The organism is Actinomadura mexicana, assembly GCF_900188105.1.
Taxonomy (GTDB): domain Bacteria; phylum Actinomycetota; class Actinomycetes; order Streptosporangiales; family Streptosporangiaceae; genus Spirillospora; species Spirillospora mexicana.
The window spans coordinates 1-56,494 of sequence record NZ_FZNP01000013.1 but is presented as its reverse complement, the minus strand read 5'-3'; the positions used below and the strand labels follow the sequence as shown (position 1 = coordinate 56,494).

At 71.9% G+C, this 56,494-nt stretch carries 51 protein-coding genes and 1 pseudogene (1 of these 52 cut by a window edge); 33 read left to right on the top strand and 19 right to left on the bottom strand.

The features are described 5' to 3' along the window. A protein-coding gene (locus tag CHC11_RS29120; RefSeq protein WP_089315050.1) for an RNA polymerase sigma factor crosses the window boundary here: on the top strand, nt 1-430 show its 3' portion. The gene continues 170 nt to the left of window position 1, outside the view; the window shows 430 of its 600 coding nt (coding positions 171-600); its start codon lies off the left edge, out of view; its stop codon occupies nt 428-430. Beyond that, a complete protein-coding gene (locus tag CHC11_RS29115) occupies nt 423-1,460 on the top strand; it encodes a CU044_5270 family protein (protein WP_245919906.1) in 1,038 nt (345 codons plus the stop codon). Before CHC11_RS29120 ends, CHC11_RS29115 begins: the two co-directional genes overlap by 8 nt. 129 nt (nt 1,461-1,589) lie before the next feature. On the opposite strand, the gene CHC11_RS29110 is transcribed toward CHC11_RS29115, so the two are convergent. Next, nucleotides 1,590-2,186, bottom strand: a complete 597-nt coding sequence (locus tag CHC11_RS29110; protein ID WP_143227360.1) for a hypothetical protein — start codon at nt 2,184-2,186, stop codon at nt 1,590-1,592. Nucleotides 2,187-2,420: 234 nt separating this feature from the next. Between CHC11_RS29110 and CHC11_RS29105 the strand changes: the two genes are divergently transcribed. Both CHC11_RS29105 and CHC11_RS29100 read left to right on the top strand, forming a co-directional pair. Further along, nucleotides 2,421-3,359: a cyclase family protein gene (locus CHC11_RS29105; protein WP_089315047.1), complete on the top strand. Its 939-nt coding sequence runs from the start codon at nt 2,421-2,423 to the stop codon at nt 3,357-3,359. A 304-nt stretch (nt 3,360-3,663) separates the two neighbouring features. Beyond that, nucleotides 3,664-4,608 (top strand): hypothetical protein, encoded by a 945-nt coding sequence (locus tag CHC11_RS29100; RefSeq protein WP_089315046.1) that lies wholly within the window; start codon nt 3,664-3,666, stop codon nt 4,606-4,608. Between the two features lie 141 nt (nt 4,609-4,749). Here CHC11_RS29100 and CHC11_RS29095 read toward each other — a convergent pair whose 3' ends face one another. Genes CHC11_RS29095 through CHC11_RS29085 form a run of 3 tightly spaced genes read right to left on the bottom strand, consistent with a single transcriptional unit; the run spans nt 4,750 to nt 5,981 of the window. Continuing rightward, nucleotides 4,750-4,950 carry a DUF397 domain-containing protein gene (locus CHC11_RS29095; protein ID WP_089315045.1) on the bottom strand — a complete coding sequence of 67 codons (201 nt, stop codon included), beginning with the start codon at nt 4,948-4,950 and terminating at the stop codon, nt 4,750-4,752. Between the two features lie 39 nt (nt 4,951-4,989). Continuing rightward, complete coding sequence (locus tag CHC11_RS29090; RefSeq protein ID WP_089315044.1) at nt 4,990-5,175, bottom strand: DUF397 domain-containing protein; 186 nt, start codon at nt 5,173-5,175, stop codon at nt 4,990-4,992. Continuing rightward, nucleotides 5,172-5,981: a helix-turn-helix domain-containing protein gene (locus tag CHC11_RS29085; RefSeq protein ID WP_089315043.1), complete on the bottom strand. Its 810-nt coding sequence runs from the start codon at nt 5,979-5,981 to the stop codon at nt 5,172-5,174. The genes CHC11_RS29090 and CHC11_RS29085 overlap by 4 nt, the downstream gene beginning before the upstream one ends. A gap of 167 nt (nt 5,982-6,148) precedes the next feature. Here CHC11_RS29085 and CHC11_RS29080 point away from each other — a divergent pair, with 167 nt between their 5' ends. After that, on the top strand, nt 6,149-6,520 hold the full coding sequence (locus tag CHC11_RS29080) for an ATP-binding protein (protein ID WP_179279062.1): 372 nt from the start codon (nt 6,149-6,151) through the stop codon (nt 6,518-6,520). Nucleotides 6,521-6,586: 66 nt separating this feature from the next. After that, nucleotides 6,587-6,742: a hypothetical protein gene (locus CHC11_RS41665; RefSeq protein WP_179279061.1), complete on the top strand. Its 156-nt coding sequence runs from the start codon at nt 6,587-6,589 to the stop codon at nt 6,740-6,742. Here CHC11_RS41665 and CHC11_RS29075 read toward each other — a convergent pair. Both CHC11_RS29075 and CHC11_RS29070 read right to left on the bottom strand, forming a co-directional pair. Beyond that, complete coding sequence (locus CHC11_RS29075; RefSeq protein WP_089315041.1) at nt 6,732-7,844, bottom strand: hypothetical protein; 1,113 nt, start codon at nt 7,842-7,844, stop codon at nt 6,732-6,734. The two genes, CHC11_RS41665 and CHC11_RS29075, sit on opposite strands and share 11 nt — an antisense overlap. Nucleotides 7,845-7,897: 53 nt before the next feature. Continuing rightward, complete coding sequence (locus tag CHC11_RS29070) at nt 7,898-9,136, bottom strand: L,D-transpeptidase (protein WP_245919904.1); 1,239 nt, start codon at nt 9,134-9,136, stop codon at nt 7,898-7,900. A 442-nt stretch (nt 9,137-9,578) separates the two neighbouring features. Here CHC11_RS29070 and CHC11_RS29065 point away from each other — a divergent pair, with 442 nt between their 5' ends. The 8 genes from CHC11_RS29065 to CHC11_RS29030 are packed head-to-tail and all read left to right on the top strand — an operon-like array spanning nt 9,579 to nt 19,081. After that, nucleotides 9,579-10,886: an exopolysaccharide biosynthesis polyprenyl glycosylphosphotransferase gene (locus CHC11_RS29065; RefSeq protein ID WP_179279060.1), complete on the top strand. Its 1,308-nt coding sequence runs from the start codon at nt 9,579-9,581 to the stop codon at nt 10,884-10,886. Next, on the top strand, nt 10,883-12,214 hold the full coding sequence (locus tag CHC11_RS29060; protein WP_089315038.1) for an O-antigen ligase family protein: 1,332 nt from the start codon (nt 10,883-10,885) through the stop codon (nt 12,212-12,214). The genes CHC11_RS29065 and CHC11_RS29060 overlap by 4 nt, the downstream gene beginning before the upstream one ends. Beyond that, complete coding sequence (locus tag CHC11_RS29055; protein ID WP_245919902.1) at nt 12,211-13,926, top strand: lipid II flippase MurJ; 1,716 nt, start codon at nt 12,211-12,213, stop codon at nt 13,924-13,926. Before CHC11_RS29060 ends, CHC11_RS29055 begins: the two co-directional genes overlap by 4 nt. Next, nucleotides 13,898-14,575: a polysaccharide deacetylase family protein gene (locus CHC11_RS29050; protein WP_089315226.1), complete on the top strand. Its 678-nt coding sequence runs from the start codon at nt 13,898-13,900 to the stop codon at nt 14,573-14,575. Before CHC11_RS29055 ends, CHC11_RS29050 begins: the two co-directional genes overlap by 29 nt. Further along, nucleotides 14,572-15,705: a glycosyltransferase gene (locus tag CHC11_RS29045; RefSeq protein ID WP_089315037.1), complete on the top strand. Its 1,134-nt coding sequence runs from the start codon at nt 14,572-14,574 to the stop codon at nt 15,703-15,705. Before CHC11_RS29050 ends, CHC11_RS29045 begins: the two co-directional genes overlap by 4 nt. Continuing rightward, nucleotides 15,689-16,483 carry a hypothetical protein gene (locus CHC11_RS29040; protein ID WP_143227359.1) on the top strand — a complete coding sequence of 265 codons (795 nt, stop codon included), beginning with the start codon at nt 15,689-15,691 and terminating at the stop codon, nt 16,481-16,483. Before CHC11_RS29045 ends, CHC11_RS29040 begins: the two co-directional genes overlap by 17 nt. Next, a complete protein-coding gene (locus CHC11_RS29035; protein ID WP_089315035.1) occupies nt 16,480-17,670 on the top strand; it encodes a GNAT family N-acetyltransferase in 1,191 nt (396 codons plus the stop codon). The genes CHC11_RS29040 and CHC11_RS29035 overlap by 4 nt, the downstream gene beginning before the upstream one ends. Beyond that, nucleotides 17,663-19,081: a glycosyltransferase gene (locus CHC11_RS29030; RefSeq protein WP_218826296.1), complete on the top strand. Its 1,419-nt coding sequence runs from the start codon at nt 17,663-17,665 to the stop codon at nt 19,079-19,081. The genes CHC11_RS29035 and CHC11_RS29030 overlap by 8 nt, the downstream gene beginning before the upstream one ends. A gap of 284 nt (nt 19,082-19,365) precedes the next feature. Here CHC11_RS29030 and CHC11_RS43975 read toward each other — a convergent pair. Further along, a pseudogene (locus CHC11_RS43975) lies at nt 19,366-19,548 on the bottom strand (glycosyl hydrolase family 26); the annotation flags it as partial. 659 nt (nt 19,549-20,207) lie between these two features. On the opposite strand from CHC11_RS43975, the gene CHC11_RS29025 reads away from it, so the two are divergent. Further along, complete coding sequence (locus CHC11_RS29025) at nt 20,208-21,524, top strand: carboxylate--amine ligase (protein ID WP_089315034.1); 1,317 nt, start codon at nt 20,208-20,210, stop codon at nt 21,522-21,524. Nucleotides 21,525-21,552: 28 nt separating this feature from the next. Further along, nucleotides 21,553-22,806 (top strand): NAD(P)-binding domain-containing protein, encoded by a 1,254-nt coding sequence (locus CHC11_RS29020; RefSeq protein ID WP_089315033.1) that lies wholly within the window; start codon nt 21,553-21,555, stop codon nt 22,804-22,806. Between the two features lie 73 nt (nt 22,807-22,879). On the opposite strand, the gene CHC11_RS29015 is transcribed toward CHC11_RS29020, so the two are convergent. Beyond that, the gene (locus tag CHC11_RS29015) at nt 22,880-23,131 is read right to left on the bottom strand and encodes a hypothetical protein (RefSeq protein WP_089315032.1); all 252 of its coding nucleotides are present in this window, start codon (nt 23,129-23,131) and stop codon (nt 22,880-22,882) included. Between the two features lie 373 nt (nt 23,132-23,504). Between CHC11_RS29015 and CHC11_RS41660 the strand changes: the two genes are divergently transcribed. The 3 genes from CHC11_RS41660 (at nt 23,505) to CHC11_RS29000 (ending at nt 26,595) form a co-directional block, all read left to right on the top strand. Beyond that, a complete protein-coding gene (locus CHC11_RS41660; RefSeq protein ID WP_089315031.1) occupies nt 23,505-24,704 on the top strand; it encodes a hypothetical protein in 1,200 nt (399 codons plus the stop codon). Between the two features lie 198 nt (nt 24,705-24,902). Beyond that, nucleotides 24,903-25,925, top strand: coding sequence for a chaplin family protein (locus tag CHC11_RS29005; protein ID WP_089315030.1), 1,023 nt, complete (start codon nt 24,903-24,905; stop codon nt 25,923-25,925). A gap of 127 nt (nt 25,926-26,052) precedes the next feature. After that, the gene (locus CHC11_RS29000) at nt 26,053-26,595 is read left to right on the top strand and encodes a class E sortase (protein ID WP_089315029.1); all 543 of its coding nucleotides are present in this window, start codon (nt 26,053-26,055) and stop codon (nt 26,593-26,595) included. 88 nt (nt 26,596-26,683) lie between these two features. Here the strand turns inward: CHC11_RS29000 and CHC11_RS28995 are convergent, their stop codons facing one another. After that, the gene (locus CHC11_RS28995) at nt 26,684-27,715 is read right to left on the bottom strand and encodes a matrixin family metalloprotease (protein ID WP_089315028.1); all 1,032 of its coding nucleotides are present in this window, start codon (nt 27,713-27,715) and stop codon (nt 26,684-26,686) included. Between the two features lie 348 nt (nt 27,716-28,063). On the opposite strand from CHC11_RS28995, the gene CHC11_RS28990 reads away from it, so the two are divergent. From CHC11_RS28990 to CHC11_RS28970, 5 genes are all read left to right on the top strand, one after another. Further along, a complete protein-coding gene (locus CHC11_RS28990) occupies nt 28,064-29,101 on the top strand; it encodes a PRC and DUF2382 domain-containing protein (protein WP_179279059.1) in 1,038 nt (345 codons plus the stop codon). Nucleotides 29,102-29,576: 475 nt separating this feature from the next. After that, complete coding sequence (locus tag CHC11_RS28985) at nt 29,577-31,505, top strand: glycoside hydrolase family 3 protein (protein ID WP_218826295.1); 1,929 nt, start codon at nt 29,577-29,579, stop codon at nt 31,503-31,505. 154 nt (nt 31,506-31,659) lie between these two features. After that, a complete protein-coding gene (locus CHC11_RS28980) occupies nt 31,660-32,496 on the top strand; it encodes a patatin-like phospholipase family protein (protein WP_089315025.1) in 837 nt (278 codons plus the stop codon). Between the two features lies 1 nt (nt 32,497). Continuing rightward, the gene (locus tag CHC11_RS28975; protein WP_089315024.1) at nt 32,498-33,463 is read left to right on the top strand and encodes a 1-acyl-sn-glycerol-3-phosphate acyltransferase; all 966 of its coding nucleotides are present in this window, start codon (nt 32,498-32,500) and stop codon (nt 33,461-33,463) included. Between the two features lie 12 nt (nt 33,464-33,475). Then, nucleotides 33,476-33,895: an RNA-binding S4 domain-containing protein gene (locus CHC11_RS28970; protein ID WP_089315023.1), complete on the top strand. Its 420-nt coding sequence runs from the start codon at nt 33,476-33,478 to the stop codon at nt 33,893-33,895. Here the strand turns inward: CHC11_RS28970 and CHC11_RS28965 are convergent. The 3 genes from CHC11_RS28965 to CHC11_RS28955 form a co-directional block, all read right to left on the bottom strand. Beyond that, a complete protein-coding gene (locus tag CHC11_RS28965) occupies nt 33,844-35,295 on the bottom strand; it encodes an MFS transporter (protein ID WP_089315022.1) in 1,452 nt (483 codons plus the stop codon). The genes CHC11_RS28970 and CHC11_RS28965 overlap by 52 nt on opposite strands. 88 nt (nt 35,296-35,383) lie before the next feature. After that, complete coding sequence (locus CHC11_RS28960) at nt 35,384-35,812, bottom strand: DUF7144 family membrane protein (RefSeq protein WP_089315021.1); 429 nt, start codon at nt 35,810-35,812, stop codon at nt 35,384-35,386. Between the two features lie 161 nt (nt 35,813-35,973). Then, nucleotides 35,974-37,068, bottom strand: a complete 1,095-nt coding sequence (locus CHC11_RS28955) for a phospholipase D-like domain-containing protein (RefSeq protein WP_179279058.1) — start codon at nt 37,066-37,068, stop codon at nt 35,974-35,976. 142 nt (nt 37,069-37,210) lie between these two features. Between CHC11_RS28955 and CHC11_RS28950 the strand changes: the two genes are divergently transcribed. Continuing rightward, on the top strand, nt 37,211-37,786 hold the full coding sequence (locus CHC11_RS28950; protein ID WP_089315019.1) for an ArsR/SmtB family transcription factor: 576 nt from the start codon (nt 37,211-37,213) through the stop codon (nt 37,784-37,786). A 43-nt stretch (nt 37,787-37,829) separates the two neighbouring features. Next, a complete protein-coding gene (locus CHC11_RS28945) occupies nt 37,830-39,080 on the top strand; it encodes an MFS transporter (protein WP_089315018.1) in 1,251 nt (416 codons plus the stop codon). A gap of 9 nt (nt 39,081-39,089) precedes the next feature. Here CHC11_RS28945 and CHC11_RS28940 read toward each other — a convergent pair whose 3' ends face one another. The 3 genes from CHC11_RS28940 to CHC11_RS28930 all read right to left on the bottom strand — a co-directional run bounded on the left by CHC11_RS28940 (nt 39,090) and on the right by CHC11_RS28930 (nt 42,575). After that, on the bottom strand, nt 39,090-39,779 hold the full coding sequence (locus tag CHC11_RS28940) for a class I SAM-dependent DNA methyltransferase (RefSeq protein WP_218826294.1): 690 nt from the start codon (nt 39,777-39,779) through the stop codon (nt 39,090-39,092). Between the two features lie 473 nt (nt 39,780-40,252). Next, nucleotides 40,253-40,960, bottom strand: coding sequence for a sugar transferase (locus CHC11_RS28935; RefSeq protein WP_089315016.1), 708 nt, complete (start codon nt 40,958-40,960; stop codon nt 40,253-40,255). Nucleotides 40,961-41,072: 112 nt separating this feature from the next. After that, nucleotides 41,073-42,575: an alpha/beta fold hydrolase gene (locus CHC11_RS28930; RefSeq protein WP_179279057.1), complete on the bottom strand. Its 1,503-nt coding sequence runs from the start codon at nt 42,573-42,575 to the stop codon at nt 41,073-41,075. Nucleotides 42,576-42,780: 205 nt separating this feature from the next. On the opposite strand from CHC11_RS28930, the gene CHC11_RS28925 reads away from it, so the two are divergent. After that, entirely contained in the window at nt 42,781-44,064 is a 1,284-nt protein-coding gene (locus CHC11_RS28925; RefSeq protein WP_089315224.1) for an alpha/beta hydrolase family protein, read from the top strand. A gap of 64 nt (nt 44,065-44,128) precedes the next feature. Here the strand turns inward: CHC11_RS28925 and CHC11_RS28920 are convergent, their stop codons facing one another. Continuing rightward, a complete protein-coding gene (locus CHC11_RS28920) occupies nt 44,129-44,872 on the bottom strand; it encodes a class I SAM-dependent methyltransferase (protein WP_089315014.1) in 744 nt (247 codons plus the stop codon). Nucleotides 44,873-44,992: 120 nt separating this feature from the next. Here CHC11_RS28920 and CHC11_RS28915 point away from each other — a divergent pair, with 120 nt between their 5' ends. Next, a complete protein-coding gene (locus CHC11_RS28915; RefSeq protein ID WP_218826293.1) occupies nt 44,993-45,967 on the top strand; it encodes an AraC family transcriptional regulator in 975 nt (324 codons plus the stop codon). Nucleotides 45,968-46,076: 109 nt separating this feature from the next. On the opposite strand, the gene CHC11_RS28910 is transcribed toward CHC11_RS28915, so the two are convergent. The 3 genes from CHC11_RS28910 to CHC11_RS28900 form a co-directional block, all read right to left on the bottom strand. Next, nucleotides 46,077-46,847 carry an alpha/beta fold hydrolase gene (locus CHC11_RS28910; RefSeq protein WP_089315013.1) on the bottom strand — a complete coding sequence of 257 codons (771 nt, stop codon included), beginning with the start codon at nt 46,845-46,847 and terminating at the stop codon, nt 46,077-46,079. 3 nt (nt 46,848-46,850) lie between these two features. Then, nucleotides 46,851-47,789, bottom strand: coding sequence for a sigma-70 family RNA polymerase sigma factor (locus CHC11_RS28905; protein WP_089315012.1), 939 nt, complete (start codon nt 47,787-47,789; stop codon nt 46,851-46,853). A 234-nt stretch (nt 47,790-48,023) separates the two neighbouring features. Further along, complete coding sequence (locus tag CHC11_RS28900) at nt 48,024-48,479, bottom strand: MarR family winged helix-turn-helix transcriptional regulator (protein WP_089315011.1); 456 nt, start codon at nt 48,477-48,479, stop codon at nt 48,024-48,026. A gap of 587 nt (nt 48,480-49,066) precedes the next feature. On the opposite strand from CHC11_RS28900, the gene CHC11_RS28895 reads away from it, so the two are divergent. From CHC11_RS28895 to CHC11_RS40635, 5 genes are all read left to right on the top strand, one after another. Then, nucleotides 49,067-49,807 carry a class I SAM-dependent methyltransferase gene (locus CHC11_RS28895; protein ID WP_089315010.1) on the top strand — a complete coding sequence of 247 codons (741 nt, stop codon included), beginning with the start codon at nt 49,067-49,069 and terminating at the stop codon, nt 49,805-49,807. Nucleotides 49,808-50,825: 1,018 nt separating this feature from the next. Continuing rightward, nucleotides 50,826-51,029, top strand: a complete 204-nt coding sequence (locus CHC11_RS28885; RefSeq protein WP_089315009.1) for a cold-shock protein — start codon at nt 50,826-50,828, stop codon at nt 51,027-51,029. A gap of 337 nt (nt 51,030-51,366) precedes the next feature. Then, nucleotides 51,367-52,782 (top strand): DEAD/DEAH box helicase, encoded by a 1,416-nt coding sequence (locus CHC11_RS28880; protein WP_089315008.1) that lies wholly within the window; start codon nt 51,367-51,369, stop codon nt 52,780-52,782. Between the two features lie 1,131 nt (nt 52,783-53,913). Beyond that, nucleotides 53,914-54,447 carry a hypothetical protein gene (locus CHC11_RS28875; RefSeq protein WP_089315007.1) on the top strand — a complete coding sequence of 178 codons (534 nt, stop codon included), beginning with the start codon at nt 53,914-53,916 and terminating at the stop codon, nt 54,445-54,447. A gap of 203 nt (nt 54,448-54,650) precedes the next feature. Beyond that, nucleotides 54,651-56,117 carry a hypothetical protein gene (locus CHC11_RS40635; RefSeq protein WP_143227357.1) on the top strand — a complete coding sequence of 489 codons (1,467 nt, stop codon included), beginning with the start codon at nt 54,651-54,653 and terminating at the stop codon, nt 56,115-56,117. Nucleotides 56,118-56,494: the final 377 nt, after the last annotated feature.

Below are 56,494 nucleotides of genomic sequence, written 5' to 3'. Positions count from 1 at the left end.
CCTGGCGGCGTTCCGGCAGCGCGACCGGTACGACCTGGCCCGTCCGAACGCGCGGCCCTGGTTGTACGGGATCGCCACCAATCTGATGGGCCGGCATGTGCGGGCGGAGGTGCGGCAGCTGCGCGTCCTGGAGCGGATGGGCAACGACCCGGTGATGGAGCCGTTCACGGAGCGCAGTGACGAGCGGCTCAGTGCGGGGGCGTCCGGCAGGGCCCTGGCGAGCGCGCTGGCCGCGCTGCCGAAGGGGCACCGCGACGCGCTGCTGCTGGTGGCCTGGGGCGACCTCAGCTATGCGGAGACCGCGCAGGCGCTGAACGTGCGCGTCGGGACGGTGCGGTCGCGCATCAACCGGGCCAGGCACAGGCTCCGCCGGCACCTCGGTGCGACCGAATCCGTGATCTACGTCAGTGAGGAGCCCGTCCATGAATGAGATGACCGAGCTTGAGCGGTTCCGCTCGGATGTCCCCGAACTCGACCTGACCGACGTGCGGGCCGAGGAGCGCCGGCTGCTGAGCGTCATGCGGGACGCGGCCCCGGACTCCGGGCGGCGCGTCCCCGGCCGCCCCCGCGGGGCCGTGCGGCTGCGGATCGGCCTGGCGGCGGGGCTGGGCGTCGCGGCCGCCGCCGCCGGAGTCGTCGCGGTCACCGCGGGCGGGGAGCCCGGCGCGCCCCCGGTCGTGCACACGATGCCGGTGGCGTCGGTGCAGGTGCTCAAGCGGGCCGCCGACCACGCGGCCAGGGCCCCGGAGCTGCGTCCCCGTCCCGGCCAGTTCCTGGTCATCGTCTCAAGGACCACGGACACCGTCGAGAGCAACTCCGGTGGTCGCCACGGACGCTACCTGGACCGGCAGGAACGGAAGATCTGGCTGCCCGTGGACGGCGACGCCACACACGGCGTCCTGTGGGCCAGGAAGCTGGAGCCCAAGCCGTACCCGGGGTGGCCCATCCCGGCCGAGGCCCGCCAGGACGTGGGACGCGGCTCGATGTCCAAGGCCGCCGACTTCGACGACCGCGCCGAGCACCTGCGCAACGACTACGCCTACCTGAGCCGCCTGCCGGCCGATCCGGCCAAGATGTACCAGCACCTGTACATCGGCCTGGGCACCGGCCCCGAAGCCGACGCCACGGCGTGGCAGAACGTCGGCGGCATGCTCACCGAGGCCTACATGCCCCGCGTGCAGCGGGCCGCGCTGTTCCGGGCGGCGGCGGCCATCCGCGGCGTCACCACCGTCGGCCGCGCGGTGGACGCGGCAGGCAGGACCGGCATCGCCGTCACGCTGAACCCGTCCGGCAGCGGCGTCCGCGAGGAGTACATCTTCGACGAGAAGACCTACGAGTTCCTCGGCCGGCGCAGCGTCGTCACCGAGGCCGCGAAGGCGGAAGCGCCGGTCGGGAGCGTGCTGACCAACTCGGCGCAGATGAAGGTCTCCATCGCCGACCAGCCCCCGGCGGTGAACTGAGCCCACGGCGCGGTCGGGGCCGGTGGTTTCGACCGGCCCCGCCCGTGCCCGCGCCTTGGTGGGAGGACGGAGAACCCGCTCTCTGACTATCTCGCCCAAGTGCCGTGCAGTGGGGGAACTCAGGACCGGTCAGGACGCCGTCGCGAGCGAAACGAGCGCCACTGCCATGGCTGCCGCGCACACGACGCCGCTGGCCGCGAAGGCGAGCCGGTAGGGATGCCGCTCGACCCACGACACAAGGCCCGGATACGTCTCGGCGAACTCACTGGCGTTGACGGGACGGTCCGGCCCACTGCACGGGACGCCGAGCGCGTCCACCAGCCGGGCGAGGTCCTCGGGCGAGTAGAGGCCGCCCTGCACCCTGACTAGCAGGGCGCCTTGCGAGTCGAGCACGAACAGGCTCACCCCGGCCCCTCCACGGGGCGCGGTGATGCTGGCGCGCACCACCTCCGCGACGCGTGAGCGTGGCCAGCGCTTCCGGCCGAACAGTCCTTGGACGACGAGTTCGTGAGCCGTCAGGGTGACCCGGGCGCTGAGAAGGGTCCCGATCGCCAGGGGGATCAGCACGGCGAACACGCCGCCCACGATCAGCGCGAACACGGCCGGGGCGTCGCCGATCAGGATCGCGGCGACGATGCTCACAGCGGCCACCGCCATGACGACCAGAACGATCAGTCCTGTCCGGAAGTCCGGCCGAACCACGAGATCATCCTGAACATCGCTCACGCCTGCATCGTCCCCCTCATCGGCCTCTCAAGAGCTTGCCGCAGCGGTGCCGGTGCTCCGGCCGCGCGGAACGGGTCCCTGCTGTCGCGGGACGTGTGGTGGTCGGGTTCGGTGCCCGCCTCCCGACTGGCCGATCGCCGGCCCGCTGATCTAGTGTCATGCCGTTCAGCGGGCCCTGGTGCCTCGAACCGCGTGACCGGAGGAGTCGATGCTGGGATGACGGCAGGGCGACCGATGCCCACACAGGACGACGTGCTCGGATACTTCGACACGCTGTCGAACTGGGGGCGCTGGGGCGACGACGACCAGCTCGGCACTCTGAACCACATCACCGATGACGTCCGGCTGGCGGCGGCGCGGGCCGTGCGCCACGGCAGGAGCGTGTCGTGCGCGTGGGAGGTCGCCGCACCGGAGGACATGGAGCGGTCGACGACGACGTGCCCGTGCGCCGCCGACATGCCGGGTTCGGAGAACATGCCGGTGCCCGCATTCCACAACGACCGGCGCTGGGGCTTTTCGTCCGAGCGGCTCGGCATCACCTTCCACGGCAACACCCTCACCCACGTCGACTCGCCGTGCCACATCTTCTGGGACGGCACGATGTACAACGGGCGGTCGCACTCGCTGGTCGACGCCGCGGCGGGATCGGCGTGGGCGGCCGTCACGGCGGCGGCGAACGGGATCATCACACGTGGTGTCCTGCTGGACATCGCGCGGGTCCGCGATGTGCCGTGGTTGGAACCGGGGCAGGCCGTGTACCCCGACGATCTTGAGGAGGCCGAGCGTCGCCAGGGTGTGCGGGTGCGATCCGGTGACGCGGTACTCCTGCGGACCGGCTATGGCCGCGCCCGGCACGAGGCCGGTGAGACCGGCGGTTTCACGCAGGCCGGCTGGCACGCGTCCTGCCTGCCCTGGCTGCGTGAACGCGAGGTCGCGCTGATCGGCGCCGACACCCCCCAGGACGTTCAGCCGTCGGGGTACGAAGACGTGTTGATGCCGGTCCACGCCGTGGGCCTCGTCGCGATGGGTCTGTGGCTGCTCGACAACTGCGACCTGGAGGCCTGCGCGACGACGGCTGCCGAGCTCGGCCAGTGGGACTTCCACCTCGCGGTCGCGCCGATCCGCTTCGCCGGTACGTCCGGCAGCCCGGTCAACCCGATCGCCACATTCTGACCGCGGGACTCGCACCCGACAGCGTCGGCACCCTGCGTCCGTTGGACTACGAGGAACGACACCGCGCCTCGACCACGACCGATCTCACCCCAGCTGTCCGTGCTGCCGGGGGATCCTCAAGCGGTCGAGAAACGGGTTCCCGCACATCGGCAGCGCCGACCGGAATCACCTCGACGAACCCGTCAGCTACGTCCGCCGGAGTGGGGAGCAACGGGACACTCAGATGGAACACGCGCCGTGGCATGTCCCGACGCGAGGACACTAAGTTGAGCGGTCACATCAGCGGTTCCTCTGGAGTGGCAGCTTGGACGTCGTCGATTTCGCCTACGAACTGGAAACCATGCTGGAGGGCTATCCCAGCATGGAGCCCGAGTACACGCTGGCGCACATGAGCGTGCTGCTACGCGAGGAACCGACCGAACCGACCGGCAGGGCGATGCTGGTGGCGCTCTGGGCCAGCCGCTGGTACATCAAGTGGCGAAGCACCTCCGAGGGCGACTTCGACGACTACATCGACAACGCCGCCCAGGCCGGAACGGTCCTGCGCGGCCTTCCGTGCAATGCGCCCGAGCGGCATTCGCACACCTCCTTGGGTGATGAGGCCGGCCCCGCGGAGGCGGGAGCGATCGCCGCGTCGATCATCGACGCCGAGGCGTGGAGCTCCGCCGAACCCGACGCCGCCGTCGACGCCGCCAAGATCGAGAAGTACGGCTGCCCCGCATTTCTGGCGATGCTGGCCGCCGAGGTCGTGCGAGACCTGGAGGCGGCCAAGCAGGAACGGTTCCTGGTGCCCGCCACCGGCCACCTCGACGAACGCTACGCCGCCGACCCCGACGCCTTCCCCGCCGACCTCGAACGGCAGCGGTCCACCACGATCGATCCAGACGCCCAGGCCGCCTCCGTCTGGGCCGCCCGCAGGCTCCGGGACGACGTCCCGCCTGACGAACGTGCGTGCCTGGCACTGGCCGTCTGCTTCATGGTCGAGGCCGGCCGCTTCGGCTCTCCCGCACCCGGCGTGATCAGGTTCTTCCACGACGCCCTGACATCGCTGGACCCGACCGCCGGTTCGTGCGACCACGCCGAAGGCCATCCGAGCCTCGACCTGAAGGACACCCCCGAGCATCTGCGCTCCCGTACCCCCGGGGCGCTCTGCTCCAGACGCGTCACCGAAGAAGTGGACAAGGCGATCAACGCCATGGTCGAACATCTGGACCCGGACGGCGGGGAAGGCCTCCGGGACCACAGTTGAACCGGCCAACGGAACCTTCGTCGACGCCGACCGCCTCGTACTGACCGTCGTTCTCACCCTGGTGCGGACTGTTCCGGCAACCGGCCATGTCGCTCCAGGCCGGCCGGTGGGCTATCCACTCCGCGCCCACAGGCGACTGGGTCAGTGCGGCAACTCGCCCTGCTTGGCATGGTCGAGCAGGGCGGCGAAGGTGTGAGTCGTGAGGGTGATGTGGCCCGCGTCGGGTGCCTTGCCGTCTCTGATGCTGATGGCATGGGGAAGTCGAGCGACTTCAACGCCCTGCTCGGAGGTGCCCTGGGCACTCTGGCTGCTTTTTCGCCACACGGGACGGTTTTCCGTCACATCGACTCCTACTTCGTTCCGCTCCCGAAGGCGGGCAGGTCAGCCCGGCAGGCTATCCAGTTTGGCGCGGGTGAGCAGGTCGGCGAAGGCTTGGGGGGTGAGGGCGAGGTGGCCCGCGCCGGGAGCTTTGCTGTCCCGGATGGCGACCGCGTGGGGGAGCGCGGCCAACTCGACGCAGTTGCCGTGATCTTCCGACCGAGTGGATTTGCGCCAGTGAATGTTCATGAAAGAGAGTCCAGCGTCTTGGTGATGAAGGCACGGGATGCCTCGACCGACAGTGAGGACATACCGATCTCGTCATACCGTATCGCTTGTTCCTGGATATCGATGGGATCGAGAGAGATGTGTCCTGTGGAGCCGACGGTGGCGAAGCCGAGGTCGCCGGTGGGAGTCTGCATCACGGTGAATCCGCCTCCTACGCCGCCGTAGCCGATCAGCTTGTCAGAGGTCACTCGCAGGTAGACGTTCGGCCAGACTGAGACTTCGAGAAGGTAGCCAAGTTGGTCGCGCATAACGTCCGTGTCGCCGAACGAGCGCAACACGGCCGCGGTGTCGAGGATGGCCATGAGCTTGCAGGGATACTCGCGGGTGAGAATCTTCTGGCGGGCCAAGCGCTCGGTGACCGCGTCGTCGGCGTCCGTCCTGCGGCTGGACGTGAAGATGGCGCGTGCGTAGGCCTCGCGTTGGAGGAGCCCAGGGATCAGTGAGGGCTCGTAGGTCTTGATGAGGTTCGCTCGGCGCTCGTAATCCTTGAATGTCTCCCACCAGTCGAGGTCTCGGGCATTTTTGGCGTGTTTGACAAGATTCTCGAAGAGGCCTTGAAGGCCCCATTCTTGATCTAAGACCCTGGCGCGCCCGGTGGGTAGTTGCACGTCGCCCGATTCATAGCGTGCGACAGTCGACCGGTCGCAGTCGAGTATGACGGCCAGGGCGGCTCCGGAGATCCGCCTCATCTGGCGTTGTCTGCGCAGCTCAACGGCGATGAGATGCCAGAGCGAGAAGTCGGGGCGCAGGAAGTCGGCGCGGCTCATTTGCTCTCCTCCGTCGTTGCATCTGCTTCACGAACCTTTCGAAATTAACTCGGCGCGGTCACGCTTGTCTCTGGAATGCAAAAAATGGAGGCGGGCAAATGGCAGTAGAAGCCGTGGATGCGGGCGAGGTGGACATATCTTGTCTGGCTGATCGGACGGTGCCGGGGATGGTGCGGACGGTGGTCGGGTTGCGGCTCGCGGAATGGGGGCTGGAGAGGGTGGCCGAGAGCGTTCTGCTGATCGTCGCGGAGCTCGCCACCAATGCCGTGCGGGTCGCGGGGGAGGGGGAGATCCGGGTGCGGTGTGTGCGGGAGGCCCGGGGCGTGCTGGTGGCGGTGTGGGACTCGTCTGCGGAGAGGCCCGTGACGCGGCCGGTGATGGGGCCGGGGGATTTCGGGCCGGACGCTCGGGCGCTCGATGACGGGTACGACGACGGGACCGGCGGGTGGGGGTTACCGCTCGTCCAGGCGCTGGCGTCCGGGTGCGGGGTCGCCGAGGGCGAGACCGGCAAGTGGGTGTGGGCGAGGGTCTCGTGCTGAGGCGGTGGCGTCGGCGAGTTCCCCACGCCGCTGCTCTGGGTGTACGCGAGCGGAGTCGCGGAAGACGTGGGTGTGGTCGTTCGGGTGCGGGCCGTTGGCGGGGCGTGGGCCTACCAGGACGTCCAGCGGGGGCGGGCCCTCTTCCCCTGCGGGGACGCCGAGGCCGCGGGGGAGCGGATCGATTCGGTGCTGAAGGAGCGGCTGTTTCCGGCTACGTGGTGAGGCGGTGGCGTAGGCGGCGGATGTTGCGTTGGACCAGGGTCTCCTGGAGGGCCACCGCTGCCAGGGCCAGGGCCGCTTCGGCGCCGGCCTGGGCTATCTCCTCGTGAGTCGGTGGGGCTGTTGTCTCCGAGGACGGGTCGCAGCGCAGGTCTTCCATGTCGCCGACGATCTGGGCGGGCGTGTGTCGCAGGGCCGTCAGGTCTTCCTCGCTCCACTCCGCCAGGCGGGTCTGCCAATTCGGTGGAGTGACGACCTTGCTGCCGCGCTCGGTGCGGGCCTGGAAGCGGGCCGTGACGGCCTGGCGGATCCAGTCGGCGTTCTGGCCGCTCCACGCGGCCTCCCGGATGGCCGCGTTCATCGAGGAGAGCACCAGCGTCTCCGGTGCAGTCAGCCCGGTGTGGGCGCGGTCGGTGGGCATGTCGGGCGGTTCGGCGAGGGCGGGGACACCGATCGCCTCCGCGAAGCGTTGCCACAGGAGGTGCGGGGGCTTGCCGGGAGTGGTGACGACGCTGACGCGGGTGGCTCCCGCGTCGGACCAGCGTTGGGCCAGCCCGCCGAGGTGGAACGCGCGCCACAGGTGGGCGGACGCGTCCGTTTCGATGTGGTCCCGGCCCTTCTCCCGCGCGGCGGCGAGACCGGAGAGGTACCCCTCGAAACTCATGGTCCGGCCGTTGCGGATGTGCTGCTGCCAGAGGGAGGGCAGGGCCGAACCCAGGCTGCGGGCCGTCACAACGACCTCGACGTCGTCGGTGCCGAGCGCGTCGAGGAGGCGGTGGATCGCGGGTGTCCGGATGACCGACAGGGCCTCGGCCGACAGGAGCACTGTGCCGGGCGTCGACTGGACGTCGTCCAGCAGGGTCTGCCAGGAGGAGGTCTCCTCGGACGCGCGGTCCTGCGACACCCAGGGGAACTCCGTGCCCAGCAGCCCGTAGCTCGCCCATTCGTGGTTGGCGACCGTCCGCTTCCCCCGGGCCCAGTCGGGGCTGACGGGGTAGCGGACGCCCGCTGCGGCAAGTGCGTCGGCGTTCGCCTGGAGCACCTGTTGCAGGAACGTCGTGCCCGACTTCTGCACGCCGATGTGAAGGATGATTCTGCCCGCCACCCTGGCACTCCCCCCGCGACCTGTTGGTCACGAAGGGTAGTGGCCGGGACGGGTCAGGCGTGGGACGTGGTGATGGGCTTTCCGAGGGCGCTGCCGCTCGTCCACTTGGAGAAGGAGAGCTGCCAGTAGCCCCAGCCGTTCGTCCACTGGAGGCTGCGCTTGGTGCCGGTGATGGTGACGAGGTCGCCGCGGTAGGACCAGTGGAAGAACCACTGCGCGTCGTTCGCCGGGGAGCGGACGCAGCCGTGGCTGCAGTTGCGGTTGCCGAGGCAGGTCGGGTCGTCCATGTTCTGGTGGATGTACTCGCCGCTGTTGGAGATGCGGGTCGCCCACGGGACCTTCTCGTCGTACCAGCCGGGGTCGCCCTTCTTCTTGCCGGGCGGGCGCATGCGCTCCAGGCGGACGTGGTCCATGGTCAGGTGGACGCCGCTGGTGGTGAGCAGGTGGTCGACGCCGTCGCCCTGGACGTCGCCGCCGCTGCCGAGGCTGACGCCCCAGTTGCGGACGGTGCGGCCGTTCTTCTTCACGACGGCCCGGTGCGTCCTGGCGTTGATGTTGACGACGTGCGAGTCGCCCACCTTGAAGGTGCGGACCGTGTCGCGGTCGCCGAAGACGTCGTCGCCGATCTTCAGGCCGGCGAAGTGGACCTTGACGGTGACGGTCTGGCGCGCCTTCCACGGGTGCTTCGGGCGGAAGACCACCGAGGGCAGCCCGTTGAAGGACTCGCCCGCGGTCAGCCAGCGCCAGGCGCCCTCGGTGGGCGTGGTCGAGGAGATCTCGATGGCGCGCTCGATGGCGGGCTTGGCCTTCTCCGGGACGGCCTTGTTGAACTGGACGAAGACCGGCATCCCGGTGCCGACCGTCTCGTTCTGGCTCGGCACGACGTTGTTGACGCGGGTGGCGGCCGTCGACCGGGTGGTGCGGAACGCGCTCGTCGCGGTGGTGGACTTGCCCTTGTCGGACGTCGCCGTGGCCGACACCTGGTAGCTGCCGCCGGGCTGCAGCGTCCACGTCGAGCGCCACTTGGTCTTGTCGGCGGACAGGCTGCCGGGGACGTCGGCGCCCTTCAGCTTCACCGAGACGTCGCCGAGCCTGCCGCCCGCGGCCGTCACCATGACGCCCTGGTCGGGGCGCGCCTTGCCGCTGCCGTTCGCCGGAGTGATCGTCACTTGGGGGGCGCCGTCGTCGCCCTTCGTGGTCGTCCCGCCGCCGCCATCGCCGCCGCCGCTGCTCCCGCCGCACGCGGTCGCCAGGCCCAGGACGAGCGCCACCACCAACGCCTTACCTCGCACCGTTCTCCCTCACCAGCCCGCCGGGTCCCGCGTGGCGCGGGACCGGCAACAAGATCGAATACGGAACGGCCTTTTATTCCCATCCCGCCCGGAGGGCGGGACGGCAGGTCTCGGCGTCCGACTCACCTATAGACGTCCATGGTCTCGCAGAGGTTCGCATGTGGTGGCCACTTCGCATGATCTTTCTGAGGCCATGGCCGTGGCGACCGTCCCGTCGATCTTCTTCTCAAGACTGCGGCGGCCCCGGTTAAAAGCGGCGATTTGTGCTCTGACCAGGTGCGATGCTGATCCGTGGCCGCCTGCGACGGCCCCGCAAGGTGCTTGTCTGTGAAGGGGACGCGCGATGAGAACGCAGGGGCTGAGTTTCTCCGTCGACTCCGGCGCGGCTCCTCCGGAACTCCTTTCGGCGGGCGGCCGGCCGGTCGCTCCGCGAAGGACGCGGATGCCGGCCGGGCTGTGCCCGCTGGGCCTCGCCGTGCTGGACGGCTGGACGATGGCCGCCGCCGTCTCCCTCACCGGGGGCGGCGCCCTGCCGGGCCTCGCCGCCTTGACGGTCGTCGCGCTCAACGGCGCGGGCGGACTGTACCGGGCGCGCCGCGCCCCGTCCCTGCTCGCCGACGCGCCGCCGCTGCTGCTCCGCACGCTGTTCGTCTGCGGGATCGCGGCACTGCTGCGGGCGGACGCCCCGGCCTGGCTGTGGACGGCGGCCCTGTGCGGGACGGTGCAGCTCGGCACGCGCGGGTTCGTGAACGCGATGGTCCGGACGTACCGGAGCCGCCGGTCCCGGGCCCGCTCCGCGCTGGTCGTCGGGACGGGCGGTACCGCCGCCCACGTCCTGGACGTCCTGCGCGAGCGCGGCGACCTCGGACTCGCGGTGGCGGGGCAGGTGTCCGCGGGAGGCCCGGACGGGCCTCCGGGTGCGGCGCCCGTCCTCGGGGAGATCTCCGACCTGCCGTCGATCGTCGCGGCGCACGGGATCGAGACGCTGGTCGTCGTCGCCGAGGACGTGCCGCCCGACCGGCTGGACGCGGTGCTGCGGACGTCGTTCGGGCTGCCCTGCGAGACGCTGCTCGTCCAGCCGCCGTCGGACGTCGTCCCGGTCGTGCCCGGGCGGCGCGAGTACCTCGCCGGGCTGCCGTGCGCGCGGGTCGAGTGGGGGCTGCGCGACCCGGCGGCCCGCTGCGCCAAGCGGCTGCTCGACGTCGTCGTGGCGTCCCTGGTCCTGGTGCTCGCGTCGCCGCTGCTCGCGGCGTGCGCGGCCGCCGTCCGGGCCGAGGGCGGCCCGGGCGTGCTGTTCCGGCAGCGGCGGATCGGGCTCGGCGGCGGGAAGTTCGTCCTGCTGAAGTTCCGGACGCTGAAGCCCGCGGACGAGCAGGAGGCCGACACCCGCTGGACCGTCAAGAACGACGAGCGGATGGGCCGGGTCGGCCGGTTCCTGCGCGCCACGTCGCTGGACGAGCTCCCGCAGCTGTGGAACGTCATCCGCGGCGACATGAGCCTCGTCGGGCCGCGCCCGGAGCGGCCGCACTTCGTGGAGCAGTTCTCCCGCACCTGCCCCGGCTACGTGGCGCGGCACCGCGTCCCTGCCGGGATGACGGGCTGGGCGCAGATCCACGGGTTCCGGGGCGACACCTCCATCGAGCTTCGGGCGAGGCTCGACAACCACTACATCGACCACTGGTCGTTCACCGGCGACCTGAAGATCCTGCTGCTGACGGCGCGGGCGATGCTCCTGCGAGACGCCGCATGACGGCGCCCGCCGTCGCCGCCCCCCTCCTGGCGAGGCCGCTGCCGAGGCACCCGAGCCTTCTGGTCGCGGCGACCGTGGCGTGCGCCGGGATCCCGCCGGGCGCGCAGGCGTTCGGGCCCGGCACGCAGGTCACGGCCGGGGACGTCGTCAGCGCCGTGCTCGTGCTGGTCGCGGTCGGGATGCTGGTCGCGGGTAGGGCGCGGCTGCCCCGCCGGGTCCTGCCGGCGTTCGGGCCGCTGGTCGCGGCGCTCGGGATCAGCACCGTGCACTCGGCCGACATCGGCTCCAGCCTCGCCGGGTTCGTCCGCGACCTCCAGGTCTTCGTGCTGGTGCCGCTCGCCGTGGTCGTGCTCGTCCGGGACCGGCGCGACCTCGCCACCGTCTGCTGGTCGGTGCTCGGCCTCGGTCTCGCGGAGGCGGTGTACGGGATCTGGCAGGCGGTCACCGGGAACGGCGCGTCGATGGGCGGCCAGAACATCCGCGCGGTCGGGACGTTCGGCGCGCTCGACGTGATGGCCATGTCGATCGTCGTCGGGTTCGCGTTCCTCGTGCTGACCGCGTTCGCGCTGACGGCGCCCGCGCACGGCGCCGCGGCCGTCCCGTCCGCGCTCGCCGGGATCGCCGTCATGGGCGCCGCGCTGGCGCTCGCGCTCAGCCGCGGGACGTGGATCGCGCTCGGCGCCGCCGCCGTCCTCACCCTGGTGCTGTTCGACCGGTGGACGGCCGTCAAGGTGCTGACCTGCTGCGGCGCGCTGATGCTCGTCCTGCTCGGCGCCGCGGGCGGCGGATCGCAGGCCGTCGTGGAGCGCGCGAAGTCGACGGTGGGCTCGGTCAGCCACCCGGACCAGTCCGTGGACGACCGGTACAACCTGTGGACCGCCGCCGTCCGGATCTGGGAGGACCATCCGGCCACCGGCGTCGGAGTGAAGAACTTCCCGGCCTACCGCGACACCTACGCCACGATCGAGCTGTCGTCCGGCAGCGAGACCGCGGACCCCGTCAACGGGTACGTGCGGCAGCCGCTCCTTTCGCCGCACAACGAGTACCTGCTGTTCCTGTCCGAGCAGGGCGCGGTGGGCCTCGCCGGGTTCGCCGCGCTGCTCGCCACGGTCGTCGCCGGGCTGTGGAGGCGCCGCGACCCCCGCGACCCGTACTGGCTGGCGAGCGTCGCGCTGCTGGCCTTCCTGCTGATCAACTTCCTGTACGCGGACCTGGGCGGGCCCACGTGCGCGCTCGTCGGCGTCATCCTCGGCCTCACGGCGGCACGCGCGTTCGGGGCGGCCGGCGCCTCTCCGGCCGCGGCGTCCCCCTGCGGGAGGACGCCGTGACCGAGCGCTGCGAGCGTCGCCCGCAGGAGCGGGCCGTCAGCTCCGTGGGACGGGCCGCGATGGTGTCGGGGGTGCTCATCGCGGCGGGCACCGGGCTGGGGTTCCTGCGCGACCTCGTCATGGCGGACCTGTTCGGCGCCAGCGGCAGCACGGACGCGTTCCTCGTCGCCTGGACGATCCCCGAGACCGTCTCGCCGCTGCTGATCGAGGACGCCATGGCGCTGCTCATGGTCCCCGTCGTCACGCGGCTCCTCGCGCGCGGGGACGGCCTGCGCCCCCTCGTCGGCACGGCCCTGCCCCGCATGGTGCTCGGCCTGTCGGTGATCACCGGCGCGCTCGCGGTCGCGGCGCCCGCCGTGGTGGACGTCCTCGCGCCCGGACTGGCCGAGCAGGGGCCGGCCGTCCAGTGCGTCCGGCTGACCGCGGTCACCGTCGTGACGTTCGGCGTCGCGGGCTTCATGAGCGCGACGCTGCGCGCCCACCACCGGTTCGGGCCGCCCGCCGCCATCTACCTCGCCTACAACGTCGGCATCCTCGCGCTGATCGCGGGCCTGTCCGGCGCGGCCGGCATCACCAGCGCGGCGATCGGCGTCGCCGCCGGCAGCTTCCTGATGGTCGCGGTGCAGCTCCCGGCGTTCCTCCGCTGCCTGCGGGACGCGCCCGGGGAGCCGGACGCGGCGCCGTCCGGGAGCGTGGACGCGCGGCTCGGTCTGGCGGCCATCGCCCCCATCGTCGTCTACACGGTCACGCGGCAGTCGCAGGTGTTCGTGGAGCGGTTCCTCGGGGCCGGGCTGGCCGCCGGGTCGATCTCGCACCTGAACTACGCGCAGAAGGTCGCGCAGGTGCCGATGGTGCTGTCGCTGCTGATCGTGACGGTGACGTTCCCGAGGCTCGCCCGCGCGTCGGCGGACGGGGACACCGCGCAGGTCGCCCGCCGCATCCGGCAGGACCTCGCCGTCGCCAGCGCGATGGTGCTGGCCGCGACCGCGTTCCTGATCGCGTGCGCGCCGGCCGTCATCCGGGTCCTGTTCGAGCACGGCGAGTTCACCTCGGCCGACACCGCGAGCACCGCGGCCATCCTGCGCGTGTACGCGCTCGGCCTGTGGGGGCAGATGGCGGTCGGCCTCGCCGCCCGCGCGTTCTTCGCGCGCAGGAAGCCGACCTGGCGCCCGGCGGCCGTGCTCGCCGTGGGCCTGGCCGTCACGGCGGCGATCGGCGGGGCGTTCGCCGCGTCCGCCGGGACCCTCGCGCTGGCCGCCGCGAACGCCGCCGGGATCACGCTCGCCGCCGTCCTGATGCTGCTCGGGCTGCGGCGCGGGGTCGCGCCCGTCCCGCTGCGCCGGATCGCCGCCGACGTGTCGCGGCTCGTGCTCGCCGCCGCGGGGGCCTGCGCGGCGGGGATGCTCGCCGCCGGGGCCCTGGACGCGCCGGTGCTCGCCCGCCTGGCGGTCGGCGGGCTCGCGGTCGCCGCCGCCTTCGCCGTCCTCGCCGTCCTGGCGGGACCCGGCCTCCTCGCTCCATGGATCGCCACACGGCCGCTCGGTGGGCGCCACCGGCGCGGCCGCACCGAATCGGGGGACAGCAGTGAGCAAGCCGACAGAACCGACTCATCTGACCGAACCGGCCCGGCCGCCGGGGCCGGCGCGGACGGCCGAGGGCATCCGGCACGCGCCGCCGGTGCTGATGTACCACTCGGTCGACCACTTCGATGAGGACCCGCACCTGGTGACGGTGTCGCCGGCGCGGTTCGGGCGGCAGATGGCGTGGATGCGGGCGCGCGGCCTGCGCGGCGTCGGCATGCGCGAGCTGCTGGACGCGCACGCCGCCGGACGGGCCCGCGGCCTGGTCGGGCTCACCTTCGACGACGGGTACGCCGACTTCGCGACCCGGGCCGTCCCGGCGCTGGTGCGGTACGGGTTCGGCGGGACGGTGTTCGTCGTGACCGGGCGGATCGGCACCTACAACGCCTGGGACGACGGCCCGCGCAAACCGCTCATGACGGCCGAGCAGATCCGCGCCGTCGCGGGCGTCGGGATGGAGGTCGCCTCGCACGGCCGCCACCACGTCTCGCTCCCTGAGACGGACGACACCGAGCTGCGCGAGGAGCTGGAGGAGAGCCGCGCCGTCCTGGAGGAGCTCGTCGAGGGCCCCGTCACGGGCTTCGCCTACCCCTACGGGCACGCCACCGCCCGCGAGGTCGAGGCCGTGCGCGCCGCCGGATACGACTACGCGTGCGACATCCGCCCCGAGGAGCCGGGACGGCACGCGCTGCCGCGCACCTACGTCGGCGACCGGGACGGGCCGCTGCGGCTGCGCGTCAAGCTCGCCCGCCACGAGCTGCGCCGGAGGAGCCGCGTGTGACCCGGGTCCTGCACGTCATCACCGGGCTGGAGCACGGCGGCGCCGAACGCCAGCTCGCGCTGCTGCTGCGCCACCTGCCGGTGTCCTGCGAGGTCGCGACCCTGACCCGGGGCGGCGCGGTCGGCGCGGAGATCCGCCGCTCGGGCGTGCCCGTCCACGAGATCGGGATGCGCGGCAACCGGGACCTCGGGGCGCTGCCCCGGCTGGCCCGGCTGATCCGCCGGGGGCGGTACGACGTCGTCCACACCCATCTCTACCGGGCGTGCGTGTACGGCCGGATCGCCGCGCGCATCGCCGGGGCGCCCCGCGTCATCGCCACCGAGCACTCGCTCGGCGAGGGCCACATCGAGGGGCGGGCCACGACGCGCGGCGTCCGGGCCCTGTACCGGGCGACCGAGCGGCTCGGGTCCGCCACCGTCGCGGTGTCGCCCGCCGTCGCCGCCCGGCTCCGCGCCTGGGGCGTGCGCCCCGGCCGGATCGTCGTCATCCCGAACGGCGTCGACGCGGCCGCCTTCGCGTTCGACCCGGCCCGCCGGGCCGCGACGCGCCGCCGCCTCGGGATCGGCCGGGACGAGCCCGTCGTCGGCGGCGTCGGCCGGCTCGTCCCGACCAAGCGGTTCGACCTGCTGGTCGAGGCGGTCGCGCGGCTGGACGGCGTCCGGCTGCTGCTGGTCGGCGCGGGTCCGGCGCGGGACGCGCTCGTCCGGCTGGCGCACGAGCGCGGCGTCTCCGGCCGCGTGCTCTTCGCCGGGGCGACGTCGGACGTCGCCGGCGTCCTCGCCGCCGTGGACGTGCTCGCCGCGCCGTCCGTCCAGGAGACGTTCGGGCTCGGCGTCCTGGAGGGGCTGGCCGCCGGGCTGCCCGTCCGCTACACCGCCTGCCCAGCCCTCGACTGCCTCCCGCCGGGCGACGCCCCGGACGCGCGCCGCCTGCCCTCCGACGCCGGGGTCTGGAGCGCCGAACTCGGGCGTGTCCTGCGCGAACCCCGGGACCGGACGCGGGTGCCGCCCGCCGTCGCCCGCTACGCCGTCGCCGAGCGGGCCGCCGAGCTCGCCCGGCTCTACCGCCCCGAGCCGTTCGCCGGCGGGGCCGAACCGACACGAGAAAGGGCTCATGATGCAGCGACGTGACGCCAGGAGGAGGCCGCCGAGACCGCCGAGGTCGGTGCGGCGGGCCGGCCGGGTCGGCCCGGCCGCCCGGCGCCTGCGCGGTCGGATCACCGTGACCGCGCGGCGCTTCGGGCCGCCCATCGCGTTCGTGCTCGCCGGGCTCCTCGGCGGGCTCGGCTACGCGCTGTTCGCGCCCACCACCTACACCGCGACGGCGTTCGTCCTGGTCGTGGAGTCCGGGGAGGGCCGGTCCGGCCCGGCGGCGGTCAGCTTCGCGCAGGCGTTCGGACGGCTCGCGCCGCTCCCGGAGACCCTCGCCTACTCCTCGCTCCCGCTGCCGGACGGGGGGAACGGCTCCACCCGCGAGCACATCCAGGCGTCCACCTCGCCGGACACCCCGCTGATCAAGCTCGCCGGGAGCGGCCGGACGGCCCGCGACGCCGCCGCGTTCGCCAACGCCGCCGCCGACGCGCTCGTGCGGTACGGGACGTCCCACCGCTCCGACACCGGCGTCCGCGTCGCGCTGATGACGCTCGCCGAGCCGCCCGCCGCGCCGTCGTCGCCGAACCTGCCGCTCGGCGTCGCCGTCGGCACCGCGTCCGGAGTCCTGCTCGCCGGGCTCGCCGCCGCCGTCACGAGCGGACGGCGCGGGCCGGCCGGCCGGCGGGAGAGGGGCCGCATCCCCTCGATGGCGGGCACGACGGCGGGCACGACGGCGGGCACGGCGGCGGGCACGGCGGCGGACACGGCCGCCGTCCCCGGTCCCGTCCACACCGGCCGCGTGGAGGTGGGCTCGTGACCGTGACCGTGCCGTCCGGCCGGCCGGCCGCACGGCCGGCCGCCTCGTCGAGCGCCTCCGCCGAGTGGTCGGCCGAGGTGCACCGGGACGAGCAGGCCCTCATCGCCCTGGCCGACGACCTGCGCGACCTCTACGACCGCAGCCCGGCCGCGACGCCCTTCCAGGCGTACGAGTGGATCAAGTCCTGGTGGGGCTGGTACGGGACGCGCGGGCGGCTCCGCCTCGCCACCGTCCGGTGCCGCGGCCGGCTCGTCGCGGCGGCGCCGATGGCGGCGGGCGTGCGGCACGGGTTCCCGGTGCTCGTCCCGATCTCCGCGGACCAGAGCGACTTCACCGACGTCCTCCTCGACCCGGACTACACCGACGGCGCCGTCCGGCACCTCGCCCGGGCCCTGCTGGACGAGCGCGGATGGTGCGCGCTCGACCTGCGGGAGGTCCGGCCCGGCTCGGCCGCGCACCTGGTGGCGGCGCAGTGGCCGCGCCGGGCGTGGCGGACGCCGTCCTCGGTGTGCCTCGAACTGCCGGCCGGCGACGGGGACGCCGGCATCGACGCCGTCCTGGACCGGCTCCCGCGCCGTACCGCCGGGAAGATGCGCGCCAAGCTCCGCAAGATCGACGTGCGCGGCATCACGGCGGAGAGGGTTCCCGCGGACCGCGTCCCGGACGCCGTGCACGCGCTGCTCGACCTGCACGCCCGGCAGTGGCGGGGCCGTCCGATCAACCCCGAGCACACCCGCGGGCGGTTCCGCCGCCACCTCGCCGAGGCGGCGACCGGGATGGTCCGCGACGGGCGCGCCGCCGTCCTGCAGTACCGGTGGGACGACCGGCTGGTCGCCAGCGACCTCGTCCTGATCGGGCACCGGCACGTCGGCGCCTACCTGTACGGGGCGCTTCCGGACCTGCGGTCCCGCGTCGACGTCTCGCTGATGATGCTGCGCGAGGACCTCGCCCTCGCCCGGGACCGGGACCGCCAGGGCGTCAGCCTCCTGCGCGGGGACGAGCCGTACAAGCTGAAGTGGCGGCCGACGCCCGTCCGGAACGAGCGGATTATCCTCGGACGGACCGCCTCGGCCGCCGCCTACGCCGGGCTCGCCCGGACCCGCGCCTACCTGGCGGAGCGGCGGCGCGGGGGGCCGGGAGCGCACGCCGGCCTGTCCGGGATCGCGTCCCCCCTGCTCCATGACTGACCCGCGGGACGACACCCCGCTGCGCATCCTGCACGTCAGCCAGCCGAACGCGGGCGGGGTCGCCGTCTACGTCGGGCAGGCGGCCGGCGACCAGCGGCGGCGCGGCTGGGAGGTGGCCGTCGCCTGCCCGCCGGGCGGCGACCTGCCCGAGCGGTGCATGGCGGCGGGCGTGCCCTGGCTCAACTGGGACGCCGGGCGCGCCCCGGGACCCCGCACCCTGCTGGAGGCGCTCAGCCTCCGCCGCCTGGTGAAGGGCTTCGCCCCGGACGTGGTCCACCTGCACTCCTCGAAGGCGGGCCTGGCCGGCCGGCTGCTGCGCCGCCCGCGCGGCACGCCCACGATCTTCCAGCCGCACGGCTGGTCGTGGCTCGCCGCCACCGGGCGGCTGGACGCCCTCAGCCGCCTGTGGGAGCGCGCCGGCGCCCGCTGGAGCGACGCCCTGGTCTGCGTCGGGATCGGCGAGCTGCGCGAGGGCATGCGCGCGGGCGTGCGCGGGCCGTACCGGCTCGTCCGGAACGGCGTCGACCGGCACCGGTTCACGCCCGCCGACGCCGCCGCGCGCCTCGCCGCCCGGACCCGGCTCGGCCTGGAGGCGGCCGTGCCGCTCGCGGTGTGCGTCGGGCGGCTGACCCGGCAGAAGGGGCAGGACGTCCTGGTCGCGGCGTGGCCGGGTGTCACCGCGCGCTGCCCCTCCGCCCAGCTCGCCATCGTCGGGGACGGCGAGGACCTGGACCGGCTGCGCCGCGAGCGGGTGGCCGGGGTCCGGTTCGTCCCGGCCGTGGAGGACCCGCGCGACTGGCTCTCGGCGTCCAACCTCGTCGTGCTGCCGTCCCGCTGGGAGGGCCTGCCGCTGACCGCTCTGGAGGCGCTGGCCACCGGCCGCCCCCTCGTCGGGACGGACATCCCGGGCATCACCGAGGTCGTCCGCCCGGGGCTGGGCGCGCTGGTGCCCATGGAGGATCCCGCCGCGCTCGCCGAGGAGATGGCCGGGCGGCTGCTGTTCCCCGGGATCGCCGAGCGGGAGGGGCGCGCGGCGGCGGCCGCGTCCGCCGCCTACGACATCGGCCGGACGGTGGCGCTGCTCGCGGCCGTCACCCGCGACGTCGCCGGGTTCGGGGAGACCCCCGCGGAGGCCCTGGTGGACCCGCGGGCGGTGGCGGGCGGCCCCGTCCACGGCGGCCTCCGGGGCGTCACCGGCCCGGCGGGAGGCATGGCGGGCGGCTCGATCGACGGTTCGACGGACGGCGCTGCGGGTGAGGGCCCTGCGGGTGAGGGAGCCGCAGGTGAGGGCGCCGGAACCGCCGGTGCCGGGGCCGCCGAGGCGGCCGGTGCGGAGGTGGCCGGTGTGGGGGTGAACGGGCCCTTGCCCGGCGGCGACGGGGCGGTCACGCCGCCGAACAACTCCCGGTAGGCGGCGGAGGAGCGAGGGTTGCCTCCGCCGCACGACCAGACCCCGTGCGGGCAGTAGTCGGTGATCGACTGGTAGACGACGTCGTGCGACATGATCCAGTCGTGCATCCCCCGGACATAGGCGGGATTGTCGGAATTGCGAAACAGGCCCCATTCAGGAAACGACAGCGGCTTGCCGTGCGCGGTCGCGAACTCGGCTTGCTCGCGCAGACCGTACGGCTCTTCAACGAAATCCTGGAATGACTTTCCCTCGGGTTGGTCATAACTGTCGGACCCGACGATGTCGACGACGTCGTCACCTGGATAGCAGTCCGTCCACGGGATCGCGTCCGGCCCCCGCGACGGAGCGAAATCGAAACGGAAACGCGCGCCCCGCACCGCGCGCATGGTGCCGACGATCCTGCGCCAATACGCCCTCCACGCGGACGGATCCGGGGCGCACCGCCCGGCGTAGACCTCCCCGTTCATCTCCCAGCCGAGGACGATGACCGCGTCGCCCGCGCCCAGGGAGACCAGCCGGCCGGCGAGCGTCCGGTAGTGGCCGTCGAACGTGCCGCGGGCGCCGCCGCGCAGCAGCGAGGCCAGCACCGGCACCGGGATCCCCGCCTCGTTCGGCGCCATCATCGGGACGTTGACCACGAGCATGCGGCGCTGGTCGGCGGCCTTCCAGTGCGCCCACGCGGCCAGCATCCCGCGCGGTCCCTCGATCGCCCCCCAGTCGTCGCCCGGCAGATAGGTGCGACCGACCGTCACGGTCGAGCCGAGCCAGCGCTCGAAGCGGGCCACCCGCGCCACGCCCTCCGGACCCGATCCCAGAAACGCCCCCAACGGCACATGTGCCGTCCATCGGTGAATTGCCCGGGGCTGCTGCCACGTCACCAGTGCCGACGCCATGAGGGCGAACAACACCACGGATGCGGCCAGAATAGGAGGGAGCGGACACCAGAACGGCGACCTTTTCCGCCGGGGTTCCAACGACCGTCCTGCCGAATGGATATTCGCAGCTCGCATGCGTATCGTATGCCCTCGGGGACCCGCCGCGAAAAAGCCGGCCGGGTGGAAATGTGAAAATTTACCGTGGGGAAGGGGTGCCGTGCGCCGCGATATGAGTGAATGGGCCTGAACGAATGTTCCTCGACAGTCGGCTGCGGGCCGCCCAGCCCTCCAGCGTGCGCCTCGACCCGGGCCTTCCCGTCCTGCTGCTGCGCACCGACCGCAACCTCTTCCACCACGGCACCCTGGCGGCGATCCGCAGCCTCGGCCGCGCCGGGGTCCCCGTGCACGCGATCCTTGAGGGGCGCGGCAATCCCTCGTCCCGCTCCCGCTACCTGTACCGGGGGCACCCCTGGGGCCCGCCCGCCGAACGGCCGGACGAACTGCTCGCCCACCTGCGGACCATCGCTGAGGGCATCGGCCGCCCCGCGCTCCTCGTCCCGATGGACGACGCGGGAGCGATCTTCGTCGCCGAGCACGCGGACGGCCTCGAACCCCACTTCGTCTTCCCCCGCCAGGACCCCGGCGTCCCCCGCGGCGTCGCCGACAAGGCCCGGCTGCTGGAGGCGTGCCGACGGCACCGCCTCCCATGCCCGCCGAGCCTGACGCCGGAGTCGGCCGCCGACGTCGACGAGGCCGCCGCCGCGCTCGGGCTGCCGCTGATCGCCAAGTGGGCGCGGCCGTGGCGGATGCGCCCCGGAATGCGCAGCACCACGCTGGTGCCCACGCTCGGCGAGCTGCACCGGCTGTTCGCCGCCACCCGCGACCGCACCCCGGACGGCGGCGCGGACGGCGGCGCGGACGGCGGCGCGGGGCCGCTCATCCTGCAGCGGCGCATCCCGCCCGCGGGCGGCGACTGGTTCTTCCAGGGCTACTTCGACGGCAACGGCGACTGCCTGTTCGGCGGGACCGGCCGCAAGCACCTCGCGCACCCGCCGCAGGCCGGGCACACGGTCGCGGGGGAGTGGATCGCCAGCCCCGAGCTCGAACGCCTCGCGCTCCGGATCGTCCGGCTGCTCGGCTGCCGCGGCCTCGTCGACCTCGACTTCCGGTTCGACGCGGGCGGCGGCGTCCACCACCTGCTGGACTTCAACCCCCGCATCGGGGCGCAGTTCCGGCTGTTCACCGACCGGGACGGCCTCGACCTCGCCCGCGTCCTGCACCTGCACCAGTCGGGCCGGCCCGTCCCGGCCGCGCGCCCCGCGCCCGGCCGCAACCTGCTCGTGGAGAACCACTACCTCGCGCGGTCGGCCCGGCGCCCGCGCCATGTGACGCCGTCGCGTCCCGGAACACCGCGGCTCTGGACGCGGCTGCCCCCGCTGCGGGAGACCCTCCGCCCGCTGCGGGAGGCCGACGAGTTCGCCTGGTACGCGCGCGACGACCTGCAGCCCTTCCTCGCCATGGGGCGGCGCAGCGCGCTCCGCGCGGTCGAACGGCTCCGCACCAGGTAACAACACGCACACACGGGGGGAATCGAACATGAGCGACTCGGCCAGCGACGTCGTCATCGCGGGCGCCGGGCCCTACGGCCTGTCGACCGCGGCCTACCTGCAGAACCTCGGACTCGACGTCCGGATCATCGGCGAGCCGATGCGGTTCTGGGACGCGAACATGCCGCTCGGCATGTACCTCAAGTCCGAGCCGTTCGCCTCCGACCTCGGGGCGCCCCAGGCGGGGCTGCGGTTCACCGACCGCCACCCGGGATGGCGGGTCGGGCAGCCCATCCCGCTGGAGACGTTCGTGGAGTACGGGCGCTGGTTCGCCTCCGAGGCCGTCCCGGGGACCGAGGACGGGCAGGTCGTGAACGTCGAGCAGGGCGTCGCGGGCGGCTACCGCGTCTCGCTGTCTTCGGGGGAGGCGATCGCGGCGCGCGCGGTCGTCGTCGCGGTCGGCGTCGGGCCGTTCGCGCACATCCCGGAGCAGCTGACGGGCATGCCGTCCTGGCTCGTCTCGCACAGCAGCGCCCACAGCGACCTCGGCCTGTTCGCGGGCAAGGAGGTCGCGGTCGTCGGCGCCGGGCAGTCCGCGCTGGAGACGGCGGTGCTGCTGGCCGACGCGGGGGCGCGGCCGCACCTGATCGCCCGGCGGCGCGTCCTGGACTGGAACACCGTCCCCGAGGAGCGCCGGTCGCCGCGCACCATGCTGCGGCAGGGCCCGAGGTCCGGGCTCGGCACCGGCTACCGGACGTGGCTGTGGGCGGAGCGGCCCGGGCTCGTCCGGTACCTGCCGGAGCGGACCCGGCGGCGGATCGTCCGCGAGACGCTCCCGCCGGCGGGAGCGTGGTGGCTGCGCGACCGGCTGGACGAGCGGATCCGCGTCTCGACGGGGCGCCTGCTCGCCAAGGCCGTCGAGCAGGACGACGGCGTCGCCCTCACCACCACCGACCACGAGGGGCGCCGCCTCGTCACGGAGGTCGAGCACGTCATCGCCGCCACCGGCTTCGTCCCGGACGTCGAGCGGCTCAGCCTGCTCGCGCCCGAGCTGCGCGACCGCATCACGACCCGGCTCGGCGCGCCGGTGCTCAGCCGCGACTTCGAGGCGTCCACGCCCGGCCTCTACTTCGCCGGCCTCGCCGCCGCCTCCACCTTCGGCCCGGTCATGCGGTTCGTGCACGGCGCCGACTTCGCCGCGCGGCGGATCGCGCACCACATCGTCCGGCGGACGCCGCGCGTGCGGGTGCCGGCCGGCCGGCCGTCCGGCTTTCTGGAGCCGGGAACGTCCTCCCAGCGGTGAAGAATCCTCCTCCGAGCCGGCGGCGCGCCCCAGGGCGCCCGCCGGCTTCCGGTTCTCCGGGACCGGCCGGTCGTCACACCCAGGGCGGTCGCGCCCGGCGGCGCGCGCGCTCGGCCTTGGCGACGGCCACGGACCACTGCAGGCGCGAGTAGAGCGTCCACGCGCCGCGCCGGCCGCGCGCGGGCGTCGACTCCTGAGCGGTGGAAACGGCGGAGAGCATGATCAGGTCTGCGTCGGCGCGGGTGACGAACCGGCGGGTCTCGCGCCGGGGGCGCTGGGAACGCGCGGGCAGCAGGCGCGCCATCGCGGACGAGGGATCGATCATCGCAGGCTCCTCGCTGGACGGCCAAGAGTGACCGCCTGTTCACCGAATGTAGCGCACCGATACCGTCCGCCATGCTTCTCCCGGCCGCCAGGCATACGGGCGTCCCTGCCGGTCCCGCCAGGGCACCGGCACCCCGAAGAAAGCGCGTGCGTCTCGACAAAAAGCCAGAGCCTGGCAAAAAGGGCGGCGAGTGCCGGGAAACCGGCCGCGATAAAAGCCAGATTAATGCAACGGTAAATGATGGGGAGACACGGCGGGAACTGAAGCAATGGCTCCTTGATCGGTTCCGTCGCGGTGCTACGTTCATGCCGACCGGAACGACCGGGACCGGAAAGCGGCCTGAAACACGGCCACGGGACGAGGGGAAGCGGCTGTGCACACCGAACCGATCCAGCGCGGGGCCGAGCGCCCGCAGGGTCGGCCTCGGCACGCCCTCCCTTCCGTTCTGGTGCGCCTGGTCGCCATTGCCGGCTTCGCGTTCGCGGGATGGCTCACGCTCTCCGCGCTGACCCACTCCGCCTTCGCCGCCGAGCGGCCCGCCGCCGGCCCGGACGCGGCGCGGAACGACCGCGGTCTGCTCGACCAGGCCCCGCGCGTCGCCAACCTGGACGCCACGGCCGCGATCCGCCACCTCACCACCGACCACGACGGCCGGCCCCACCACGGCAAGCAGACCCGCCCCGACCGAAAGGCCCGCCCCGACAGGCAGGCCCACCACGACGGGCAGGCCCACCACGACGGGCAGGCCGGTCGCGACGGGCAGGTTCGTTACGACGGGCGGGGTGGTCGCGAGCGGGAGGTTCGGCACTCTGCGTCTCCGGTCAGCGGCGTCTCGGGGGCTCTTCCCGATGCCGTCTCGGGCTCTGTTCCGAGCGCGGTGGCCGGAGTTGGGACGCGTTCTGGTTCCGGAGCTCTTCCGGGTTCTGGTTCCGGGCTCGGCTCGGGCGCTGTTCCTGACGCCGTCTCCGGCGGTGTGGGGGAGATCGGCGGTCATCCTGTCCGGTACCTCCGGGCGCGGCAGCAGGATGTGCTCGACGGCAAGGACCGGGCAGTCCGCCAGGTGCGGGACGTGGCCGGCGAGGCAGGCATCCCGCCCGTGCCGGTTCCCGATCTCCTGCAGGCCCGTCCCGTCATCGGGGGGCTCGTCCACCGGGTTACGGACCAGCAGTCCCTCCTGGACGACGGCGCGATGCCCGGGGTCCAGCGGGGGCCGCAGGCGCGGCACGGCGTCGAGCAGGCGCGGGCCGAGGCGGCGCCGGTCGCCAAGGCGCACGCCAGGTCCGCCGCCGTCCCGCTCACGGTGGCCGCGGGCGGACCGGCGCACGAGAGCACCGACCCTTGCACGGGCTGCCGCGGCGACCACCGCACTCCGTCTCCCGGTCCCGCGCTGCCGTCCGGTCAGGACGGCCCGCGCGGCGGCGGCCCGGCGGGCGGGCATCCGTTCGCCCCGGTCGCCGACCTGCTGAACCGCCAGTACCCGGCGGCGCCGTCCGCCGCGGACCCGGGCCCCTTCCGCCGTACGGCGCTGCGCGACCTGGCCGCGCCCGGCGGACCCTCCGTCGTCCCCGACTAGAAACCCCCGCCCGGCCCTGAACGGCCGGCTCACGGCGGCCGCGTGCGCGACGCACGCCGCCCGCCCTCACCTCGATCTTTCCCGGAAGGCAACGGCCGCGCCTGGCCACTGCCAGTCCTGCGCCCACCCGGATGGTGCAGCGCAGCGATCACCACCGATCACCACCGATTCGCAAAGAACCGACAGGAGCAACACATCATGCGTATCTGGTCCAGGAACACCGGCCGCGCCGCTCTGGTGGCCGCGAGCGCCCTCGCCGTCGGAGCCGCCTTCGCCACCGCGGTCCCGGCCAACGCCGACGAGGCCGCGTACGGCGGCGGCCACGGCGGCGGCCACGGCGTCGACATGACGAGCGCCGGCAACTTCGGGCTGCTGAACGGCACCCAGGTGTTCGCGCCGATCAGCATCCCCGTCAACGTCTGCGGCAACGCCATCGCGATCGCCGGGCTCTCGCGGGCCCAGTGCAAGGGCGGCGCGTCCGTCAAGGAGAGCAACCACCGGCACGCCGGCGGCTCGGCCTACCGGACGGCCGGCGACTGGGGCGGCGGCGACTGGGGCGGCGGCCACGGCGGCGGCCACGGCGTCGACATGACGAGCGCCGGCAACTTCGGGCTGCTGAACGGCACCCAGGTGTTCGCGCCGATCAGCATCCCCATCGACGTCTGCGGCAACGCCGTCGCCGTGCTCGGCGCCGCGCAGGCCGCGTGCAAGGGCGGCGCGTCCGTCAAGCGGACCGGCGACCACAACGTGAAGATGACGAGCGCGGGCAACTTCGGCGCCCTGAACGGCACCCAGGCCTACATCCCGATCAAGGCCCCGATCAACGTGTGCGGCAACGCCATCTCGCTGCTCGGCCTCGCGGAGGCGCAGTGCAAGGGCGGGGCGACCGTCGAGGAGGGGCACGGGCACAAGGAGCTGCCGCCCACCCTGCGGACGCCGAAGAAGAAGCCGTACAAGCCGTCCAAGCACCGTCCGGCCGCCAAGCACAAGAAGCTGCCCTCGACGATGCGCTCGGAAGGCTCCCGCATCGCGAACACCGCGCCGAAGACCGCCCCGAACTACCGCCGCGCGGACGCCCTGCCCGCCGTCAAGGGGTTCGTGGACGGGCTCAGGAGCGCCGTGAAGGTGCCCGGAGTGGACGTCAAGCCCGGTCAGATCGGCCCGAAGGTCCCCGCGGGCAAGGACGCGCCCGTCACCCTCGGCTCTCCGATCCTGCGCTGAGCCCGCGTCGGCCTGGATGACGATCCGCGGCCGATGAACAGCGGAGAAGGGGCGGCAGACGTGCCGCCCCTTCCCATGTCAGCAGTGTCAGCAGTGTCAGCAGAGCCCCGATCGATGGAGGGGAACCATGCTCGACCGAAAGTCCCTGTTCGCGGTTGCTCTCGCCGCGTGCTGCGCCCTGCCCGTCCTCGGCGCCGTGACCGGGGCGCACGCCGCGCCGGCGGCGGCCACCGCGGCCCGGCCGCGGACCGGCGCGGTGATCGCGCAGATCCGGATCAAGCGGATGGGCCTGAAGATGGGCGTCAGGCAGGGTGTCAGCGAGGCGGTGCTGCGGCGCGGCGCCGGGCACTACCCGGGGACGGCGCTCCCCGGGCAGGTGGGCAACACCGTCCTGCTCGGCCACCGGACGACCTGGCGCGCCCCGTTCTACCAGCTCGACAGGATGCGGCGCGGCGACCGGATCGTCCTGCGGGTGGGCCGCAGATCCTACGTGTACCGGGTGCGGACCAAGCGCGTCGTCGACCCCCGGGACCGGCGGGCCCTGGAACCGGTGCCGTTCAAGCGGGCCAGCGCGCCCCACGGCAGGTACCTCACGCTCGTCACCTGCACGCCCAAGGGTTCCGACCGGCACCGCCTCGTCGTGGTCGGCAAGATCGACTCCAGGCGCTGAGCCATGTCCGGCCTCTTCCGCCTCTGATACGGCTCCACATCCGAGCTCCGCGGCGGGACGCTGGGGCGGCGCGTGCGGCTCGCGCCGCTCAGCGTCCGCCGTAGAGGGCGATCAGTCCGTCGTAGTCGCCCTTGCCGAGCGTGGCGGGGCCGTTGTCGCAGGACGCGAGGGACGGCGTCATCGTGAGCGAGCGGTGCTCGGCGCCCTCGACGTGGGACAGGCCGAACACGTGGCCCGCCTCGTGCGCCGCGACCGCCTCGGCGGAGTAGCTCCCGGACGGGCAGGTCCCGCCGGTCCACCACCGCTTGCCCCGCGCCTGCACCGCCATGTCCGTCTCGACCGTCGTCGAGCCGGAGAACCACGAGCAGGTCGCCGCGAGGACCGGGGTCTCCGCGCTCGGCATGGCCAGCCAGCCGAACGTGTTGGCCCGGTCCCGGGTCCCGCAGGCGGCCGCGCCCGTCACGTTCGGGGGCCGGCTGCTCTGGCCGGCGTAGCGCTCGGTCACGTCCGGCGGAGGCGTGAAGCGCCCCGTGCCCGTGCAGTCGGTGCGGGCCTCGGCCATGGCGGCGATGCCCCTGGCGATGGGGTCCCTCGGCAGGCCGGCCGTTCCGGCGTAGTAGCTCCACCGGACGGCGGTTCTCTTCGGCCACTTGCTGGGCTGGGGACGGTAGGCGCCGTCCTGGCACGCGTCGGCCGGCGCCCGGAACTGGCGCGGCCTGCCCTGCGGGACCCGGTCGCCGTACGTGCCGATGCTGATCTCACCCGCCCGGGAGTCCACCCGGATGCGCAGCTCGGCGGCGCCGTCGGTGCGCAGCGCGTAGGCGATCAGGGAGGTCCCGTCGGACGGGACGGTCGCCGTGAGCCCGTTCGCGCCGCGCACCGCCCGGCCGCGCAGGTCGCAGTCGGCGATCTTGATCTTCTGCGGCATCGCGCGGGCGGTGAGCGTCCCGCCGGGCTTGCACCAGGTGGGCGGACGCCGGACCGCGGCGGCCCCGGCCCCCGTGAAAGCCGTGCACGCCAGGGCGGCCGACACCGCCGCCGCCACCGTGGCCGCCGCCGTGACCGCCAGCGGGGCCGGCCCCGCCCACGGCCGCCGGGCCGCCCGAGAAAAGTCGCGCATTTCGGTTCTCCGATGTGTGGGAACGTCTCTCGCAGTCTTCGCGCGGAGCGGGGCGGGGAAAACCGCGCGCGAATAAAATGATCACCATATTGACCAAGGTGTCGATCGCACATGAGTTGCTTGTTGGTTTATGTCCGAAAAGGTACGAGGAGGTGCAGGGGGGTCGCCGTAAATATGTCGTAAATCGTTCTCCATAACTTCGCAAACGCGTTTATGGCGTCCGTGTCCGGAAAAGCAGCAGGTAATGCGGCAACTCGGGATCAACTGAACACCGCTACCGAGTGGCGGGCTCCACCTCCCCCCGGCCCCCCGCCGTACGGGAGCGTTCACGGAAGCGGAGGTGCTCAAGTGCAGACGCAGACACAGGTGCGGGAGCTCATGGGGATGAGCGTGACCGACACCAACGGGACGAAGGTCGGCACGGTCAAGCAGGTCTACCTCAACGACGACTCCGGTTCCCCGGAGTGGGTGACCGTGCACACCGGCTGGTTCGGGATGCGTGAGAGCTTCGTCCCGCTGTCCGGGGCCCGCAAGGCCGAGGACGCCCTGCAGGTCCCGTACGACAAGGAGACGATCAAGGGCGCCCCGAACGTCGACGCCGACGAGCACCTGTCGCATGCGCAGATCGTGGACCTCTACCGGCACTACGGAGTGCGCCCCCCGGGCGGCCGTCGCACGGGCGGGGAGACGGATTCGGAGACGGGCACCTCCGAGACGGCCGAGAGCGCGGGCGCGGCCGGCACGGCCGCCGCGACGGGCACCGCCGAGACGAGCGAGACCGCCGGCACCCGGGGCGCCGCCGAGACGAGGAGCTCCGCCGGAACGGCCGCAACCACGGGCACGGCGGGCACGGCGGGCACCGCGGGCGCCGCCGGGATGGCCGTCCACCCCGAGCGCGGCAAGCGCGGCACGGCCGGCGAGCGGGGCGCCGGGCGGACCATGCCGCCCCAGTCGGCGCGCGAGGGCGCCGAGACGCCGATGACCGAGATCACCCGGTCCGAGGAGCAGATGCGCATCGGCACCGAGCGGCACGAGGCCGGCCGCGTCCGGGTGCGCAAGTGGATCGAGACCGAGACGGTCGAGCAGACGATCCCCGTCTCGCACGAGGAGATCCGGATCGACCGCGAGCCCATCGCCGGCGGCCGCCCGGACCCCAAGGCGACGATCGCCGAGGCGGACCAGGAGATCATCCTTTACGAGGAGCGCCCGGTCATCTCCAAGGAGACCGTGCCGGTCGAGCGCGTCCGGCTCCGCACCGAGCAGGTGCAGGACGAGCAGACCGTCCGCGGCGAACTCCGCAAGGAGCGCATCGAGGTCACGCGCGACGACGGCGCCCGCGGCCCCCGCCGCGAGGAGCGCGGAGAGGGCGGCGGTCCCTCCGCGTGACCTGATTTCGAGCCACCCTGGATGGCGGAGCGTCCCGCCGGTCGATACTCACCCGCCGGCCGGCGGGGCACCCGCTCCGGCGGGCCCGCGGCGGAAAGCCGCCGCGCGGACGCCGGATGGCCGGGTGTGGCCAGTGGGACCGGAGTTGCCGCACGTTCCAGCGGGTGCGCGCGTCCCGGACGCACAGCGGCCGGACGGGTGGGGCACGCTCGCCTTCCACCCGTCCGACCGGCTTTGTTCGGTCCATGATTCAACTCGTGAATTTAGTTTCCGTCAAGCCCTCTTCCATGTTTCCACAAGGCCGCTGCCGGGCCGGTGAAGATCCATTGACAGCCGCCCGGCGGCGGGGGAGGTTCCAGGTGACGTCGCCGGCGCAGGGGTCATGGCCGTCCGGGCGAGCCGTGACCCCGGCGTCCGGCCGGGCGCGGTCCGCCGGGCCGCGCGGCGTCCTTCGGAGCGACCCAGGAGGGACGAGTTGCCACACTCCCGCACACGTGCCATCGCCACCCGGATCGGGCGGCCACTGGTCGCGCTCGCGACCATCGCCGCCCTTCCGTCGGCCCTCGCGGCGCAGCCCGCCATCGCCGACGCCCCCCGCGACGCCCCGTACCTGAACCCGCGGCTGCCCGCGGCGGACCGGGTGGAGGACCTGCTCGGCCGCATGACCCTGCAAGAGAAGATCGGCCAGATGGCGCAGGCCGAGCGCGGCGCCATCGACGGCGACCGGGACCAGATCACGAACCTGGCCCTCGGGTCGGTGCTCTCCGGCGGCGGATCGACGCCCGCCGACAACACCCCCGCGGGCTGGGCGGACATGGTCGACGCCTACCAGTCCAGGGCGCTGGCGACCCGCCTGAAGATCCCGCTCCTGTACGGGGTCGACTCGGTGCACGGCCACAACAACCTCGTCGGCGCCACCGTCTTCCCGCACAACATCGCGATGGGCGCCACCCGCGACCCCGGCCTCGTCCGCCGGGAGGAGCAGATCACGGCCATCGAGACGAAGGCGACCGGACCCCAGTGGGTGTTCGCCCCCTGCGTCTGCGTCACCCGTGACCTGCGGTGGGGGCGCGCCTACGAGAGCTTCGGCGAGGACCCGCGCCTCGTCGTCCAGATGGAGACCGGCCTGGAGGGCTTCGAGGGACGGCGCAGGAGCGACCTCGCCACGAACCGTCACGTCCTGGCCACGGCCAAGCACTTCGCCGGTGACGGCGACACGGTGTTCGGCTCGTCCACCAGCGGGACGTACACGATCGACCAGGGCGTCACCGTCACCGACCGCAAGCACTTCGCGGCGGTCGACCTCGCCCCCTACGTCGTGGCGGTCAAGAAGTACGGCGTCGGCAGCATCATGCCGTCGTTCTCCAGCGTGGACTGGAAGGAGGACGGCGTCGGCAACCCGGTCAAGATGAGCGCGCACAAGGAGCTGCTGACCGACGTCCTCAAGAAGAAGATCGGGTTCGACGGCTTCCTCATCAGCGACTGGGAGGCAATCCACCAGATCCCGGGCGACTACGCCACGCAGGTCCGCACGTCCGTGAACGCCGGGATGGACATGTTCATGGAGCCCTACAGCACGCCGCAGTTCGTCCAGACACTGCTGGCGGAGGTGCAGGCGGGCCGCGTGCCGATGGCGCGGATCGACGACGCGGTGAGCCGCATCCTGAAGGCGAAGTTCGAGCTCGGCCTGTTCGAGCACCCCTACACCGACCGCGGCAACGCCGAGACGATCGGGTCGCCCGAGCACCGCGCGGTCGCCCGCGAGGCCGTCGCCAAGTCGCAGGTCCTGCTGAAGAACTCCGGGAACGCGCTGCCGCTGCGCAGGAACCAGCGCGTCTACGTGGCCGGGGCCAACGCCGACGACATCGGCAACCAGGCCGGCGGCTGGACGGTCACCTGGCAGGGCTCGTCCGGCGACATCATCCCGGGCACGACGATCCTGGACGGCATCAGGCAGAACTCCTCCGCGGTCACCTACAGCCAGGACGCGTCGGCGCCGACGGCCGGTAACGACGTCGGCATCGTGGTGGTCGGCGAGAAGCCGTACGCCGAGGGCGTCGGCGACGTCGGCAACGGCCACACGCTGAACCTGTCCGACGCCGACAAGGCCGCCGTCGACAAGGTCTGCTCCGCCATCAGGACCTGCGTCGTCCTGGACGTCGCGGGGCGCCCGCAGATCGTCACCGACCAGCTGGCGAAGACGGACGCGTTCGTCATGTCCTGGCTGCCCGGCAGCGAGGGCGCCGGCGTCGCGGACGTCCTGTTCGGCAGGCGCCCGTTCACCGGCGAGCTCTCGGTGACCTGGCCGCGCAGCGAGGCCCAAGAGCCGATCAACGTCGGCGACCGGGACTACCGGCCCCTGTTCCCCTACGGCTACGGCCTGAAGACCCGCGTCCACCACTGACCCGCGTCCACGGGGCCGGCCGCCCCCGGGTGGCCGGCCCCGCCGGCCGCGGCTCCGCAGGTCACGCCCCGCCCGTCGGTGGCCCGGTTTATCCCGCTTCCCATGGGTGAGGCTGCCTCCAGCGCCCGACGGGCGGAGCGCGAAGGGAGACCGGGTGGAACGGGAACCGCGGACGGCGTTCGTCCTCGGGGGCGGCGGCGTGCTCGGCGCGCACGAGGTCGGCATGCTCCGGGCGCTGCGGGAGACCGGCGTCCGCCCCGACCTCGTCGTCGGGACCTCGATCGGCGCGCTCAACGGCGTGTTCGTCGCGGCCGGGCCGGACGCGGCGGTCGAGCGGCTCACCAGCCTGTGGTCGGACGAGGCCGTCCGCGACGTGTTCGGCTCGCCCGTCCTCGCCCGGCTGTGGAGGCTCGCCCGGTCCGGCACGCACCTGCACTCCAACGAGCCGCTGCGCCGCATGCTGGACGAGCTGCTCCCCGTCCCCTCGTTCGAGGACCTGGAGGTCCCGTTCCAGTGCGTCGCCGCCGGGATCGAGACCGCGATGGCGCACTGGTTCACCGAGGGTCCGCTGATCCCGGCGGTGCTCGCGTCGTCGGCCGCGCCGGGGCTGCTGCCACCGGTCCGGATGGGCGAGCGGCACTACTACGATGGCGGCCTCGTGCACAGCATCCCGGTCAGCCGGGCCGTCATGCTCGGCGCCACCGACATCTACGTCCTGCACGTCGGCCGGATCGAGCGCGACCTCGCGCCCCCGAGCCGGCCCTGGGAGGTCGGCCTCGTCGCGTTCGAGATCGCGCGCCGGCACCGGTTCTTCGAGGAGATGGCGAACCTCCCGGAGGGCCTGAACGTCCATGTCCTGCCCGCCGGGGCCAGGACGCAGAAGGCAGGAGTCGACCTCACCCAGGTCCGCTACAGGAACGCGTCCGGGATCCAGGGTCACATCGAACGCGCCTATCAGGCATCTTTGAAGTACCTCAAAGAGCGAGCGTGAGATGCTGCCACCCCGTTTCGTGCGCCGCCTGGTGTGCACGCCACTGCTGTTCGTCCTGACCTGCGTGGTCGTGGTGCTGTTCCCGGTCGGCTACGTGGTGGCGTCCCTGGCCGGACGCGAGCGAAAGCGGGCCCTGCGCCTGCTCTGCTTCACCCTCACGTGGGGGACGCGGGAGACGGCGGCCGTCCTGGAGTGCGGGTGGCTGTGGCTGCGGCGCCGCACCCACGACGAGCGGCACTACGACATCATCCGCCGCTACGTCGGCGCCCTCTACGCGTCCGCGCAGCGCCGGCTCGGCCTGCGCGTCGAGGTGGACGGCACCTGGGACGGCTCCGGCGGCGCCCGTCCCCTGATCGTGCTCAGCCGGCACGCCGGGCCGGGTGACGCGCTGCTGATCGTCCACCACCTACTGACCGAGTACCGGCGCCGCCCCCGGGTGGTCATGAAGGCGCTGCTCCAGCTCGACCCCTGCATCGACATCGCCGCCAACCGGGTGCCGAACGTGTTCGTCACCCCCGGCGGCGCCGCCGGCGCCGTCGGCCGGCTCGCCGAGGGGCTCGGCCCCGGCGAGGCGCTGCTGATCTTCCCCGAGGGCGGCAACTTCTCCCCGGCGCGCCGCCGCCGCGCGATCCGCCGGCTGGCCCGGATGCGCCGCGCGGACGAGGCCGCCCGCGCCGCCGCGATGCGCAACGTGATGCCGCCGCGCCCCGGCGGCGTGCTGGCCGCGCTGGACTCCGCCCCGTCCGCCGACGTGGTGTTCGTCGCGCACTGCGGGCTCGAGCACATGGCCACGGCCGGGGACATCTGGCGGCGCGTCCCGTTGACCGGGCCCGTCCGCGCCCGCTGGTGGCGCGTGCCCGCCGAGGACGTCCCGGGCGCCCGCGACGCCCGTGTCAGCTGGCTCTACGAGAACTGGGAGCGCGCGGACGCGTGGATCAGCGCGCAGCGGGTGCCCGCGCCGAAGTGACATCATGGACGCATGGGCGATGAGGGGTCCGTGCGGGTCGATCTCTGGGTCTGGTCCGTGCGGCTGCTGAAGACCCGCTCGATGGCGACGACCGCGTGCCGGGCGGGCCACGTCCGCGTGAACGACGAGCGCGCCAAGCCGTCCACCGCGGTCAAGCCGGGGGACGTCGTCCGGCTCCGCCATGACGGGCGGGAGCGGATCGTCGTCGTGCAGAAGATCGTCCGCAAGCGGGTCTCCGCGCCCGCCGCCCAGGAGTGCCTGATCGACAGGAGCCCGCCCCCGCCGCCGCGCGAGGCGCTCATCCCGATCGGCCGCCGCGAGCGCGGCGCGGGCCGTCCCACCAAGCGCGACCGCCGCGAGCTCGAACGCGTCCTGGACCGCTACCGCATTCTGAACGACCCGCCGAAGGACGACCGGGAGGGGCCGGGGTAGCGGCGTTCGGACTCCAGCGCCGACGCCACGTCCCGCGGGTAGCCGCGCCGCGCGCCGAGCAGCAGCAGGCCGTTGCCCAGCAGCGGTATCAGCGTCAGCAGGAACACCCGGTCGAGGCCGACGGCCGTCGACCGGCCCGCTCCGAGCACCCCCGACAGCCAGCCGAACAGCACCGGCGCCGCCGCCTCCCCGGACATGCGCACGATCGTCCGGATGGCCTCCGCGCGCCCCCACAGCCGGAAGTGGACGACGTCCAGCCGCACCGCGTCCAGCGGCGGGTTCGCGGCGGCCAGCGCGGCGGCGCCGAGCGTGAGCAGCGGCAGCGCGATCAGCGCCCGGTCGGTGAGCAGCGCGGGCAGGAACAGCAGCGCCGACGCGGCGAACGCCGCGCCCGGCACGCCGACCCGCGCGGTCACCTTCCCGCCGCGCAGGCGCCGGTCGGCCAGCCGCCCGCCGACCAGCACCCCGGCGAGCGCGGCCGCCCCGACGACCAGTACGAACGCCGACAGCCCGCCCCGTCCGACCGCGTACCGCTCCAGCACGAAGACGATCGCGAACGTGCGCAGCCCGGCGAAGAAGAAGTAGCCGATCGCGGACGCCAGGATGATGATCACGTTGGTGCGGATGGCGAGCACGTACCGGGCGGCCTGCGGCAGCGTCATCCGCTCGGGGTCCTCGGCCAGGACGGTCCGCGGGTCCGGCCGCACGCCCGCCTCGTCCACCCGCCGCTGCGCGAGCTCCTCCCCGCCCCGTCCGCCGGAGGCCCCCCGCGCGCCGCGCGCCGGCTCGGGCAGCATCCTCCACAGCAGCACGGCCAGCACGAACCCCAGCATCGCGACGAACCAGAACGAGACCCGCCAGCTCGCGAACGCGGCGATGTTGCCGCCCGCCAGCAGCCCGACCCCGACCCCGACCAGCTCCCCGGCGAGGATGCGCCCGTACGTCGCGGCCCGCTCCTCGGGCGGGAACAGGTCCCCGATCAGGGACGCGACCGTGGGCCCCGCCGTCGCCGTCACCGCGCCCAGGGCCACCCGGGACGCCAGCAGCCACTCGTACGACTCCGCCAGCCCCCCGACGACCATCGCGGCGCTCCACAGCACCACGCTGCCCGCCAGCAGCGGCACCCGCCGCACCCGGTCGGTGAGCTGCCCCACCGGCACCGTCGCGACCGCGCCGACCGCCGCCGGCGCGGCCGTCAGCACCCCGACCTGCGTGTTGCCGATGTGCAGGGAGCTGCGCAGCTCGTGCACGATCGCCCCGATGACCCCGACGTCCGCCGCGTTCAGCGCGAGGACGCAGCCCATCAGCACCACGACGCGCGCCTGGCGCCGCCCGCCCAGCCGGTCCGCCAGTGCGGTGCCCACCCGCCTCCACGGCCGCGGGGCCGACGCCGGTGCCATTGGGCTCTCCTGCCCGTGCGCGGCCGGGGTATGTTCGGCCGCGGCCACGATGACCTGGGGTTCCGCCGCCGGTGTCCCGTGCCCGGCGTCAGTCTCCGCGCGCGCCGGCGGGCGGGGCGATGAGCGCGTACATCAGCAGGATGCACAGCGCGATGGTCAGCACCGACCAGAGGGGGAACGCGGCGAGGAACGCGAGGTGCCCGATGGCGGCCAGGAAGGCGAACAGCACGCCGACCACCCGCGCCCACATCTTCCCGGTGAGGATCCCGACACCGACGACGATCTGCAGGGCGCCGAGGACGAGCCAGTACCAGCCCCATGCCGTGAAGTTGAAGACCAGGATCTGATTGGAGTTCACGACGTAGTAGCTGTCCTTGAACAGGGCCACCACCCCGTCGATGACGTTGAACGCGCCCACCACGATGGACAGCGTCCCCGCGAAGGTGAGCCATCCGGAGAGCCGGTAGCCCTGGCGCGCCGTGGCCGACCGGCCCCCGTGGGACATCCTCGTCGTCATGAGACCTCCCGATCGAGCTGCATGTTCATGTCGAGAAGTCCCCTTTGACGCGTATTAGGTAAACCATGCCGCCATGGCATTTGACGTCCCCTTAAGGCAAATGTGGCGGCGGTGTGCCCGTGGCCGGCCGGCCCGCTGCGCGCACTGTCAGGCGGGCACTGTCAGGCGGGCTCGGCCAGTTCGGTGATGATGCGCTCGATCTCCTTGAGCGCGTAGGCGGCGATGGCCCGCTGGCCGGTCTCGGCGTCCTCGCGGGTCTCCTCCAGGTCGCCCAGCACGATGATGTTCTCGTCGTTCAGCGTCGTCGCGGGCGCGGTGTAGTTGAAGCTGCCGGCGATCACGAGTCGCTCGTCCACGACCATCAGCTTGTGGTGCACCTTCCGCACCCCGGTGCCCCGCCTGTTCGTGAACAGCTCCACCCCGGCGGCCTTCAGCGGCTCGGTCGCCGCCCAGGCCTGGGCGCCCTGCCCGTGGTCCAGCACCCCGCGGATCCGCAGCGACCGCGCGAGCCGGATCATGGTGTCGTCGATGCCGGACGAGCGGGCGAAGGTGAACATCGCGAAGTCCACGCTCGCCGACGCCTTCAGCATCTGCTTCATGATCTCCATCTCGGGCCCGTGCCGCGGCGCGAACAGCGGCTTCACCCGGACCCGGCCCAGCTGGAACTCCGCGGGACGCGCCTCGACCCGCTCGTGCAGCGCCCCGAACGTCCCCGACCGCATCCGCAGGAACTCCTCCAGGTAGAGGGACGCGGCACGCTGGCCCCGCAGCACCACCACGTGGTTGAGGTTGTTGCCCGCCTTCTGCGTCCCCGCCGGGTTCGTGCCGGTGTCGGTGAGCGTGAAGTTGGCCGACCCGGTCAGCACCGCCGCCGTCGACTCCCCGTCGTCCCGCACGATGAACTTCTGGTGGAAGATCGCCGGGTTCAGGTCGGTGATGAGGTCCACCCCCGCGCGCAGCAGCGCCGCGTAGATGAGCCGGTTCTCCTCGTTGGCCCCCGCCGCCGCCCACGGGTCCGCGGCGGGCCGGTCCTCCCGCAGGTAGTCCCCCTCCAGGATGATCTGCACCCGCACCCCGGCCGCCCGCGCGGCGAGGATCGCGTCCGTGACCGCCCGGGAGTCCAGTTCCTGCACCGCGATCCGCAGCGTGTGCCGCGCCCCGCGGACGAACTCGCGGATCACCGCGTCCAGGTCGTCGGGCCCGCCCAGCGCCGTCGGCCCCGCGTGCAACTCGATTCCGCCCACCCGTACCGGCATGACGCCCCCCAAACCCGCGACCGCCTCCGTTGCCAGCATTCCCCGGCCCGGCCGTCTTCGACCCGCCTCGACGTGGCCACCATCGGCTCCGATCATGCAAGAATTATTGCGCAACGATTCTTGTGCATGTGAGGATGGCCGCATGACCGATCCGAACGGCGTGGCCAAGGTGACCGATTCGCGGGTGCTGGCCGCGATGTCACACCCGCTCCGCCGGCGCCTCCTGGACGTCCTCAAGGTCCACGGCCCGTCCACCGCGAGCGCCCTCGCCGACCGGACCGACCAGGCCGTGGCCAACATCAGCCACCACCTGAAGGTGCTCGCCGCCGCTGGCCTGATCGTGGAGGCGCCGGAACTGGCCAGGGACCGCCGCGAACGCTGGTGGCGGCTCGCGGCGCCGGAACTCCGCTGGGTCACCGGCGACTTCGACGACGACCCGTCCCGCCAGGCGGTGGCCGGCGCGGCGGTCTCGCTCGCCCTCGACCGGCAGATCGGCCTGGTCCGCGCGTGGCACGCCGTCCGGGAGCAGCGGGAGGCATGGAACGGGGCGGCCTTCTCCGTCGACGAGTGGCTGCACCTGACCCCCGCCGAGCTGGGCGAGCTGGAGCAGGAGATCCTCGCGCTGCTCGAACGCTGGAAGCGGCGGGACGTCCCGGACGACGGGCAGGCCCGCGAGCCGGTCTTCCTGTTCGCCCACGCCGTCCCGGCGGAGCCGTGATCGTCGGCAGGGGCGGAGCCTTGATCATCGCCCTGGCGGAGCCGTGACCCTCATCGCCCCGGCGCGCGGCGGCCTGCGCCGGCACCGCGACTTCCGCCTGCTCTGGATCGGCCAGGCCACCGGCAAGCTGGGAAGCAGCGTCACCGGCGTGGCCCTCCCGCTGGTCGCGGTCGCCACCCTCGGCGCGAGCACCCTCCAGGTGGCGCTGCTCTCGGCCGCGGCCTGGGTGCCGTGGCTGCTCCTGGGCCTTCCGGCGGGCGCCTGGGTGGACCGCCTGCCCCGCCGGCCGGTGATGCTCGCCTGCGACCTCCTGGCCCTGCCGCTCTTCCTCAGCGTCCCGGCCGCCGCCTGGCTCGACCGGCTGACCATCGCCCACCTGGCGGCCGTCGCGCTGGGCGCCGGCTGCGCGAGCGTGTTCTTCCAGACGGCCTACCAGGTCTACCTGCCGTCCCTGCTGGACCGCGACGAACTGGCCGAAGGCAACGCCAGAGTGCAGGCGACCGAGGCCGCCGCCCAGGTCGGCGGCCCCGGTCTGGCAGGGCTGGTCGCCCAGCTCGCCGGGGCGGTGAACGCGCTCCTCCTCGACGCGGCCGGTTACGTCGTCTCGGCCGTGTGCCTGCTGGCGATCCGGACACGCGAGCCCCGTCCCGCCCGCGTCCGGCGCGGGACGCTGCGCCAGGAGATCGCCGAGGGCCTCCGCTTCGTGGCCCGCGACCCCTACCTGCGGGTGCTCACCCTGTTCTCGGCCGTCAGCAACATCTGCCTGTTCGGGTACCAGTCGATCCTGGTCGTGTTCCTCGTCCGCGAGGTCGGCGTCACCCCGGGCATGGTCGGCGCCCTCGCCGCCGCGACCAGCCTGGGCGCCGTACTCGGCGCCGCCGCGGCGCCCGTCCCGTCCCGCCGCTTCGGCTCGGCCCGCACCCTGCTCGCCGCCGAGATCGGCGCCGCCCCGTTCGGCCTGCTGATCCCCCTCGCCGCACCGGGAGCCGGGCTCCTTCCCGCCTTCGCCGGCGGGTTCGTCATCTCCGCGGGTGTCGCGGCGGGCAACGTCCTGAAGGGGACCTTCCGGCAGACCTACAGCCCCCGTCCGCTGCTCGGCCGGATCACCGTGAGCATGCAACTGGTCGGCTACGGCACCATTCCCCTCGGCGCCCTGCTCGGCGGCGCCCTGGGCGCGGCCCTGGGCGTCCGGTCCGCCATGTGGATCACCACGGGCGCGCTGGCCCTCACAGGTCCGACCCTCCTGGCAGGCCCGTTCCGCCGCCATCGGGACCTCCCGTCGCACCCCGGCTGAGCGTGGACCTCAGCCCTGCGACCCGGGTCTCCGCGCCAGCACGAGCCGCCCCCGCGGACTGCCGTCCTCACGCGTGCCCAAGGCCGCCAACGGGACGGTCGTCACGGCGAACCCGGCATCTGCCAGGTCGCTCCGGAGCGCGTGCAGCGGACAGGTCCGGTAGTACATGACGAACGGGGGACGCCACACCGCGTTGCGGACCCGCATGACCAGATCGAACCCGAGCAGCGCCCAGTACAGGCGTGACGCGATGGGCGGCGGCGCCCCGACGGGAAAGGCGAAGAGCCCGCCGGGCCGAAGCGCGCGGTGAACCCCGGCGAAAAGGGCGGGCCGCTCGCCGGGCAGCAGATGCCCGAGCGCTCCGAAGGTGACCGCGAGGTCGAAAGCCCGGTCGAACGGCAGGGCCCGAACATCGGCCCGGACCCACGCGGCCTCCGGGTGCGCCTGCCGCGCCTCCGCGAGCATCCCCGCGCTGAAGTCGACCCCCGTGCCGCTCCCATCGCACAGGGTGTCGAGGACGCGCATGCCCGCACCCGTGCCGCAGCACACGTCCAGCCCCTGACCGAAGGGCCCGTACGGCCGCAGCGCCTCGGCGGTCGCGTCGAGAACCCGGTCGGGCGTCCGGAAAGGCGTGTGATCGAACTTCGGAGCCAGCAGGTCGTACCCGCGCTCGACCGAAGACAGCGCCTGAACCGACAACTCCCGCAAGGAAGGACCCCGAGCCGAGAACACCCCTCAACCCTATGTCCACCCGCCTTCCCGGGGAGCGAGGCGAGGTCGTCCGCGCAGCTACGGCGTCGCCCACCGCGCTCAATCCGGCCGTGCAGCCAGAGATAGCCGTCGGTGTCCGCGTGCGCCCAGTCGCCGGCGAGGGTGTACCCCCGGTGCACCGCCGCCCGCCGGTGCGCCGGTCTTTCAGACGGGCCCGGTCGGGCCGCGCACGCCCAGCCTCCCCGAAACACCCGCCGGACAGGGGTCGCCCGCGGCGTCGAACACCGCCGCGCCGTACCCGGGAAGTGGTATACCGACCGCCCCCGGCCGGTCGCCGTGCGGTGCCGCGCCGGTGACGCACCAATGTACCGGCGCCTCGCCGCCCGGCACGATGCGGTGAGAAGGACGAAGGGGGGAGGGCGCGGCAAGCCGCCACGCCCTCCTCCTGGGTTGCTCGGCCACTACGAATCGCGGCTGATGAAGGACCAGCCGATCTTCGCCGTGTCACTGAGGATCTTCAGATCCCGCTCCAGGCTCGCGCAGTGCGCGTCCTCGACATCGTCATCGAACCGCTGGAGCAGGTACGCCTCGCTCTGCGGGTCCAGTTCGATGCTCCTGTTTCCGAACGTGCTGTACATCCCGGGCCTGCCGATCGTCGTCGCCCGGTCCCACTCCCTGTAGTCGGAGGGGGACAGAACTTCTCTCATCAGCTCCCGGTCGAACGTCAGCAGGGGACGTGGGTTGGCCAACGCCATGTGCCCGCGGATCACGTGGTACACCTCGAAGAACTGGTCGAAGGTGCCCTTGCGCAGGACTCTCCCGCGGCGGGTCGCCCGAGGGTCGTCGGAGCCGCGGCTCGCGTCGAGACCCCGGCCGTCCCGCATCGTCCGGACATGGAGGAGCCTGAACGGGACGCCGTCCCTGCCGATCCGCCATTGCCGGAAGATCGGCGCACGGCCGTCCTCCAGGAACATCAGCGTTGCTCCGACGGCGGCCGTTGGCACGTACACCGGGGAGAGCGCTGTGGCGACCAGCAGATCCAGCCCCCTCTTCTCGGCACTGAGAGTCCAGGCGGGTCCGGTCAAATTCGCTCCAGGGAGATCCGGAATCGCTTCCCGGATCGCCCTGAGCCTCTGCTGCAGTACATGCAGCGGCTCTTGCTCGTTCATTTCGTTTGTGGGCGCCGCTGTTGCGGTCGGCGCCCTCTCCTTTGCCCCTTACCGTGACGGCGGGCCGACGAAGTGCCACCGCAGGTCCGTCGGGCGTCGGGGTTCCCTCGGGTCAGGGCCGCACGGGGGCGGGCGGGATCTCGGCCAGGCAGGATGTGTCGCGGACCTGCAGGTCGCGGATGAAGCCGGTCTGTATCGCGGCCACGCAGCCGCTGGGTTCCTGTTCGGCCACGTGACCGACGTTGGGCACCTCCACCACTGTCGCGCGGCGGAACTGGCGCGCGGCCTGCCGTCCCATGGCGGTCGGGGTGTTGGCGTCCAGGTCGCCGGACACCACCAGCACCGGGACGTCGGGGAACGGCCCGCCGGTCGGCTGCACCGGGCCGTGGCGGTCGGGCCAGCGGATGCACGCGTTGCCCTGGTCGTAGCTCATGCTGGTCCAGGCCGTCTTGCCGAATGGCCAGTAGGTCCGCTCGGACAGTGCCGCGCGTCCGGCCGAGAACTGCCGGAGCCGGGTGGCGACCGGCGCTCGGCGTTTCCACAGGGTCGGGTAGTCGTTGCACATCACGGCCGCGGCCAGTTCGGGATTGAAAGGCTGCTGCTCGTCTCGGCGGAGCGCCGACCCGCTCAGGGGGGCCGCCTGCCGGGCGGCGTCGACCAGCGCCGTGTCGTCGCCGTGCAGGGCGTCGCGGACCATGGCGGGCAGGTCGCCGATCGCGCTGGGGGCTGATTTGGCCGAGTTGTAGATGATCGCGGCCAGTGCGGTGTCGTCCAGCAGCAGCCGCCGGCCGTCCAACGTGTAGGGGATCGGCCGCGCGCGCAGCCGCTGGGCGAGCCGCGCGACATCCCGCAGGACCTGGTCAGCGTCGCAGGCGCCTGCGCTGCGCCGGCACATCAGCCGCAGCGCTCGGCGGGCGGCGCCCGCGTTGGGGCGCGCCCACATGTCGAAGTCGAGCGGGTAGGCGCTGGAGAGCACCACGGAGCGAACCCGGCCGGGATGCCGCTGGGCGTAGACGGTCATGAGGTAGGTGCCGTAGGACTCTCCGAACAGGTCCAGCCGCCCGATCCGCAGCTCGGCACGCACGGCGTCGATGTCGTCGGCGGTCTCGGCCGAGGTGTAGCCGCGCGCGCGAGCCCCCAGCGTCCGGCCGCACTCGCCGATCGCCCGTACGAAATCATCACGGGTCGCGGGCAGCGAACCGAGGGCCCCGCAAGTGACCGGATCCGAGCGGTTCACCCCGCGTGGATCGACCAGCAGCAGGTCGTGGTCCTCCAGCAGGCCGCGGAACATCCGCGCGTACTGGGAGGCGGACGCGATCGCGGAATTGCCGGGGCCTCCGGGGTTGATCGTGACCGTTCCCCTGGCGGGCCGGGACGTATCGCGGTGCCCGATCAACGTATAGGCCACGTTGGTGCTGCCGAGCTCAGGACGAGCCCGCACCAGTGGCACCCGGACCGTTCCGCACACCGCACGTGACACCGGCACACAGCCCGCCTCGTTCTGCGGCGCCGGCCGCGGTGTCCCGGCGCCCGCCGGGCCGGCGGCCATGCCACCGGCCGCGACCACGGCGAGCGCGGCCGCCAGCAGTCCCACCGTCCTGGAGATCAGTTGCATGCACGGAGCATGAACGCCGGATGATCGACCGCGCATCGTCCCGCGAGGGGAACCCGCCGCCCCTACCTGAGGGGGAGGGGACCGGCGCCAGGGCCGCACGGCTCCGGAGACCGCGTCAGGGTTGTCCCCGGTCTTACCCTGAGCCGGTGCGGGCGGCCTGTCATTCGCCTTTCCGCGATGTCAGTCTCAGGCGATGATCTCCAACATGAATTCCGGCACGGCGAAGCACCGATCGGTGCGGCTCCGGGCGGCGGTGGCCGGGGCCGGGACCGTCGGCCTCGTGCTCACCGCCGCGGGAGTGGCCGTCGCGAAAGGGGACGCTCCGGCGGAGAAGACCGCTCTCGCCGCGTCCGGGCGGCAGAACGGCCGCGTCCAGCTGACCTTGCCGGAGCCGACCGGCCCGCGCCGGATCGGAACGACGTCTCTGCACCTGGTCGACCATTCTCGCAATGACCCGTGGATTCCCCGCTCGTCACCGCGCGAATTGATGATCAGCGTGTGGTACCCGGCCACGAGGACCCGCGGAGAACGCCGGGCCCCCTGGCTACCGCCGAAGTCGGCGGCGCTCTACAAGAAGCAGACCAGCCAGAACCTCGGAACGTCACTGGACGATGTCGACCTCCCGGTGACCCACGCCTACCAGGACGCCCCCGTCGCCGGCAAAAGCCCGCGCAGCCATCCGGTGGTGCTCTTCTCCCCCGGATTCGCCGGGCTGCGCCAATTCGACACGGCGCTGGTCGAGGACCTGGCCAGCCGAGGCTACGTGGTCGTCACCATCGACCACACTTACGAGGCCCCGTTCGTGGAATTCCCCGGTGGCCGGCTGGAGTTCGGGACGCAGCCGCCCGAGCCGTCCGAAGAGGAGCACGCCAAGTCGCTGAGGGTCCGCCAGGCCGACACCAGGTTCGTCCTCAACGAACTCACGAAGCTGAACGCCGGGAAGAACCCCGACGCCGGACACCGCAGGCTGCCTCGCGGTCTGCAGGGGACTCTGAACCTGTCGAAGACCGGCATGTTCGGGCACTCGGTCGGCGGCGACACGGCGGCCGAGGTCATGGCGGAGGACCGCCGCGTCCGCGCCGGCGTCGACCTGGACGGCAGCGTCAACGGGCCCGTCGCCACCACCGGACTCGACCGTCCGTTCATGCTGATGGGCAACGCCACCCACACCCGGGACAACGACTCGACCTGGAACGACTTCTGGTCGAACCTGCGGGGCTGGCGCCTCGACCTCCGGCTGAGCGACTCCGCCCACCAGACCTTCACCGACATGCCCCCGCTCGTCCAGCAGCTCGAGAAGGCCGTCCCGCTCTCACCCGAGGTGGTCGCGAGGCTGGACTCCAGCTTCGGCACGATCCCCGCGGACCGGGCCATCGCCGCCCAGCGCGCCTACCTGAACGCGTTCTTCGACCTTCATCTGCGGCACCGTGACGGCTCGCTGCTGTCGGGCCCGTCCGCGAAGTTCCCCGAGATCACCTTCGTTCCCTGACCTTGATCGTGCACCGGTGCCCCGGTCCGCCGACGTCGAAGGCGTACGCGCTCGTCGTCAGGTCTCAGCCCAAGGGGCGGGTCGCCTGCACGAAGGTGACACGGCCGAATCTTCGGACGGCGTGCGCGACCTCCCTGGCGTCGCCGAACCCGGCCTCGGCGAGCAGGGCGATGACGCCGTCGCCATGGTCGCGGGACATGGCCGGGGCGTGCGCCGCCCGGGAGCGCTTGAGGCGGGGCAGGTGCCGGAGGGCGTGGGCGAGGCCGCGGCGGTGGCCATGCGTGGTGTGATCGGCGTGCTCGACGTTGGACGAGGGGCCGCCGAAGTCGACGATGGTGACCGTTCCTCCAGGTCGAAGGGCACGCAACGCGTCGCGCGCGAACGCCCTCCGACCGTCGTCATCCAGGTGGTGCAGGGCCAGCGACGTGACCACATGGTCGAGTGAGGCGTCCTGGGCGGGGATCCGGTCGGCGTATCCCTGAACGAGGGTGAGATCGACGCCGCGGCGCCGCGCCTTGCGTGCGGCCCTGCGCAGGGCGTCCGCATCGGGGTCGAGGCCGGTCACCCGCGCGGCGGGCTGGGCCGCGAGCACGGCGAACGACAGGTTGCCCGTGCCGCAGCCGACGTCGGCCACCGCCTGGCCGGACTCGATGCCGGCGAGCTCGACCGCACGCTCGTGCAGCGCGCGGACGCCGGCCACCCCGGAGAAGACGTCATAGAACGGCAGGAGCCAGGTCTTGCCCGCACCGGGCAGGAACGGGCGGTCCCGCTCCTCCGGAGTACGCTGGTCGAGGATGCGTACGTCCATGGGTGCCCCTTCGCGCATTCGGTGGCGGGTCCGCCCGGGACGAGCCCGGGGCAGGCCTGCTCTCGTCCCCTCAAGTCTTGGACATTTCACGGCCACTCAGCAGGACATACGTTGGGAGTCATGGGACATCCTTCGGTCGGCACCCCGATGGACTCCCCGTCGAGGCTGCGCACCGTACGGCTCGACGGGACGCCCGTCTACCGCTACCAGCAGCGCCCCGGCCTGCCTCCCGTCTCGGTGACCCGCTTCGACACCGAGGCCGCCCACGCCGACCTGCCGCCGGACCACCGGCACGCCCACGACTTCCTCGTCCTCGTCTACGTCGAGGAAGGCGCCGGCTCGGTCGCCATCGGCGGCGCCGAACGGCTGCTGCGCGCCGGCGAGGTCCACGCCGTGTCGCCCGGACAGGTGATCGGCGTCGCGGACGTCACCGAACTCGCCCGCAGCCGCGCGTGGTCGGTGGCGTTCACACCGGACGCCGTCCCCGCCCTGGCCTCGGTCTCTCCTTTGACCTGGACGCACCACCCCCACCTCGCCCTGTTCGCCCCCGGCGCAGGGCACGGCCGGGTCGCCGAGCCCGGCCGGGCGACCTGGTCGGCACTGCTGACGGACCTGGCCGAGGAACTCGCCGACCCGAGCCGTCTCGGAGCCCGCGAGGCCATCGCCGCCACGCTCACCCGGCTCCTGGTCGCGTCCGCGAGGCTGGCACCCTCCGCTCCCGGCGCGCCGGACCCGCTCGTCGAGCGGGTCTTCGCCGAGATCGAGGCGACGTTCCGCGAACCCGTCTCCGCCGCGGACGTCGCCCGCGCGCTCGGCTACACCCCCGGACACCTCACGACCGTGCTCCGCAGGCGCACCGGCCGTCCCCTCCTCGAATGGATCACCGAACGGCGCATGATCGAAGTCCGGCGGATGCTGCGCGAGACCGACCTGCCGCTCGACGCCGTGGCCGCCCGGACCGGCCTGCGCGACGCCACCTATCTCGTCCGCCGCTTCCGCAACCGCTACGGCGTCACCCCGCAGCGATGGCGCCGCGCCGAGCGAGCATGGCCACGACAACGACCGGCGCGACCGAAGGGGCCACCTCGGCCTTGACGAGTCGGCCGGATCGTCGACGGTGCTGTCGATGAGCTCGGTGCGGACGTAGCCGGGGGAGATCGACGCCGTCCGCGGAACCCCACTGGATCCTGCACCGTGCCGCCGCCTATGTCCGCCCTACTTCGGGGGTGTTCCGGTGGGCGCGTGCGATGGGCATGTACGTCGGGGCGGCGTCAGTGGTCAGGAACGCCGAAACCATGGCGCGCACCGTTTCGGCGTGCTCCATCAACAGGAGGTGGCTGGCGTTGGGCAGCACGGCCAACTCGGCGGTGGGCAGCGCGCGGTAGAGCGTCACCGTGTGGTCGAGCGTGACCAGGTCGTCGTCGCCGGACAGGACGAGGGTCCGGGCCGTCGCCGCGCGCAGTTCGGCCGGGTCCCAGCCCGGCTCGGTCGCGGCCGCGTGCGCGATCTTGCCGAGGACGACCGGGAAGTGGTCACGGCCGTCGGGCGACACCTCGGCGTAGGCGTCCACGATCTCGGCGGGCATCTCGCCCTCCGCCGACGGCTTGAAGATCAGGCCGTCCAGGTCGTAGGCCGTGCTGATCAGGACGAGGCGCTCGACCAGGTCGGGGCGGAGCATCGCCACCCGCAGCGCCACGGTGCCGCCGGCGCTGTAGCCCACCACCCGTGCCGGACCGCCGACCACCTGCTCCAGGAACGCGATCGTGTCCCGTGCCATGAGCTCCATGGTGATCGGGCCGGGGGCGTCGGGCGTGCGGCCGTGGCCGCGGCGGTCGGGCAGGTAGAGCTCGAACGTGTCGGCGAGCCCGTCGAGGTTGCCGGTGAAGCAGCGACTGTCGGTCAGCCCGCCGTGCAGGAGCACCACAGGGTCGCCCTTGCCGCGCACGTCATGCCACATGTGAACGATGTCGGTCATGCTCTATATACGGGACGGCGGCCCGGGAGTCATCGGCAATCCGAACAACGCGAACAGGGATGGTTCGAGATAGGTCGTCATGCCGGCGATCAGTCCGTCGCGGAGATCGAGGACGACCAGGCCCAACGCCTTCCCCTCGCGGTACTGCGCGAATGCCGGCGAGCCGTTGGCCGCCGTGCGGACCAGCCGGTCATCAGCGCACGCACCGGCTGAACCCACCAGGGCGGCCCGGATCGCCTCCCGGCCGCTCAGCCACCAGGCGAACGGCGGCATCGACATGGTGGCGTCCTGGTGGAGCAGCGACACCAAGCCGTCGACGTCGTAGGCGGTGAACGCCTCGACGTACCGTTCGAGCAGGTCCTCGTCGACCTCGCCGCTCCCGCCCGGTGTGCGCCGCGCGGCCATCGTGGCACGTGCTCGTTGCAGGGCACTGTTGACCGCGGCCGGGGTGCTGTCGAGCAGCCCGGCCACCTCCTCCACCGTCCAGCAGAGCACCTCACGCAGGATGAGGACCGCCCGCTGGCGTGGCGGCAGGTGCTGAAGGGCGGCGATGAACGCCAGCCGGATCGTTTCACGCCCGATGGCGAGCTCGGCCGGGTCGCCCTCGACCGGCACCGCAAGCCGGTCGGGAACCGGTTGCACGAAGGCGGCGGCACTCAACGGCGCGCCGAGCGAACCGCCGGCGAGTGCGGACGGGCCGAGATCCATCGTGAGCGCGCGCCGCTGAACGCTACGGGTCATGTCGATGCAGACGTTGGTGGCGATCCTGTACAGCCAGGTGCGCAGACCGGCTTTGCGCTCATCGAAGCGGTCGGCGTTCTTCCAGGCGCGGAACAGAGTCTCCTGAACGGCGTCCTCCGCCTCGGCGGCGCAGGCGAGCATCCGGTAGCAATAACCGGTCAGGTCAACCCGGTGCGCTTCCAAGCGTTCCTCGAAGACCACGCGCCCACACTAAGCCAGTCCCACCCCCGGCAGGCAGGCGGCAGCGTCACCCCCCGCACCCGATGCGCGAAATGACAGCACGGCCCGCCTGGCCCGTTCGGGCGACGCTCTCGGCTTCGACGGCGGGCTGCATCGGCTGGCGTAACAGGGTGGCGCGCAACGGCCACCGGAAACGGCGGCCCCGCCCTACCGGCTGGCGCTGGCCGCCGCCCGCGCCGCTCGAACAGTGACCGGCTAGGCCGGGGTGCCGCCGGTGTTCCGGATCAACTGCTGGAGCACCTTCACTGTGGTGGCGTAGTCGGCGTCGTCGATGTCCCGGTGGATGAGGGCCCCGATCGCCGGGGCGTTCTGCTTGACGCCGGCACGAGCCTCGTCCCCCGACTCGGTGATCCACAGCAGTCCCTCGGCATCGCGCGTGAGCCAGCCACGCTCCAGCAGGACGTCCGCCTCGGCCCTCACATCGTCTTCGGGTCTGAGGTAAGAGCTCATGGCCTGCTGGAGCTCGGGAATGGTCATGCCGTGGCCGTCGGGTGAGATGTCGTTCTTCGACAGGTTGCGCAGCAGCCAGAACTGGGGCTGGGTGACGCCCTGCTCGGCCAACCGGGCCCGAATGAAGGAGATGAGCGCCTCGTAGGCAACTCCGGTCCAGTACGCGGCCGGCTGCGCGGCGGAGATGTGCTGGGTCGTCATGTGCGTTTCCCCCTGGGAATGCTTGCTGATGCAATGACGGTAGAACCTCAAGCAAGGTTGAGGGCAAGCGCGGTCTCGCCGTCCCCCGAAGCCGAACATCCGCCGCCGGGAAGCCGGTCAGGGGCGGGGGCCGGCCGCTGGCCGAGGAAGTCCTCGAAGGCCGGCAGTCTCGAGTGCTGCCGGCGCACGGCAGGGCTGCCGCCCCGGCAATCCTCTTCGACGAACGCAATGTGACCGTCGTGCTGAAGACCGTCCCTGCGTTCGCTCGCTGCTTACGCCTGCCGTCCACGAGCGCTGCGTTCCTCGTCCCGGCGGCCTCGGCGGTGCCTAGGAGACGGAAAAGCGGCCCCTCTGCGGAGGGGCCGCCCGGGTTCATCGAGGCCACGAGGGCCCCGGTTCATTCTCGGTCGGGGCTAGGACCCCAGCGCCTCGTTGAGCGCAGCCTCGCCCACGTCCTCGGCCTGTTCCGGGCTTGCGCCCGCGGCCAGGGCCGCCTCTCGGGCCAGCTTGGCCGCTGCGAGAGCATCGTCGGCGGCTCCCACCTAATCGTGTTGACCGCCCCTGGCAGGCAATGCTGGAGTCGGCAGGTGGACAGCATCCCCGCCAACCGGCGGTTTTGGAACCAGATCAGCCCCGCCTACCAGCACGAGCACGACCCGCAGATCGGCGCCACGCCCCGGCTTTGGGGCATGTACGCCATCCCCGACGCGCGCCTGCGCGCCTTGGGCGACGTCACCGGCAAGCGCGTCCTCGAACTCGGCTGCGGCGCCGGCCAGTGGTCCAGGTCACTCGCCGCCGAGGGCGCCACCGTGGTCGGGCTCGACCTGTCCGAAGCCCAGCTCGCCGCAGCAACTCGCGCGATGGGAACGGCCCGCTACCCGCTGGTACAAGGCGCCGCCGAACTACTCCCGTTCGCCGCCGACAGCTTCGACCTGGTGTTCTGCGACCATGGCGGGCTTAGCTGGGCACCCCCGCACCTGGCCGTCCCGCAGGCCGCACGCGTCCTGCGCCGCGGCGGGCGCCTGGTGTTCAACGCCGCCAGCCCGTGGTTCGAAGCCTGCTACGACGACGACGCCCGCCGCGTAACCACCACGCTGCACCACGACTACTTCGGGCTGAACGCCATCGCCGAGGACCACGGAGCGGCCAGCTATCAGCTCACCTACGGCAACTGGATCAAGACCCTGCGCGGCGCGGGCCTCATCATCGACGACCTCATCGAGCCGCGGCCCGAACCCGGAACACCCAACGGCTACAACGAAACCGACCCGCCCGACTGGGCACACCACTGGCCAGCAGAAATGCTCTGGATAACCCACAAATCGTAAATACCGCCGCACCGAGACGTGAATGTTTACAACCCACGCCGTCAGCTTGGGAACCAATGCGAACTCGGCCGTTACCCTCGCTGACCTGGCGTCTGTCCGTCCCGCACGTGACCGTGGGGTACGTTGACCGCCCCTAATCGCACGTTGATGCCACGGCGTCGTTGCGGCTGACCCGCGCGCCCTCGGGCTATTCGGGACGGCGACAGCACTCGACCATCCGAGGGCGAGCGGACCCGGAGCACAGGGCCGGCCACGGCCCGAGCAACCGGAAGCCGCGCGGCAGCGATCGCCCCCAGCCACGCAGTCCACCTCAGCCAAGCTGTGGCGTAGGGCTGAGCCGCGGACCACCTGTTCACGAGCAAGATCAACGACGTCCAGGAGTGTCGTCAGCGTTGTCGTCAAAATTGCCCCGGACCGTGTGGCTCCGGGGCGTTTCTGCTGGTCTTAGGTGTGGGCAGGGGCGGGGGCGAACCCCCGACCTTCCGCTTTTCAGCTATGGCAGTGTCTCTGCCGGATGAACGTCGACCGAGGTTGGCCGACAGTCGGCGTGCGCTCGTGGCCGGCGCTGGTGCCCGCTGTTGCTGTCACCGCTGCTGTCAGCCTTCGCGTCAAGCGACCTTGATCGAGTGGAGGCCGACGCTGACGGTGATGTCCACGTGGCCGCCGAGTGCGGTGGCGTAGGCACGGAGCGTCTCCAAGTCGTACCCGCGGGACCACGGTCCGGCCTTGTCTCCGGCAACAAGGAAGATCGCGCGATCGGGTCATCTGGCTCCGATCGGACGGCGAGCCAATGGAGCACCTCGGCCGGACACCGCCATGCGGCATGTTGCCTGATCCCCCCACCGGTGGTAGCTTGGTGACAGTTGCAGTTGTGGTTCCCATAAGCTTATGTGCGCCTGCTGGTACTCACCTCAGGCGCATTTTTTGTTTCCCCGGTAGTCCATCCGGATGGGGTCATTGCGGCGACGAGTGGCTCGCAGAGTGTGGGCTCCGTAATTGCCTTTCGGAAGGGACGAATATGACCACCGGCACCGTAAAGTGGTTCAACGCGGAAAAGGGCTTCGGCTTCATCGAGCAGGACGGCGGCGGCAGCGACGTCTTCGCGCACTACTCCAACATCGCGGCTCAGGGCTTTCGTGAGCTCCAGGAGGGCCAGAAGGTCCAGTTCGATATCACGCAGGGCCAGAAGGGCCTGCAAGCGGAGAACATCGTTCCCGCCTGAGAACCGAACAGTGCCGTGCCGGGCCCAAACCTGAGCCCGGCGCCCCGCCTGTCGGCAGGAAACGATCTTCCAGTCGATGTCCACGTCTGATCTTTCAGGGGTGTAGCCCTTCTCTGGCGTTCCGCCATACGGCTCCCCCAAGTACTTGGCTGCGGGTTCTCGGCTGTACACCGCTCAGCCAGAGGCCGTCCTCCAGCCGCCTTCCGCGCGGTATCACGCAACGCCCTTATCAGCTTCGGCGTTGCTTCGCGGTTCATTTGGTTCGTTCTTGCGATCGCTCCGGCCACGGGTTGCGGAGTCTTCCTCGAAACGTGCCACTTCAAGGAAAGCCTTGCACATGACCCATGGCACCCGTCCGTCTCAACGTCGCTTCTCCCACTCGCCCACCAGGGCCTCGCGCCAACCGGCCGCCCGGCGGCAGAACGACTTCGCGCTTCCCGTCAGCTCCACGCCGCCGCTGCCTCCGGCCGCGTCGTTCGCCGAGTTGGAAATGCCGGCGGCCCTGCTGTCCACATTGACTCGACAGGGGATGGCGGAGCCGTTCGCCATCCAGGCCTCGACGCTTCCGGATGCGTTGAACGGCCGCGATGTCCTCGGCCGTGGACGTACCGGCTCGGGAAAGACCCTCGCCTTCGGCCTGGCAATGCTCGCCCGTAGCGCCGGTCGGCGCGCCGAGCCGCGTAAGCCGCTGGCCCTGGTACTCGTCCCGACTCGCGAACTGGCCGTGCAGGTCACCGACGCCCTCATGCCCTACGCCCAGTCGCTCAAGCTTCGGTCGGCCACCGTTGTCGGCGGCGTATCGATCTCCCGGCAGGTCGCCGCCCTCCACCGCGGCGCGGAGATCCTGGTCGCCACCCCGGGACGGCTCACGGACCTGATCAACCGGGGCGCCTGCAGCCTGGAGCATGTACGCACCACCGTCTTGGACGAGGCGGACCAAATGGCCGACATGGGTTTCCTGCCGCAGGTCACCGCGTTGCTCGACCAGGTCGCCCCAGGCGGTCAGCGGATGCTGTTCTCCGCGACGCTGGATCGCAATGTCGACCGTCTGGTCCGGCGCTTCCTCACCGACCCGGTCGTCCACTCGGTCGATCCGTCGGCGGGAGCGGTGACCACCATGGAGCACCACCTGCTGCACGTCACGGAGGCGGACAAGCAGGATGCCGCCACGCACATCGCCGCCCGCGACGGCCGCGTCATCATGTTCGTCGACATGAAGCATGCCGCCGACCGGCTGACCCGCAACCTCCTGAGCAGCGGCGTACGCGCTGCGGCACTGCACGGAGGCAAGTCCCAGCCGCAGCGCAACCGTACTCTGGAGCAGTTCCGCAACGGTGACGTCTCCGTCCTGGTCGCCACGAACGTGGCCGCGCGCGGCATCCACGTCGATGGACTGGATCTGGTCGTTAACGTCGACCCGCCCAACGACCATAAGGACTACCTGCACCGAGGCGGCCGCACTGCACGCGCGGGCGAGTCCGGCACCGTGGTCACCCTGGTGCTGCCCAGGCAGCGTCATGAGATGGACCGGATGATGGTGACGGCCGGCATCACGCCGCATTCCGCGCGGGTGCGGTCCGGCGATCCCGAACTCAACCGCATCACCGGTGCCCGACCGCCCTCCGGCGTCCCTATCACCATGTCCGCTCCGGCCTCCGAAGGACGGCGAGACAGCGGAGCCGGGCGTAACCGCCGTCCCGCACGAAACCGCCGCTCCCAGCGATTCGCGACAACCGAGCGCGTCGGCAGATAGGCAACCGGGCGACGCTCGCGGGACTTGACCGCGGCGCGTCGCGCCAAGGCAACGGCGAGGAGTCGGGGAGATGGCAACGGGCCGGCCACCTCGCGGCTCAGCAGGTCGCCCATCCTTTCTTGGGCGACCTGCTGCACCCCTGGGCTGGTCGTGTCACCACGAGATTGAGGCCAACTCAGGAATCAGGCGAGGCTGGCCGTCAGAGTCGCTTGGCTGCGTTCGCGACAGCTGACCCGCTGCGATCGGGCCCGCTGCAGCGTGACCGCCATCCGCAGAGTTCCGCGTTCTGCTCCATGCTGTCAGAAGGCCCTACGGCCGAGCAGCTTCCCCTCTGGCCCGTTGCGTCGCGCTGACCGTGAGGCGCAAGGCGGACGGTAGTTCGCTGGCGCGTTGCTGTCACAAAGTAGGCCCCGAGACTAATGTCCAGGGGCCTCTTTGCAGTTCAGAGAAGTGGGCAGGGGCGGGGTCGAACCGCCGACCTTCCGCTTTTCAGGTCACAGCGTCTGAGCGCCGTACTGACTTGCGAAAACCCAGGTCGCTCACGAGCGAGAAGCCGATAAGCGGATTGCGTTCCCAGCCAGGCTAGCACGTTGAGCTTTGCGGCAACTACCTAGCGTCTGCGGCTCCACGACTCTCGGTCAGACGCTCGGGGTGACGGCGGTGGGCTCATCGTCCAGATCGAGAGGGTGCGCCGCCGGCCCTCGATGTCTTCCGGGGGCTCCAAGTGCTCGTTCGGCACGGTGCCTGTCGGCGGCCTGGGCCGGCCCCCGGTCGGTCCGCATGGGTGCGATCGCCTGGGCCCGTGCAGCTTTGGTGAGAGTAACTGCGTTGGATGGCGTCGGAGTGAGGTGTTAGCCTAGCCCTACATGTGTAGTACTATCGCTACATGCCAGGCAAGCATACGCGAGCGGCCATCAAGGAGTTAGAGGAAGCCGGGTGGAAGATCACCTACACCAGCGGACGGGCTCACGCCTATGCGAGGGCCTCCTGCCCTGGCGGCGCCGGCTGCTGCGCCCCACCCTTCTCGATCAACGGGACTCCCGACGTTGACGAACATGAGGCTCAGAAGATCCGGAGGCGGATGCGACAGCACGACGCCAAGGTGGCCGCACGGCATGAAGGGGAGGATTGATGAGCACCTACTGGTTCGAGCTTGAGATCGGCCCGGTCAGTGACCTTGAGGAGGCCGCAGAGCGGCTGTACTCGCGTTGTGGTGACGGTCAACTCTCCGGCGACGAGCAGGGTGGCACGGTCCTGTTCTCGCGCGAGGCGCCCAACGCAATCGGGGCCATCCTGTCGGCCATCGACGACAGCGAGCGCAGCGGGCTTTTGGTGACCGGTGTCATGGAGGATCTGGTGACCATCGACGACATTGCTGAGAAGACCGGCAGGTCGGCCCCAGCGGTCGGACACTGGACGACCGGTGAACGCGGCCCTGGAAGTTTCCCCGCTCCGGTCATTCATCGCGGTAGTCGCGTCAAGCTGTACTCCTGGGCTCAGGTGTCTCGCTGGCTTGCTGATGCTGGACTAGGGAAGATTGACTCGGTTGCTGCGGAGGTCGCCGCCGCCACCGCTGACGTGGACGCACTTCTGCGTGCTCGGCGGGTTCTACGTGAAGCTCCCTCGGGGAAGCGGGAAGCTCTTGTGAAGCTGGTAGAGGCATAAGCGGTCCTTGAGTAGCGCAGGCCGTCCGGGGCCATGGCCGCGACCAGTTCCGCTGTGCCGGGTGCCGGGTCGGTCGCCCTGCGCTCGACCGGGAGTCCAGCCGCCTGAGCAACGTGACGTAACAACGCGTCCTCGATCCGAGAGGAATGACGCGCGGCTCAGTCAATCGCGCTAACACTCTGACTGTGGCAGGCTGTTGCGTCATGATGCCGCCAGCCAATGCTTCGGGGCAGCCGGTCAACTTGGCCGACGCGTTCGATGTGCCGGTGATTGTGCGAAATAGTTCGCCGCTCCAGCCTGAGCGTCGACCATCGAGAGGCCGCATAGATAAAGCTTGGTCACCTTGGCCGAATATCCGGGATGTGGTGCCGCCGGGTGACTACCTGGTATCCACGACGTGGCGCGAGGTAGTCGATGCAGCCATGACGTACGGGCGGGACCCTTACGCTTGGCTGGTTGCCGTTCCTGGGCTTGCTGCTGCGGAGATCATTGCCCGGCGTTTCCCTTTGAGTGCATACCTGTGCCGTACTCGCAACGGTATCCGTCTTTCCGGATCAACCGGTTTCCGTCTCGAGCCGAACGTGGTTTACCAGGAGGGAACGGAGAAGACGGCGCGCGCTATGTTCGCCTACCGCATTGGCATGACGATGGCAGAGTGGGTATGCCGAGGCTTGATGGGTCTGGGGCCGACGATCCACGCTGAGGCTCTCCCCTTGCTACCTGGACGCGGACCGCGCTGGTCTCAGAAGAATAGTCAACCCGACCTTGTCGGACTCCATTGGAAAGAACCTCGGACTTGGCTTATCGAAGCTAAGGGAGCTCGCCGTACGGGCAAGCCAGAACTGGCGAAGGGGGCGAGTCAGCTCTCCGTGAGCGGCCTGATGGCGGGTCCGCACCTGCGTGTTCTGTGCGGCACGAGCATCGAGCACAGGGTTTTCGTCACGGTCGATATCGAGGCTGCAGGCAGGAAACGAGAATCCAGTGTTCTGGCGAATAGCCGCCGTCTTCCAGATGAGGACGACACAGAGTTGGTCGCGCTCGCGCGATCACGGATGCTGACCTATTACGTACTACGATCCCTCCCTCGCTCACTGCTGTCCGTGCGGCCAATAGGGCCCGCAGTAGCGGACCTTGGAGCATTTCTGGGGCAAGTGACTGATCTGGTAGTTCCGCTTGAGCGGGACGACAGCACCCGCAGGGAACGTGTGGTGGCGCGCGATCGGTCCGCATATGCTCGTCGCCCACCTTCGGAGAGATGGGACATGCTAACCGGCAAGGTGCCCGGAACTGATCTCACCCTGGGGATGTCGCGTCGATTGTTTGCGGCATGCCACAGCCTTGCTGCTGAGCAGGACCGGTTGCTGCTCGAAGCCCAAGCTGATTTCCCAGACCTCTGGGAGAGCGCTCCCGAGGTGGTTATCGAAGATATGGCCGAAGAACGCATCAGGGAACGCCGAGCATGGTTCGCTGAACGAGAAGCCGGGGAACGTGAGCGCCTGTTCGGAACGACACGTCGGGCGTATGAGCGCGGAAGAGAAAGCTCTTGGCAGGAGCTTTTGGACATTGAACCGCAGCTTGACGTCGAACCACAAGCCAATCAGCTGGAGAGTGCGACCTTGGACTCGTATCTCGCAATCGACGCTGAAACGGTTTCCGTGGCCGCTGAGTAGGGTGCCCACGGCGCATCAGATCGGGCGCGGTCCGCCTGCGCCCGCAGAGGCTGTAAACAGCCCCGTCAGAGGTCCAGCAGGTCGGCGGATCCCCCGCGCCGTTGCGTCCTGCGCGTGGCGAGGGATGGCCATCGAGGCGAGCCGCGTCATCTAGTCTAGTGTTGTGAGTCAATAATTCTTTGTTAGTCGGTAGGCTGTGGGGATGCCGAGCCCGAAGCTGGATCCGGTGGTGTTGTCCGACGATGAGCGGTCGGTGCTGACCGGGTGGGTGCGCCGCCGCAAGACCTCGCAGGCTTTGGCGTTGCGGGCGCGGATCGTGCTGCTGTGCGCCGAGGGCGCCACGATCGCCCAGGTCGCCGAGCAGGCCGGGGCCTCGC

Bases quoted from the DNA above. Each gene is read 5' to 3' on its own strand.
- CHC11_RS29065 (WP_179279060.1), top strand. From the start codon at position 9,579: ATGCCGGCCGGGCTGTGCCCGCTGGGCCTCGCCGTGCTGGACGGCTGG.
- CHC11_RS28960 (WP_089315021.1), bottom strand. From the start codon at position 35,812: ATGACGACGAGGATGTCCCACGGGGGCCGGTCGGCCACGGCGCGCCAG.
- CHC11_RS28875 (WP_089315007.1), top strand. From the start codon at position 53,914: ATGAGCACCTACTGGTTCGAGCTTGAGATCGGCCCGGTCAGTGACCTT.
- CHC11_RS29050 (WP_089315226.1), top strand. From the start codon at position 13,898: ATGTACCACTCGGTCGACCACTTCGATGAGGACCCGCACCTGGTGACG.
- CHC11_RS29105 (WP_089315047.1), top strand. From the start codon at position 2,421: ATGCCCACACAGGACGACGTGCTCGGATACTTCGACACGCTGTCGAAC.
- CHC11_RS29060 (WP_089315038.1), top strand. From the start codon at position 10,883: ATGACGGCGCCCGCCGTCGCCGCCCCCCTCCTGGCGAGGCCGCTGCCG.
- CHC11_RS29090 (WP_089315044.1), bottom strand. From the start codon at position 5,175: ATGAACATTCACTGGCGCAAATCCACTCGGTCGGAAGATCACGGCAAC.
- CHC11_RS28900 (WP_089315011.1), bottom strand. From the start codon at position 48,479: ATGACGACCCAGCACATCTCCGCCGCGCAGCCGGCCGCGTACTGGACC.
- CHC11_RS28965 (WP_089315022.1), bottom strand. From the start codon at position 35,295: ATGGCACCGGCGTCGGCCCCGCGGCCGTGGAGGCGGGTGGGCACCGCA.
- CHC11_RS28935 (WP_089315016.1), bottom strand. From the start codon at position 40,960: ATGAACGAGCAAGAGCCGCTGCATGTACTGCAGCAGAGGCTCAGGGCG.
- CHC11_RS28950 (WP_089315019.1), top strand. From the start codon at position 37,211: ATGACCGATCCGAACGGCGTGGCCAAGGTGACCGATTCGCGGGTGCTG.
- CHC11_RS28930 (WP_179279057.1), bottom strand. From the start codon at position 42,575: ATGCAACTGATCTCCAGGACGGTGGGACTGCTGGCGGCCGCGCTCGCC.
- CHC11_RS29030 (WP_218826296.1), top strand. From the start codon at position 17,663: ATGACTGACCCGCGGGACGACACCCCGCTGCGCATCCTGCACGTCAGC.
- CHC11_RS29040 (WP_143227359.1), top strand. From the start codon at position 15,689: ATGATGCAGCGACGTGACGCCAGGAGGAGGCCGCCGAGACCGCCGAGG.
- CHC11_RS28880 (WP_089315008.1), top strand. From the start codon at position 51,367: ATGACCCATGGCACCCGTCCGTCTCAACGTCGCTTCTCCCACTCGCCC.
- CHC11_RS29005 (WP_089315030.1), top strand. From the start codon at position 24,903: ATGCGTATCTGGTCCAGGAACACCGGCCGCGCCGCTCTGGTGGCCGCG.
- CHC11_RS29115 (WP_245919906.1), top strand. From the start codon at position 423: ATGAATGAGATGACCGAGCTTGAGCGGTTCCGCTCGGATGTCCCCGAA.
- CHC11_RS28955 (WP_179279058.1), bottom strand. From the start codon at position 37,068: ATGCCGGTACGGGTGGGCGGAATCGAGTTGCACGCGGGGCCGACGGCG.
- CHC11_RS29085 (WP_089315043.1), bottom strand. From the start codon at position 5,981: ATGAGCCGCGCCGACTTCCTGCGCCCCGACTTCTCGCTCTGGCATCTC.
- CHC11_RS28970 (WP_089315023.1), top strand. From the start codon at position 33,476: ATGGGCGATGAGGGGTCCGTGCGGGTCGATCTCTGGGTCTGGTCCGTG.
- CHC11_RS29025 (WP_089315034.1), top strand. From the start codon at position 20,208: ATGTTCCTCGACAGTCGGCTGCGGGCCGCCCAGCCCTCCAGCGTGCGC.
- CHC11_RS28915 (WP_218826293.1), top strand. From the start codon at position 44,993: ATGGGACATCCTTCGGTCGGCACCCCGATGGACTCCCCGTCGAGGCTG.
- CHC11_RS28995 (WP_089315028.1), bottom strand. From the start codon at position 27,715: ATGCGCGACTTTTCTCGGGCGGCCCGGCGGCCGTGGGCGGGGCCGGCC.
- CHC11_RS29015 (WP_089315032.1), bottom strand. From the start codon at position 23,131: ATGATCGATCCCTCGTCCGCGATGGCGCGCCTGCTGCCCGCGCGTTCC.
- CHC11_RS28925 (WP_089315224.1), top strand. From the start codon at position 42,781: ATGAATTCCGGCACGGCGAAGCACCGATCGGTGCGGCTCCGGGCGGCG.
- CHC11_RS28910 (WP_089315013.1), bottom strand. From the start codon at position 46,847: ATGACCGACATCGTTCACATGTGGCATGACGTGCGCGGCAAGGGCGAC.
- CHC11_RS29000 (WP_089315029.1), top strand. From the start codon at position 26,053: ATGCTCGACCGAAAGTCCCTGTTCGCGGTTGCTCTCGCCGCGTGCTGC.
- CHC11_RS28885 (WP_089315009.1), top strand. From the start codon at position 50,826: ATGACCACCGGCACCGTAAAGTGGTTCAACGCGGAAAAGGGCTTCGGC.
- CHC11_RS29080 (WP_179279062.1), top strand. From the start codon at position 6,149: ATGGTGCGGACGGTGGTCGGGTTGCGGCTCGCGGAATGGGGGCTGGAG.
- CHC11_RS29020 (WP_089315033.1), top strand. From the start codon at position 21,553: ATGAGCGACTCGGCCAGCGACGTCGTCATCGCGGGCGCCGGGCCCTAC.
- CHC11_RS40635 (WP_143227357.1), top strand. From the start codon at position 54,651: ATGATGCCGCCAGCCAATGCTTCGGGGCAGCCGGTCAACTTGGCCGAC.
- CHC11_RS28975 (WP_089315024.1), top strand. From the start codon at position 32,498: ATGCTGCCACCCCGTTTCGTGCGCCGCCTGGTGTGCACGCCACTGCTG.
- CHC11_RS28920 (WP_089315014.1), bottom strand. From the start codon at position 44,872: ATGGACGTACGCATCCTCGACCAGCGTACTCCGGAGGAGCGGGACCGC.